This is a genomic window from Bordetella genomosp. 4, assembly GCF_002261185.1.
GTDB lineage: Bacteria > Pseudomonadota > Gammaproteobacteria > Burkholderiales > Burkholderiaceae_B > Bordetella_A.
In genome coordinates, this window is sequence record NZ_NEVQ01000022.1 from 633,413 (window position 1) to 691,083 (window position 57,671).

Annotated in this window: 52 protein-coding genes, 1 tRNA gene, 1 pseudogene and 1 riboswitch (2 of these 55 running past the window's edge); of the genes and pseudogenes, 25 read left to right on the forward strand and 29 right to left on the reverse strand. The window is 58.5% G+C overall.

Annotation, left to right across the window (positions count from 1 at the left end; all coding sequences use genetic code 11):
- Positions 1-520 carry the 5' portion of a hypothetical protein gene (locus CAL20_RS24170; RefSeq protein WP_143277099.1) on the reverse strand. Its footprint begins 299 nt before the window's first position, so only the first 520 of its 819 coding nucleotides appear in the window; the start codon lies at positions 518-520; its stop codon lies off the left edge, out of view.
- Between the two features lie 382 nt (positions 521-902).
- Here CAL20_RS24170 and CAL20_RS24175 point away from each other — a divergent pair, with 382 nt between their 5' ends.
- Positions 903-3,068, forward strand: coding sequence for a hypothetical protein (locus CAL20_RS24175; RefSeq protein WP_094839251.1), 2,166 nt, complete (start codon positions 903-905; stop codon positions 3,066-3,068).
- Positions 3,069-3,167: 99 nt separating this feature from the next.
- Here CAL20_RS24175 and CAL20_RS24180 read toward each other — a convergent pair whose 3' ends face one another.
- The 4 genes from CAL20_RS24180 to metX all read right to left on the reverse strand — a co-directional run bounded on the left by CAL20_RS24180 (position 3,168) and on the right by metX (position 7,199).
- Positions 3,168-3,740, reverse strand: a complete 573-nt coding sequence (locus CAL20_RS24180; RefSeq protein WP_373558321.1) for a trimeric intracellular cation channel family protein — start codon at positions 3,738-3,740, stop codon at positions 3,168-3,170.
- Between the two features lie 155 nt (positions 3,741-3,895).
- Positions 3,896-5,137: a muropeptide transporter gene (locus CAL20_RS24185; RefSeq protein ID WP_094823762.1), complete on the reverse strand. Its 1,242-nt coding sequence runs from the start codon at positions 5,135-5,137 to the stop codon at positions 3,896-3,898.
- A 134-nt stretch (positions 5,138-5,271) separates the two neighbouring features.
- Positions 5,272-5,889 carry a methionine biosynthesis protein MetW gene (gene metW, locus CAL20_RS24190; protein ID WP_176456608.1) on the reverse strand — a complete coding sequence of 206 codons (618 nt, stop codon included), beginning with the start codon at positions 5,887-5,889 and terminating at the stop codon, positions 5,272-5,274.
- The gene (gene metX / locus CAL20_RS24195) at positions 5,886-7,199 is read right to left on the reverse strand and encodes a homoserine O-succinyltransferase MetX (protein ID WP_254924404.1); all 1,314 of its coding nucleotides are present in this window, start codon (positions 7,197-7,199) and stop codon (positions 5,886-5,888) included. Before metX ends, metW begins: the two co-directional genes overlap by 4 nt.
- Positions 7,189-7,268, reverse strand: a riboswitch (SAM riboswitch). It overlaps the preceding gene by 11 nt.
- A 236-nt stretch (positions 7,269-7,504) precedes the next feature.
- On the opposite strand from metX, the pseudogene CAL20_RS24200 reads away from it, so the two are divergent.
- Positions 7,505-7,672: pseudogene (locus tag CAL20_RS24200) on the forward strand (helix-turn-helix domain-containing protein); the annotation flags it as partial.
- 139 nt (positions 7,673-7,811) lie between these two features.
- Here CAL20_RS24200 and CAL20_RS24205 read toward each other — a convergent pair.
- Positions 7,812-8,357: a hypothetical protein gene (locus tag CAL20_RS24205; RefSeq protein WP_306431408.1), complete on the reverse strand. Its 546-nt coding sequence runs from the start codon at positions 8,355-8,357 to the stop codon at positions 7,812-7,814.
- 131 nt (positions 8,358-8,488) lie between these two features.
- Between CAL20_RS24205 and gshA the strand changes: the two genes are divergently transcribed.
- Positions 8,489-10,063, forward strand: coding sequence for a glutamate--cysteine ligase (gshA, locus tag CAL20_RS24210; protein ID WP_094839308.1), 1,575 nt, complete (start codon positions 8,489-8,491; stop codon positions 10,061-10,063).
- 91 nt (positions 10,064-10,154) lie between these two features.
- On the opposite strand, the gene CAL20_RS24215 is transcribed toward gshA, so the two are convergent.
- Positions 10,155-11,354: an ankyrin repeat domain-containing protein gene (locus tag CAL20_RS24215; RefSeq protein WP_179266731.1), complete on the reverse strand. Its 1,200-nt coding sequence runs from the start codon at positions 11,352-11,354 to the stop codon at positions 10,155-10,157.
- 236 nt (positions 11,355-11,590) lie between these two features.
- Between CAL20_RS24215 and CAL20_RS24220 the strand changes: the two genes are divergently transcribed.
- Positions 11,591-12,505 carry a helix-turn-helix domain-containing protein gene (locus CAL20_RS24220; RefSeq protein WP_094823644.1) on the forward strand — a complete coding sequence of 305 codons (915 nt, stop codon included), beginning with the start codon at positions 11,591-11,593 and terminating at the stop codon, positions 12,503-12,505.
- Between the two features lie 174 nt (positions 12,506-12,679).
- Positions 12,680-13,654: a Bug family tripartite tricarboxylate transporter substrate binding protein gene (locus tag CAL20_RS24225; RefSeq protein ID WP_094823645.1), complete on the forward strand. Its 975-nt coding sequence runs from the start codon at positions 12,680-12,682 to the stop codon at positions 13,652-13,654.
- Positions 13,655-13,698: 44 nt separating this feature from the next.
- Here the strand turns inward: CAL20_RS24225 and CAL20_RS24230 are convergent, their stop codons facing one another.
- The 11 genes from CAL20_RS24230 to CAL20_RS24280 all read right to left on the reverse strand — a co-directional run bounded on the left by CAL20_RS24230 (position 13,699) and on the right by CAL20_RS24280 (position 25,770).
- Entirely contained in the window at positions 13,699-15,072 is a 1,374-nt protein-coding gene (locus tag CAL20_RS24230; RefSeq protein WP_094823646.1) for an MmgE/PrpD family protein, read from the reverse strand.
- On the reverse strand, positions 15,069-16,487 hold the full coding sequence (locus CAL20_RS24235) for an FAD-dependent oxidoreductase (protein WP_254924406.1): 1,419 nt from the start codon (positions 16,485-16,487) through the stop codon (positions 15,069-15,071). Before CAL20_RS24235 ends, CAL20_RS24230 begins: the two co-directional genes overlap by 4 nt.
- A gap of 100 nt (positions 16,488-16,587) precedes the next feature.
- Complete coding sequence (locus tag CAL20_RS24240; protein ID WP_094839253.1) at positions 16,588-18,012, reverse strand: MmgE/PrpD family protein; 1,425 nt, start codon at positions 18,010-18,012, stop codon at positions 16,588-16,590.
- Positions 17,997-18,692, reverse strand: a complete 696-nt coding sequence (locus tag CAL20_RS24245) for an ABC transporter ATP-binding protein (protein ID WP_094823648.1) — start codon at positions 18,690-18,692, stop codon at positions 17,997-17,999. Before CAL20_RS24245 ends, CAL20_RS24240 begins: the two co-directional genes overlap by 16 nt.
- A 22-nt stretch (positions 18,693-18,714) precedes the next feature.
- On the reverse strand, positions 18,715-19,473 hold the full coding sequence (locus CAL20_RS24250) for an ABC transporter ATP-binding protein (RefSeq protein ID WP_094839254.1): 759 nt from the start codon (positions 19,471-19,473) through the stop codon (positions 18,715-18,717).
- Complete coding sequence (locus CAL20_RS24255) at positions 19,466-20,341, reverse strand: branched-chain amino acid ABC transporter permease (protein ID WP_094839255.1); 876 nt, start codon at positions 20,339-20,341, stop codon at positions 19,466-19,468. Before CAL20_RS24255 ends, CAL20_RS24250 begins: the two co-directional genes overlap by 8 nt.
- Before the next feature lie 20 nt (positions 20,342-20,361).
- Complete coding sequence (locus CAL20_RS24260) at positions 20,362-21,282, reverse strand: branched-chain amino acid ABC transporter permease (protein ID WP_094823651.1); 921 nt, start codon at positions 21,280-21,282, stop codon at positions 20,362-20,364.
- Between the two features lie 59 nt (positions 21,283-21,341).
- Positions 21,342-22,505 (reverse strand): ABC transporter substrate-binding protein, encoded by a 1,164-nt coding sequence (locus tag CAL20_RS24265; RefSeq protein WP_094823652.1) that lies wholly within the window; start codon positions 22,503-22,505, stop codon positions 21,342-21,344.
- Between the two features lie 29 nt (positions 22,506-22,534).
- Entirely contained in the window at positions 22,535-23,215 is a 681-nt protein-coding gene (locus CAL20_RS24270) for an isochorismatase family protein (RefSeq protein ID WP_094839256.1), read from the reverse strand.
- Positions 23,212-24,597, reverse strand: coding sequence for a dihydroorotase (locus tag CAL20_RS24275; protein WP_094839257.1), 1,386 nt, complete (start codon positions 24,595-24,597; stop codon positions 23,212-23,214). Before CAL20_RS24275 ends, CAL20_RS24270 begins: the two co-directional genes overlap by 4 nt.
- Positions 24,598-24,600: 3 nt before the next feature.
- Entirely contained in the window at positions 24,601-25,770 is a 1,170-nt protein-coding gene (locus CAL20_RS24280; RefSeq protein ID WP_176456610.1) for a CobW family GTP-binding protein, read from the reverse strand.
- Between the two features lie 188 nt (positions 25,771-25,958).
- Here CAL20_RS24280 and CAL20_RS24285 point away from each other — a divergent pair, with 188 nt between their 5' ends.
- From CAL20_RS24285 to CAL20_RS24295, 3 genes are all read left to right on the forward strand, one after another.
- On the forward strand, positions 25,959-26,837 hold the full coding sequence (locus CAL20_RS24285; protein ID WP_094823656.1) for an IclR family transcriptional regulator: 879 nt from the start codon (positions 25,959-25,961) through the stop codon (positions 26,835-26,837).
- 120 nt (positions 26,838-26,957) lie between these two features.
- Positions 26,958-29,012 (forward strand): hypothetical protein, encoded by a 2,055-nt coding sequence (locus tag CAL20_RS24290; RefSeq protein WP_141217722.1) that lies wholly within the window; start codon positions 26,958-26,960, stop codon positions 29,010-29,012.
- Positions 29,013-29,227: 215 nt separating this feature from the next.
- On the forward strand, positions 29,228-29,887 hold the full coding sequence (locus tag CAL20_RS24295) for a GntR family transcriptional regulator (RefSeq protein ID WP_094823658.1): 660 nt from the start codon (positions 29,228-29,230) through the stop codon (positions 29,885-29,887).
- A gap of 41 nt (positions 29,888-29,928) precedes the next feature.
- Here CAL20_RS24295 and CAL20_RS24300 read toward each other — a convergent pair whose 3' ends face one another.
- The 3 genes from CAL20_RS24300 to CAL20_RS24310 all read right to left on the reverse strand — a co-directional run bounded on the left by CAL20_RS24300 (position 29,929) and on the right by CAL20_RS24310 (position 32,664).
- Entirely contained in the window at positions 29,929-30,609 is a 681-nt protein-coding gene (locus CAL20_RS24300) for an RraA family protein (protein ID WP_094839258.1), read from the reverse strand.
- 28 nt (positions 30,610-30,637) lie between these two features.
- Positions 30,638-31,606, reverse strand: a complete 969-nt coding sequence (locus CAL20_RS24305) for a Bug family tripartite tricarboxylate transporter substrate binding protein (protein ID WP_094839259.1) — start codon at positions 31,604-31,606, stop codon at positions 30,638-30,640.
- Positions 31,607-31,779: 173 nt separating this feature from the next.
- Positions 31,780-32,664 carry an NAD(P)-dependent oxidoreductase gene (locus CAL20_RS24310; RefSeq protein ID WP_094839260.1) on the reverse strand — a complete coding sequence of 295 codons (885 nt, stop codon included), beginning with the start codon at positions 32,662-32,664 and terminating at the stop codon, positions 31,780-31,782.
- Between the two features lie 309 nt (positions 32,665-32,973).
- On the opposite strand from CAL20_RS24310, the gene CAL20_RS24315 reads away from it, so the two are divergent.
- Complete coding sequence (locus CAL20_RS24315) at positions 32,974-33,423, forward strand: type III secretion system chaperone (protein WP_094839261.1); 450 nt, start codon at positions 32,974-32,976, stop codon at positions 33,421-33,423.
- A gap of 81 nt (positions 33,424-33,504) precedes the next feature.
- Here CAL20_RS24315 and CAL20_RS24320 read toward each other — a convergent pair whose 3' ends face one another.
- Complete coding sequence (locus CAL20_RS24320) at positions 33,505-33,849, reverse strand: STAS domain-containing protein (protein ID WP_094839262.1); 345 nt, start codon at positions 33,847-33,849, stop codon at positions 33,505-33,507.
- Between the two features lie 69 nt (positions 33,850-33,918).
- Between CAL20_RS24320 and CAL20_RS24325 the strand changes: the two genes are divergently transcribed.
- The 7 genes from CAL20_RS24325 to CAL20_RS24355 all read left to right on the forward strand — a co-directional run bounded on the left by CAL20_RS24325 (position 33,919) and on the right by CAL20_RS24355 (position 40,358).
- Positions 33,919-34,395: an ATP-binding protein gene (locus tag CAL20_RS24325; protein ID WP_094823664.1), complete on the forward strand. Its 477-nt coding sequence runs from the start codon at positions 33,919-33,921 to the stop codon at positions 34,393-34,395.
- A gap of 61 nt (positions 34,396-34,456) precedes the next feature.
- A complete protein-coding gene (locus tag CAL20_RS24330) occupies positions 34,457-34,720 on the forward strand; it encodes a hypothetical protein (RefSeq protein ID WP_094823665.1) in 264 nt (87 codons plus the stop codon).
- Positions 34,698-36,317, forward strand: coding sequence for a cache domain-containing protein (locus CAL20_RS24335; RefSeq protein WP_094823666.1), 1,620 nt, complete (start codon positions 34,698-34,700; stop codon positions 36,315-36,317). The genes CAL20_RS24330 and CAL20_RS24335 overlap by 23 nt, the downstream gene beginning before the upstream one ends.
- Before the next feature lie 111 nt (positions 36,318-36,428).
- Positions 36,429-38,681: a hypothetical protein gene (locus tag CAL20_RS24340; protein WP_143277100.1), complete on the forward strand. Its 2,253-nt coding sequence runs from the start codon at positions 36,429-36,431 to the stop codon at positions 38,679-38,681.
- 36 nt (positions 38,682-38,717) lie between these two features.
- A complete protein-coding gene (locus tag CAL20_RS24345; RefSeq protein WP_094839264.1) occupies positions 38,718-39,170 on the forward strand; it encodes a CesT family type III secretion system chaperone in 453 nt (150 codons plus the stop codon).
- A gap of 15 nt (positions 39,171-39,185) precedes the next feature.
- Positions 39,186-39,908, forward strand: coding sequence for a hypothetical protein (locus CAL20_RS24350; protein WP_179266732.1), 723 nt, complete (start codon positions 39,186-39,188; stop codon positions 39,906-39,908).
- A 57-nt stretch (positions 39,909-39,965) separates the two neighbouring features.
- Positions 39,966-40,358, forward strand: coding sequence for a hypothetical protein (locus CAL20_RS24355; protein WP_094839266.1), 393 nt, complete (start codon positions 39,966-39,968; stop codon positions 40,356-40,358).
- A 197-nt stretch (positions 40,359-40,555) separates the two neighbouring features.
- On the opposite strand, the gene CAL20_RS24360 is transcribed toward CAL20_RS24355, so the two are convergent.
- Positions 40,556-40,630 (reverse strand) — tRNA-Arg (locus CAL20_RS24360).
- Positions 40,631-40,843: 213 nt separating this feature from the next.
- On the opposite strand from CAL20_RS24360, the gene CAL20_RS24365 reads away from it, so the two are divergent.
- Positions 40,844-41,776: a c-type cytochrome gene (locus CAL20_RS24365; protein WP_094823671.1), complete on the forward strand. Its 933-nt coding sequence runs from the start codon at positions 40,844-40,846 to the stop codon at positions 41,774-41,776.
- 122 nt (positions 41,777-41,898) lie between these two features.
- On the opposite strand, the gene CAL20_RS24370 is transcribed toward CAL20_RS24365, so the two are convergent.
- From CAL20_RS24370 to CAL20_RS24385, 4 genes are all read right to left on the reverse strand, one after another.
- Positions 41,899-43,425, reverse strand: coding sequence for a 3-hydroxyacyl-CoA dehydrogenase (locus CAL20_RS24370; RefSeq protein ID WP_094823672.1), 1,527 nt, complete (start codon positions 43,423-43,425; stop codon positions 41,899-41,901).
- 11 nt (positions 43,426-43,436) lie between these two features.
- The gene (locus tag CAL20_RS24375; RefSeq protein WP_094823673.1) at positions 43,437-44,657 is read right to left on the reverse strand and encodes a CaiB/BaiF CoA transferase family protein; all 1,221 of its coding nucleotides are present in this window, start codon (positions 44,655-44,657) and stop codon (positions 43,437-43,439) included.
- 252 nt (positions 44,658-44,909) lie between these two features.
- A complete protein-coding gene (locus CAL20_RS24380; RefSeq protein WP_094823674.1) occupies positions 44,910-46,058 on the reverse strand; it encodes an acyl-CoA dehydrogenase family protein in 1,149 nt (382 codons plus the stop codon).
- A gap of 69 nt (positions 46,059-46,127) precedes the next feature.
- Entirely contained in the window at positions 46,128-46,748 is a 621-nt protein-coding gene (locus tag CAL20_RS24385) for a TetR/AcrR family transcriptional regulator (protein ID WP_094823675.1), read from the reverse strand.
- A 157-nt stretch (positions 46,749-46,905) separates the two neighbouring features.
- On the opposite strand from CAL20_RS24385, the gene CAL20_RS24390 reads away from it, so the two are divergent.
- Positions 46,906-47,901 (forward strand): NAD(P)H-dependent flavin oxidoreductase, encoded by a 996-nt coding sequence (locus CAL20_RS24390; protein ID WP_094839267.1) that lies wholly within the window; start codon positions 46,906-46,908, stop codon positions 47,899-47,901.
- A 15-nt stretch (positions 47,902-47,916) separates the two neighbouring features.
- Entirely contained in the window at positions 47,917-48,660 is a 744-nt protein-coding gene (locus CAL20_RS24395) for an enoyl-CoA hydratase-related protein (RefSeq protein WP_094823677.1), read from the forward strand.
- Between the two features lie 45 nt (positions 48,661-48,705).
- Here the strand turns inward: CAL20_RS24395 and CAL20_RS24400 are convergent, their stop codons facing one another.
- Positions 48,706-49,539 (reverse strand): enoyl-CoA hydratase/isomerase family protein, encoded by an 834-nt coding sequence (locus CAL20_RS24400; RefSeq protein ID WP_094823678.1) that lies wholly within the window; start codon positions 49,537-49,539, stop codon positions 48,706-48,708.
- 108 nt (positions 49,540-49,647) lie between these two features.
- On the opposite strand from CAL20_RS24400, the gene CAL20_RS24405 reads away from it, so the two are divergent.
- From CAL20_RS24405 to CAL20_RS24415, 3 genes are all read left to right on the forward strand, one after another.
- Complete coding sequence (locus CAL20_RS24405; RefSeq protein ID WP_094823679.1) at positions 49,648-50,547, forward strand: NAD(P)H-hydrate dehydratase; 900 nt, start codon at positions 49,648-49,650, stop codon at positions 50,545-50,547.
- A 96-nt stretch (positions 50,548-50,643) separates the two neighbouring features.
- Positions 50,644-50,877 (forward strand): hypothetical protein, encoded by a 234-nt coding sequence (locus tag CAL20_RS24410; protein ID WP_094823680.1) that lies wholly within the window; start codon positions 50,644-50,646, stop codon positions 50,875-50,877.
- Between the two features lie 479 nt (positions 50,878-51,356).
- Entirely contained in the window at positions 51,357-52,982 is a 1,626-nt protein-coding gene (locus CAL20_RS24415; protein WP_094823681.1) for an ABC transporter substrate-binding protein, read from the forward strand.
- 208 nt (positions 52,983-53,190) lie between these two features.
- On the opposite strand, the gene CAL20_RS24420 is transcribed toward CAL20_RS24415, so the two are convergent.
- Positions 53,191-54,114, reverse strand: coding sequence for a LysR family transcriptional regulator (locus CAL20_RS24420; RefSeq protein WP_094823682.1), 924 nt, complete (start codon positions 54,112-54,114; stop codon positions 53,191-53,193).
- 386 nt (positions 54,115-54,500) lie between these two features.
- On the opposite strand from CAL20_RS24420, the gene CAL20_RS24425 reads away from it, so the two are divergent.
- From CAL20_RS24425 to CAL20_RS24435, 3 genes are all read left to right on the forward strand, one after another.
- The gene (locus tag CAL20_RS24425; RefSeq protein WP_094823683.1) at positions 54,501-56,114 is read left to right on the forward strand and encodes an ABC transporter substrate-binding protein; all 1,614 of its coding nucleotides are present in this window, start codon (positions 54,501-54,503) and stop codon (positions 56,112-56,114) included.
- A gap of 143 nt (positions 56,115-56,257) precedes the next feature.
- Positions 56,258-57,235: an ABC transporter permease gene (locus CAL20_RS24430; protein WP_094823684.1), complete on the forward strand. Its 978-nt coding sequence runs from the start codon at positions 56,258-56,260 to the stop codon at positions 57,233-57,235.
- Positions 57,236-57,239: 4 nt separating this feature from the next.
- On the forward strand, positions 57,240-57,671 hold the 5' portion of the coding sequence (locus tag CAL20_RS24435) for an ABC transporter permease (RefSeq protein ID WP_094823685.1). It continues 486 nt past the right edge of the window; only the first 432 of its 918 coding nucleotides appear in the window; it begins with the start codon at positions 57,240-57,242; the stop codon falls past the right edge of the window.

Below are 57,671 nucleotides of genomic sequence, written 5' to 3' on the forward strand. Positions count from 1 at the left end.
CCTTTCCAGGCGGGCATTTGAACTCTGCCCTCAGTGCATCTAGCTCCTCGAGCGATACCTGACTTGGCGAATCCCGCCTGACCGGACTCTGACGATCACATACATAGCAGCTCACACCGTAGTGAAGCTCAAAGATAATCTTGCCGTTATTGCTCTCTGCTGCAAACATGATCGGCGTACGCCCACCCATGATGGGCGGCGTATGCTCGAGATTCTCTTGAGTATGAAAATTCCACACCTCAAGAGGCAGTTTGTTCATCATTGCCATCAATGCTTTGTCTTTTCGCTGTGCCGCGGCTTGATGCAACAACGAGTATGGCGACTGTTTGAGCTCTTTAACGATCAACTCGACACTTTTCTTATCATCGAGCAAGTTATTGACTGCGACGTCGTCATCCTGCTCCACGTACTTTTCCAAATGCGCCATCAGGGCCTGCCGACGCGAGCTATCACACGCGGAAGTGCTCTCAGAAATTAGGGGCTTCAGACAGGAAGCGACAGTATCGGAAATTTTGGCCATTTTTTGAAACCTCACTGTTGAAAAAACAGTCGTGCAGAGCATCGACCGGGAGACGACTAGGCACTAGTTCAAAACCAATTTGCCAGCCAGCCTACCCATTTCTTGGCCGTAGCAACCGAAACCCGTACAAAATCGGACTGCGCTGACTACGGCCAATCACAGGGGTACGCGCCTGCATGCTGTGACGTCATCGATGTGCTCACCCGAGCGACGCTCGCCACGACTCTTTGGCGGACGAAAACAGCGACACCGCGGGAATTGGTCCGGAAATACGGCCACCGGTAGGAAGCCGGAGGATTTTGACAGCCCGGTCACTAACATCGACGCTGCTCAGAAGTCCCGAGCTCTTAACAACCTGGACCCCAACTGTGAACGCTCAATTATGACTACCATTACTGCTGTAGAACCCATTACATTCCGCGAATACCACGCACCCTCCAAGGAGCTCGAAAAAGCTCAAAACGCTGCCAAAACGTTGCGTCCAAAAATTGAAGATTTTGATATCTACGAGGACTATTCGCCCAGCAAAACATGTGCAGCCGCCGTGGTCGACAGTGCAGAAGATCCCCTGTTGGACGATTGGGTAGAGACTGAAGTCGACTTCCCAAACACGTTGAAGCTTTTCGATGGCAAAGACCCGTCGCTCGAGCAGGCATTCGACGCCCTGAACACTCTCGCCCGAAAACGCATAGCGGATCAAATCGAGCCGACTCAGACCAATGCAGAGCCGGCATCCTCCTGGCGGTCGGCATTCACCATCCCCATGGCGGGAATATATAACGCAGCGACTGGCGCGGCCCAGGTCTGGACACGAAATAATGCACCCGAATCAATCAGAAAATTCGATGCGAGTCAGCAGATGGAACGTGCCTCGGAGCTGGTTTGCCAAATCCAGGAGAAGCTGCAACGCTTGGACGAAAGTATTTGCAAGGCAAACGGCAACAAGGTAACGCCACTCGACGCTGGCCGTATTGATCCCGTCCGGCTCTCGACCTGGGACTCTCTCCAAAACTTCTCGGCGCGTACGCAAGGGGCCGTGACCGCACTTCTCGATACAACGGTAGGCGTGGCATCCGGCGTCGCCATCGGAGGCGTAGCCACGACTGGCATATTGGGGCTGGGTTTCGGTGCTGCAGCGTTGAGCGGCGGAGCCATCCTCGCTCTGAAAGAGATGCGCAGCTTGCCAGAGCGCGCCGAGAGCGTCGGCGTGCGAAACGTGCTAGACACCCGACTGCCCGATATCCAAAAGGACCTCGACGAGTTGAACGCCATCATCAGTCAAGAGGACCATCGACGAGTCATTAGCCAACGTATTATGGCGACTATTGCGTTGCGCTATGACCACTGTCGCGCGCTGGATCAAGCGATAAAGGGAGCCGAAAAGGCACTGAGAACACGTATCGCAACGGTCAGCGAACTTGAAAATGGTATGGCTGTACCTGCAGCAGCATCTCGGTCGTCACAACCCATTACTCCTCAATTAATCGCTCACGGCAACGACCCGACACGTAATGCCGTGCTCGCACAGCTCGCGCAAAAACGTGACGCGCTCTACAATTTTATCGCCTCGCTCATCCAAGGGTTCAATACGCTGAGCGCACGACTGTTGCTCACGCCTCAGGCACGCGAAGTGTATGCTAATGCCAAGGCGGACAAAAATGCCGAAGAGGTATTTAAAACTGCATACAAAACGCTGCTCCAGGACTTGTCCGACTTCAAGAACAGCACTCTCGCTCCTGGCATTGACGTGATCGCCCTTCAGAACCTGGAAAACAGCGGCACTCCAACAAAAGTAACGGATACTGCTTTACGGGCAGATATCGCTATCGGCCAAAACCTCACTCGTACGATTCTCTCATCGGGGCCGAACTTCGGCGCCGTCAAATACACAGCCAGGGCAGGCGCACAGGAACGCAGCTACGCCGTGCCTAGCAACTTGACGACGGTGCGGTCGATTGCTCGATATATCGATGCGCAGGCCATCTCGAATGTTCGAGACCTCTCCGCCGCGGCCAAGGCACCCGCGTTGTCGCAAGGCCATGACGGCTCTTATACCATTGCGGATCCAGACCGCAAACTCTACAGTTTCTTGGCCAGCGCCCCCACGGCCCGCGCTAATTTCTCGAACCCCGCCGACCTAGGATCCTCGGCAAAACTGATCGATACCGGTATCGGGCGCATGACCGTTGCCGACTACAGCAGCACTTTCCCCGGCGGCGCGAACCAAATGGAGTTCGAGACCAAACTCGACAAAAACGGCGCCAGCATCTTGACGATACGCTTTTCGAAACAGCCTGAGGAATCCCTATTCAGGTCAGAGCAAACCACGGCACTAGAGATCATCAAGAACCAGCAGAAAAAGCTGGTGACGGAACAAACACCTGCCAAAACGTCGGATTTCACTGGCATGTCTGTGGCAGAAATCCAGGCATATCTGGACAACATGACGCTTCTTTGCGATGAGCAGACGACACTGCTTCAGGAAGACCGCCGTCAGTTCGATGCCCTGAACAAATGGGAAAATCCGACATTCACGCGACACGCGTAAACTGTATAACGTAGTGCGCAACGCTGTGCATCCCCATTGGCAAAACATCGCCAATGGGGATACGTCCGCTAGTAGAGTTTGCCCCGTTGATCCCGCACGTCAATGCCAATCATCACGGTACACAAAACGCGGCATTTGCCAGTTGAACCTCAACGCCAACAATCGGAACGTCAACCCCGCCAGCAACGCGACCGGCACCACAGCGCCGAGGGCCCAGCCCAGCTTCAGCAAGCCCACATAAAGCGCACCGGTCACAATCGACACGCTCGCATACAGCTCTTTACGGAACAACAGTGGCACATCGTTGCACAGCACATCGCGCAGCACCCCACCCGCGCAGCCCGTGATCATGCCGCTGATCAACACCACGCTGGTCGACATCTCCATCTGCTGCGCGACCTGGCAGCCAATGACCGTAAACGCCACCAGCCCCACAGCATCCAGCCACAGGAATAATCGACGCAGCCGCCGCATCAGCGGCGCAATGAACGCTGTCACCAATGCCGCACCGGCTGTCATCGCCAAGTATTCCGGATGCGCCACCCACGTCAGCGGATAGTGTCCCAACAGCACATCGCGCAACGACCCGCCGCCCAGCGCCGTCACACAAGCGATGATGCATACCCCCATCCAATCCATATCGCGACGCCCGGCTGCCAGCGCGGCCGTCATCGCTTCAGCCACGATCGCGATCAGATACAAGGTATGCAACAACACGGTAGACGTCTCAACAGGCATGATTACCTCACGCACCCCACGAATAAAGCCCCGCCGCGCATCCGAGCGATGATCGCGCAGCTATCCAGGCGCACCCCGCTATTAGCCCGTCAGGCAGGTGACTCCAACGCGTCGATCACCCGGCGTTGGCGCCACAACAACACTAGCCCCGGTATCGCGATCGCCACCGTCAACAGGAAAAACCCGGGCCAACCCAGCCAATGCACCAACGGCGGCGTCAACGGACCGGCTAGGTAAATCCGCCCTACCGCCGACAACGCCGACAACAACGCAAACTGCGTCGCGGAAAACCGTTGCTGGCACAACGCCATCAGCAATGCGACGAAAGATGCCGTCCCCAGCCCACCGCACAAGTTTTCCACCCCAATGGCCGTGGCCATCAGCCAGATACTCTTTGGACTGACCGCGATCACCCAATAACCCAGATTGGAGATTGCCTGCAAAATGCCAAATGCCATCAGCGAACGATACAAACCCCATCGCGCCATCAACGAACCGCCGGCCAACGCGCCCACAATCGTCGCAAGCAGACCTAATACCTTGTTCACCGTCCCCACCTCAGTGGGATCAAACCCGGCACCGCGTATCAAAAACGTCGTAGACAACGCCCCCGCAAAGGCATCGCCCAGCTTGTACAGCACAATCAGTGTCAAGACCGTATAAGCCCCGCGCCGCGAAAAAAACTCGCGAAAAGGCTCGACCACCGCCACACCTAAAGAACGCGGTGCGCTGGCAGGTTGCTCAGGTTCGGGCGCCCAGAGCGTAGCCGCAGAACACAGCAGCATCAACACGCCCATCAGGACATACATCGGCCCCCACCCCAGCCATTGGTCTGCCAGAATCAACGCCAGTCCGCCTGACACAACCATCGCCAGCCGGTACCCCAGCACCTTGACCGCGACCCCGGCCCCTCGCTCGTCTCGACGCAGCACGTCGGTGCTATAGGCGTCAAAAACAATATCCTGCGTCGCCGACAGAAACGCCACCATCACTGCCAGCAACGCCAGGGGCAACAACGCCGACTTGGGCGACAACATCCCCATCGCCATAATGGTGATCGCCAGCAGCAACTGCGTAACCAGCATCCACCCGCGCCGGCGCCCCAAAATCGGAGGCACATAACGATCCAGCAGCGGCGCCCACAGAAACTTCAGCGTGTAGGCCGACCCCACCAGGGTCAAGAAACCGATTTGCTCGAGCGAGACCTGCTCCACTGTGGCCCACGCCTGCAGGGTGCCACCAGTCAGCGCGATCGGCAAACCGCTGGCAAACCCCAACACCAGTAACGGCGCGACCCGCCGGCTGAAATAAACATGGGATGCGACAGTAATAGGGGCTCTCCTGACAACAATGGCGCTGAAACCGCCGGATACCCGGCATATTAACCAATGGCAGTAACGTCGCGGCCAGCCCAGCGTCCGCGCCGCGCCCCCCCACGCTCTGGCCGCCTCGCGAACGCCCCGCGTCAGTCCGCCGCGTACCGATAAACCGCCAACGTACTGCGCCAACCCGGCAACACGTTGATTTCGCGCCCCTCGTGAAATGTCGCGCGCTCCAGGATCCGCAAATTCAGATCCGCGGCCAGCCGCTCAAAATCGCGCAGGGTGCACAGATGGATATTCGGCGTGTTGTACCACTGATACGGCATCTGCCCCGTCACCGGCATACGCCCGCGCAAGATCGACCACCCGTGAGGCCAGTAGCCGAAATTCGGAAACGACACGATGCCATAGCGCGCCACGCGCGCCATCTCTCGCAGAATATGTTCGGTGCGATGCATGGATTGCAGCGTCTGCGACAGCACCACCGTATCGAACTGCTTATCGTCGAACAGCGCCAGGCCGTCTTCGAGGTTCTGCTGAATGACTTCGACTCCCCGCTGCACGCAGGCGATCACATGCTGATCGTCGATTTCGACGCCTGCTCCTCGCACCCGACGCTCGTCACGCAGATACGCGAGCAACGCCCCATCGCCACACCCCAGATCCAAGACCCGGCTGCCCGGCTCGATCCAACTGGCGATGCGGACCAGGTCAGGGCGCATGCCCTGTACACGCCCAGGTTTTACCGACACGGGACTCATGCTGGCTCCTCTGTAGTCCTTCTGGACGGAGATGCGCCCGCTGTGGCAGACGAGGCGTGCAGCGGCAACGCGGCATTTTGGTCCGGCGTAGTCATCCCTAATTCCAACTCACGTGCAATACGCTCGTAATACCCTCGCACGACCGCGTGGTAGCGCGAATCGTCCAGCAAAAACGCATCGTGCCCATGCGGCGCATCGATCTCGGCATACGTAACCGGGCTGCCATTTTTGAGCAACGCGCGCACAATCTCGCGCGAACGTTCAGGCGGAAAACGCCAATCCGTCGAAAATGACACCAGCAAAAAATCTGCGGTCGCCGGCGCCAAGGCACGCGCCAAGTCACCACCCGTACTGCGGGCCGGATCAAAATAATCCAACGCACGCGTAATCAGCAGATAGGTATTCGCGTCGAAATAGCGAGAGAATTTTTCGCCCTGATACCGCAAATACGACTCGACCTCGAACTCTACGTCATAGCCATAGCGATATGCACCGCCCTCGGCCGGCTCACGCTGGGTGCGGCCGAATTTCTCGGCCATGTCGTCATCCGACAAATAGGTAATATGCCCTATCATCCGTGCGACAGACAGCCCGCGCCGAGGCACCGTATGCTGGGCGTAATAATCGCCGCCATGGAAATCGGGGTCCGTGATAATGGCGCGCCGCGCCACCTCGTTAAAGCCGATATTCTGAGCCGACAAGCGCGGCGTACTGGCCACCACGATGCAATGCGCCACGCGATCGGGGCACGTAATTGCCCAACTGAGGGCCTGCATCCCCCCTAGAGACCCGCCCATCACGGCAGCAAAACGCTCGATCCCGAAATAATCTGCCAAACGGGCTTGGGCATGGACCCAATCCTCGACCGTCAGCACGGGAAATGCCGCCCCCCAGGGCTGCCCGGTCTCGGGATTGATACTGGCCGGCCCGGTAGACCCGAAACACGAACCGAGATTATTCACCCCGATCACAAAAAAAACGTTCGTATCCAGCGGCTTGCCGGGCCCAACCATGTTGTCCCACCAGCCGATATCCTTGGGATTGTCATGAGCGACGCCCGCCACGTGATGCGAAGCGTTCAAGGCGTGGCACACCAACACCGCATTGGTGCGCTGCGCGTTTAACGTGCCATAGGTCTCGACCGCCAGTTCATAGGATGGCAGCGATTGACCACTGGCCAGTGGCAACGGCTCGTCGAAACGGATGAATTGCGGAGTCACCATGCCTACCGAACCAGGCGCGGGCTCAGCGGATGACGGAATGGAACCGGGGGCAATCCCCTCGGCGGAATGCAAGGCAGGAGCGGTCATACGGACCTCTTTAGCTGGATTTATAGAGGCGCCCGCAAGCGGATCAGGCAAATCGGCGCCGGTTTGAAGCAGAGATTCTAGCACTCTCAGGCCGCGTCACGGCCGATCGCACGGCGGTAACCCGGCCGCGGACACACCCTGACATCCTCGGCCGCCCTCGCGTGAATGCCCCCACCCACATTCGGATGAGTCCGATAAGTCGGCGCAGACCCCGTCTTGTCCATAAATCGCACACAACACATGGAAAATCGCGCGACCTCTTTCGCAATTCGTCATTTCGGCAGTTCTGCGCCACCGCACATGTTATGCAAGGACGTTATCTTTCCGACCGCGAAGTCGCGTGCCTGCACTGGTCATCGCTGGGCAAAACCAGTCGGGAAACCGGCCTCATCCTGGGGGTCACCGAGCGCACCGTCAATTTCCACATCGGCAACGCCTGCCATAAGCTAGGCGTCAACAGCAGGAGCGCCGCAATCGCCATCGCGGTCAGACAACGCCTGCTCCCGGTACTGGTAACCGAGCCGCAGCCCATGCGGCCAGACAGACCCGTCCCCGCCCCGCGGGCCGCATCCTCCTTGCGCCAAATACCTGATCGTCCGCGGACAGACGCGCCTACTTCAGCTTCACCGCCCGCACAAACTCCTGGGCCGGATCCACAGGCAGACTCTGATCTGTCCCTGCGGCCACGGCATCAATCAACATCGTATCGGTCACCCATACCCGGGCCATCAACCACGCCGGGTGCTGGCCCGCACGGCCCCTTGCCACGATCTCGTCCCCAAAATTCGGCAGCGGCGACGGCACAGGAGCCCCTATGTTCACATACAGCGACCGCATCAACGCCTGTCCCAATGCCTCCCTCGCAGCTCGGTCCTTTGCAATCGCCTCGGGCAACGGCGCAGACCCCACCGCAAACATCGCTTGATCGACCTGCGCCGTAGCCAACGTAAACGCCAAGGCCTGGCCCCCCAGAGAAATCGTGCGCGTTTCCGTCTCGACCTTGGCCGGAAAAGCCGCCTGCACATAGCCGTCGGCCACCGCCATTTCGCGCCAGTTGTAACTCGGCGTGCACCCGGCAGCCAGCAACAGTACCGCGCAACACAGCCGCAACGCCGTGGTACGCGGCACTCGGCAACAAAACAACCGAAAAATCATCATGTTATGCCCTCCGTCACGCATAATGACATGGATGAATTGTCACCGATCCCCGGCTATTAGAGAGGTTACCTCGGCAGGAATCGCCCACACCTCGTAAAATCCGGCCTCAATATCCGAATATTCATATGACTGTGACCGATACCACTGCCAGCCGCCTGGCCCGCCTACAGGCCCATACCGCCCTGCTTGCCCAGACTCTGCGTGGCATCGAAAAAGAAGGGTTGCGCGTCGATACCCAGGGCCGCCTGTCGCGCACCGCTCATCCGGCCGGGCTGGGCGCCGCGCTGACCAACGAACACGTCACCACCGATTATTCCGAGGCCCTGCTCGAGCTGATCACAGGCACTCATGACCGAGTCGACACCCTGCTGACCGAGCTGGAAAACACCCACCGCTTTGTCTACAGCGTGCTCGACGGCGAGCTCATCTGGAATCAGTCCATGCCCGCGGCCTTGCCCGCCGAGGCCGACATCCCCATCGCCTGGTATGGCAAGTCCAACACCGGCATGCTCAAGCACGTCTACCGCCGCGGCCTGGCCGAACGCTATGGCAAGTCCATGCAATGCATTGCCGGCGTGCATTACAACTTTTCTCTGCCCGACGCACTATGGGGCATCCTGGACCCCGGCACCCCTGACCCGCAAGAGCAACGCTCGCGCGGCTACATCGGCCTGATCCGCAACTTCACGCGCTACTCGTGGCTGCTGATGTACCTATTCGGCGCCGCCCCCGCCTTGTCGCGCCAATTCATGGGCGACGACGTCCAGCAGCTGCAGTCGCTGGGCAACGACACGCTGTATTTGCCCTACGCGACGAGCCTGCGGATGAGCGATCTGGGCTATCAGAACAAGGCCCAATCGCAGCTCAAGCTCTGCTACAACGATCTCGACACCTTTCTGGGCCGCCTGTACGACGCCGTGTCCCAACCTTGGCCCGAGTACCAGGCCATCGGGACACATCGCAACGGCGAATGGATCCAGCTCAACACCAATGTGCTGCAGATCGAAAACGAGTTCTACTCCAGCATTCGTCCCAAACGCGCCACCGGCCGCTGCGAACGGCCCATCACCGCGCTGGCCGAACGCGGCGTGCAGTACGTAGAAGTGCGCTGCCTCGATATCGACCCTGGTCAACCCGTGGGCATCGCCGCGGACACGGCGCGCTTCATGGACGCATTCTTGTTGTTCTGTGCCGCATCGGACAGCCCTTATTTCCCGCAAAACGGTTACTGCCAACGCAGCGCGGATAACTTCTCCACCGTGGTCAAAGAGGGCCGCAAGCCCGGCTTGCAACTCGATCGAGATGGCGTCGCCATCGAGCTGCCCGTGTGGGGCCACGAACTGCTCGACCAGATCGCATCCTACGCGGCGCTGTACGACCAGGCCTTGGGTGGGGACGCCTATGCGCGCGCATTGCAGGCTCAACGAGACAAACTAGACCATGCCGACGAGACGCCCTCGGCACGCCTGCTCAGGGACCTGCGCGACAGCGGCTTGTCGTTCCACGATTATTCGCTCCGACTCAGCCGCCAACACGCAGACACGCTGCGCGCACAGCCCTTGCCGGCCGACGTCGCCGAGACGTATGCCGAGGCAGCACGGCAATCACATGCCGAACAAGCACGTCTCGAACAAAGCGACGCCGTCGACTTCGATACCTACGTCGCGTATTACCACGCGGCATTGAAAGCACCTAAATCGGCTTGAATACCGTAGCATCAAGGTCAACTCATATTCGTATGAGTTGACCTGACCGCCTACCGAACGACTGCTGAACCGAATCCTGTTCTTGGCTAACCTACCCAGCCAGCGCAGCGGTATCCTTGACGTCATTACCGGCGCCGTTGTCCAGCAAGAGCTTCACCATGCGCCGATCCCCACGGTGCTGCGCCAGCGTCAGCACTGTGCCATTGATGACGGTGTAGGACAGGCGGCTATCTGCGCCATGCAGGATCAACTCATTGACTATGTCGTAATGTTCAGCCTCGACAGCATGAAACAAGGGTGTGCGTCCGCTGTCATCTCGCGCATCTATCCGCACACCTCGCTGCTTGAGCAGGAACCTCAATCCATACAGATTATTGTGCTTTGCAGCGAGCGCCACAGCAGTGCATCCTTTCGAATCCGTCGCATGGATATCCGCTCCGCCTGCAAGCAGATGTTCGATCGCGATATCCGACTGCCCCTTTGCCGCTCGGAGCAGCGCGCAACATCCGTCGCGATCTTTCAAATCGGTCCTCGCGTTCTGTCCGATCAAGAGATTCAAAATCGACGAGTCGTACGCCCGGTCCGCATAATCCGCAGCCCGCATCATGACCGTCAGACCCATGCGGTCTACGGCATTGAGATCGATGTCCCTTTGTTCACACAAGAGCCTGATTGCGCGGCGCCGCCCCAGGGATACGGCCACACTCAGCGCTCGCTCTCCGTCAGCATTGGCAATGTTGATGTTTGCCCTGCGAGCGACCAACGCCTCTACGACGTCGTAGTGCCCCGCACGAATCGCCAGCATCAGCGCGGTATCGCCATTATTGTCCTGTCTGTCGACGCCCATGGGCTGGGCGCTGTCATCTGCGTAGACTTCGTACCCCAGCAAGACCTTAACCGCATCGACAAATCCGGACATGGCTGCCCACATCAGTGCGCTGTAGCCCGATTGATCCGTCGCGTCTACCGACGCTTTGCCTGCCAATAGCGTATGGATAGCCGAGACATGGCCGTGCCGCGCGGCGCACATCAACGGCGTCAGTCCATTTTCGTCCCGAATATCCAGCAACTCTGCGGGCAGGATATCAACCAAGGCATTCAAGACCGCGCCGCTGTCTGCGACCGCTGCGGCATGTACCGGAAAATACCTGGGCGCTCTCAGGCTGGCGATCAATTTATCGGTATCGCTTTTCGAAAACATGGATCTGATGCCGGAGGCGTCCTTGGCGTAGACGCACACCATGAGGTGCGCCTGGACACGCTCCATCTCGGTGTTGTCATCAGGAATCATTCCGGCGCCCGTTCGGGCAAGGAGGTCGGAGACGGAATCGGTGGCAGCGACAAAAGAATTAGCAATCATCATGAGTACCGGCCGTAAAAGTGTGTCACACGACCGGGGTCGCGCAACATCTCGTTGAAATCATTGCAAATACCCGCTTGGGTAACGATTCGACACGGCGAGTTCCCTCTTTGGTGTACAGTTTTTGATCTGTGCCTTGCCTATTGAATTCGCTCGAACCGCCCGCCATGAAAACGGCGCATACTGCTGAGACAGGCGCGATCGTCTCGCCCTCGGATTTCCCTACCTTCGAATCCACGGATTTCGCAGGTGAGGGATCGTTTTATTTTGATTTGGTGCGGCTACAGGATCAGGCCGGGATTCCGCGGGGTTTTCCACATCGCCACGCTTACTACCATATCCTCTGGATGTCCCGGGCGCAGGGCACACACATGCTGGATTTTCAACACCTGGATGTCCGAGACGGCGCCGTGTTCTTCTTGAGCCCGGGCCAGCTGCACGCCTGGACATCATCGGTTGCCCCGCAAGGCTATGTGATGAATATCAGCACAGCCTTCTTCACACACATGTTTCCCCGAGCGGACGATATCGCCAAGTTCCCGTTTTTCCACCCCACCAGCGGCAACCCGGTGCTCTATCTCACACGCGATCAACACGATGACATGCTGCCCCTGTTGCAAGCGATGGCACAGGAACAACAAGGCCGGCAGCTCGGCCGCTACGACGTCATACGGTCGTACTTGCTGATCCTATTGACTCAACTGCGCCGCGTGTATCCGATCGATGAGCGTACACGTACTGCCGGCCCTAGCTACCCACTGGTAAAGCGCTTCGCCTTATTGATCGAAGCGCAATATCTGGCGTACAACAGCATTCAGCAATATGCCAGCGCGCTCTACGTCAGCGCCCGGCAGCTCAACGAAGCCACTAAACGCGCCACAGGGCGCACGGCCAGCCAGCTGATTCAGGACCGTGTGCTGCTGGAAGCCAAACGGCTGCTCAGCAATACCGAATCAGGCATTGCCGATATTGCGTTTCAGCTCAATTTCGAAGATCCCGCCTATTTCACGCGATTTTTCAAGAAGCACACAGCCATGACGCCCGGCGAATTCCGCAAAGTCGATCTCAGCCTGCGCACCTGAACGGGGCCAAGAACGGCCCCGCGCCGCATCGATCCACCCGCGCAGCACGTCGGCAACGAAGTGGCCAAATACCCTCATTGCGCCAAAAAGTACAACTCAAGCGCGTATCTGTCCTGACGGTTGTGTCCGGTCTCTGCGTACAGTTTCGGAAAACCGATAACTCAGGAGACATCCATGTCCAAACTCCGTACGCGCCTATGGCGTTCTCTGCTGTGTGCCCCCCTCGCTTTGGCATATGGCATTGCAGCTGCCGCCTTTCCCGAACGCCCCGTCACCATCATTGTGCCGTTTGCTGCAGGTGGCGCCACCGATGTCATCGCCCGTACCGTCGCCCAGGCCATGGCCGGTAAATTAGGCCAACCCGTTATCGTCGAAAATCGTGCAGGGGCAAACGGCAACATTGGTGCGGGTGCGGCCGCACGTGCCGACGCCGACGGCTATACCCTGCTCATGGCGACATCCAGCCACGCCATCAATGCCACCCTGTACCGCAAACTCGATTACAGCCTGACCAAGGACTTCACCGGTCTGTCCAACCTCGCATCGGTGCCCTTGCTCCTCGTCGTCAATCCCCAAGTCCCTGCCCGTACGGCAGCGGAGCTATCCGCCTATATCCGAGACAACAGCGATCATGTGGCGTACGCGTCCGGGGGGACCGGCACAGCAGCCCACTTGGCTGGTGCGCAATTCAACTCGTTGTCGCACGGAAAAGCCACCCATGTACCCTACAAGGGTGGCGCGCCGGCACTGAATGATCTCATCGGGGGCCAGGTGCAGTTCATGTTCGCCAACTTGCCGGAAGTTCTGTCTCAAGTCCAGGGAGGCCGCTTGATCCCCATCGCCGTCACCGGCCAGGATCGACATGCGGCCTTGCCGAATGTGCCTGCCTTTGCCGAAACACAGTTCGCCGACATGCAGGCACGGTCCTGGTTCGGGCTATTTGTCCGTTCAGACACGCCACCCGAAACGGTAGAGCGCCTATCCAAGGCCATTGCCGAAAGCGTCGCCACGCCCACTGTGCAAACCAAATTGAAAGAGATGGGCGCCGACCCGATCGGCAACGAACATGCCGAGTTTCAGCAATACGTCAAACAAGACGTAGGGCGCTGGAAAGCGCTCGTGCAAGCCTCCGGCGCATCGGTCGAGTAACGCACCACGTTCAGGGTGGCGGGTCAGACCCGCCGCCGGATCACTCAAGACGGTATCAACGACGGCAAGGCGTCATCATTCAATAAAGCGTCCCACAATGTCCGCGCTTGCAACGCCGGCATGGCCGCCCCTGCATTTTTCAAGAATTTTTCCAGCACGTGCTCGACCGAGGCAGGCCGCTGTGCACTGCCGATCACTTGGGGGACATTCGCACGCAAGGTCGCACCGTTCTCCAACGTCACGGATAAATCCGCACCGAAACACTCAGGAAAACCGCTCTCGTCCCAGGGCGCAGCGCTAATATGCGCGGCCAATTTCAGCGCTTGCTCATTCAACGGCCCTGTCGTCATCGTTTCAACATCGATGGGCAGATTCAATAGTGACAACGCCACGCAATAAGGCAGACTGTATTTCGCATCATTGGTATCGCGGGGGGCTTGCTTGCTTTCCCAGGGCTGCGCAATCACCAATCCGGCTCCAGCGGCCACCAGGCAATGTGCGCCCACGATGCGCAGCCCCATCCCGGCAGCCTGTTCACGCAACTGTCCGGCGGCTTCGAGATAGGGGTGGATGTAGTGGCAGCAGGGATAAAACTTGAATGCAGCCTCCCGCAACACCCAGGTTCTCTCCAGGCTGTCGAGCTCATTCGCTAAACGGCCTCCCGCTGAGCGGTCATCGGCATAGGTAGCGTATATTCCGTGTTTGCCTTCCAACACAGACGCCGGCCCTGTCATACCTGCCATAGCCAGACTGGCCGCCCACACGCCAGCATGAGCGGCCCATCCGGGATGCAGGGCCTTGACGTTCGAACCATCGCTCAAGAACTCGAAGATACCGCTGGCTTGACTGCCTGCTATCCCTGCCGCACGCGCAATGGTCTGCACATCGGCTCCGCGAGCGGCTGCTGCCAATATCGCGGCGACGACAGCGCCGCCGACCGACGTGACCTGGAACCCTCTGCGCTGAAATGCCCCTGCCGCCGCTTGTCCGACACGAACGAGCAATTCCCACCCGACGACAGTCAAGCGCAACACCTCGGACAGCGACAGCCCCTGTTCCTGCGCCACAGCCAAAATGGGCGGCACAATCACTGCACTGCCATGCACGATGGACCGCATATGCGTATCGTCAAATTCGAGCGAATGGATGGACGTACCGTTAACCAACGCTGCCGTATCGGCAAATACGGAGTTTTTGGCTCCGAGTATCGTCGACTTTCCGCCAAGCGGACACTGCGCCAACAGCTTGGTCATGAACGTCCGGTGTGATGGCACGTGCGATGCCGCCAAGCCTACCCCGATTGCGTCGGCTATATGCAAACGACCCAGCCTCTGCACATCATTGGGAATAGCCTGCAGCGTCAAGCCACGCGCAAATTGCGCCATACGCCAAGCGGCCGCACTCGTTTCGATACTCATGTAGAGATCCCTGCTGCGCTACGCCCAGCCAGATAGCCGAGACCAATCGCGGTCAACAAGCCATTTCCCGAGCAATATCCTTCTGCCCCTACGCTGCCGCTGATACCGGCAGCGGCGCCACCGCCGGCATACAACCCTGGGATAATCGAACCGTCCGCACGCAGTACACGGCCCATATGGTCCACGGCCAAGCCACCTTGCGTATGAAACAAGCCGGGCGTCACACGGCAAATCCAAAGTGTTCCTGTCAGCGGCGCCATACCGAAATGCCGGCGTCCCTGCGGATCTGTAGCGCTACTGTCCTGCTGGTTTGCCGCAGCCTGGTTGTAGTCAGTCAGCGTGCGAGTCAGCGTGGCCTCGGGCAGATTGAAAACCGCAGCCAGGCCTTGCACTGTGTCGCTGCCTTTGACCCCATGATGGTCCACCAGCTCTTGAAATTCTTCTTCTTTGCTGGCCAGCGCTTTGATGCGGTCATCGAAGATCGCGTAGACGGGCCCGGCTTGCGCGAGCACGCGCTTTGCATAGCCCGAGTATCCTAAATCCTCATTGCCGAAACGCTCGCCCGCCGCATTCACGAGAATGCCGCCCTTTTCGATCGTCGTCCATGACAATAGCGACCCATGCGGATACGCAACCGCTGCATATCCTTGATAAGCCCGCATATTCGCCAACTGAGCGTTCAACTGTTCCCCCCAGATCATGGCTTCGCCTTCGCTGCCCAATGCACCAAAATACTCCGCACCTGCAATCTCCGCACAGTATTTCTTGACGAGATCGCGATTGGCGGCAAAGCCGTTCGTCGCCAGGATCACATTGCGTGCACCGATTTTCGATGCCTCGATGCCGGGTCCTGTCACCGCGGCGCCCACCACGGCACCGGATTCGTTCACATACAAGGTGGACACCGCGTTGTTCACCGCCAGCGGAATATCACGCTTTGCCACGGCGGCCAACAGATCATCCACCAGATCTTGCCCTCGACGCGACACCGGTGCATGTAGACGCGGAACAGAATGACCTACATGGCAGTAATCCGTGATCAGCGCCATACGCGCCCCTACCACATCCACCAGCCATTCGCACAAGCCGGCGGAAATACCGGCCATACGGCGCGTCAACGCGGGCAACTCGCTATGACCGGCGGTGCGCTCCAGGTCGGCGACCATGCGTTCGGCCGAATCCTCTATCCCCGCCTCTCGCTGAAAACGGCTTCCGGCTCCTGGCACCGAGCCTGTGCTCAACGACGAATTGCCACCCGGCCGTTCACGTTTTTCCAGAATGGCCACGCTCGCGCCCGCGTCATGCGCGGCAATGGCCGCAGCCAAGCCGCATCCCCCGGCACCGACCACCAATACATCGACTTCCATATCCCATGCCAAACCGGGATGAGATTTTTCAATGACAGCGTGAATCACCTGCGTTCTTCCTCTAAATTTCCGGCCATCACCGGTACGGCTTATCGATACGCGCTCGCCTGTGTGCGCCACGCGTGCAACGCGAACTCAACGGCGGCAGCTACGCCGCCGTCAAGGCCCGCATCCAATCGTTCCACGAACACTGCAGATCCAATGTGCCCGTGGCCCCACTGGAAGCGCCACCGGCCAAACTCACCAACGCGTGCAGCGTCGGCATCGCGTGGGGCATGTGCCGATCGCATAGCGAGCGGATTTTTTCCCAGACATCCTCTTGTGCCAGTGGGCGGTCTGGACCTCCGCGCGCGCTCCAGCATGTCTGCGTCACTTGCCCATCAGGCGTCGTCAGCGTCACGGTCGCGGGGCGGTCCTGTGGCCAGGCCCGCACCTCTGCAAACGGCTCCAGGATTACCTTATTTCGCAACCGCGCGATGCGAGGATCGGACAGCGATGCGTTGTCAAAAGCCTGTGCTCCGCCATGTCCGTGCACCAGCGCTGCAGCCACGGCATGCGGAACGGAAAACTTGGCCCCTAATGTGGTACTGGGAGAGCGATTGTCCAGCGGATAGGCCAAGGGATGCGCATGCACCCGAATCTCGCTGATCTGCTCTCCGCCCAACAACGAGGCATCACGCGCCAACAGCGCCTGCACCGCCTCGATTGCCGAATGCGCATACTGGCAGCATGCGTTGATCTTTTGATAGCCGGATGCAACCGCCCATTCGTCCTCCGCCGTCAAAGCCGGCAGGTCCGTGCTGCCGCCCAACGCGGTAACGTAGACGTCATACGGCGTCGACGCCCGCCCGCCAATGCCGGCATGGGCCTGATCAACCGCCAGAATACCCATGGCGGCCCCTTGCGCCGCCCACGTATTTCGCACCAACACACCCTGCAGCGCTTGATTGAAGGGCCCGGCCATCCCCATCGCACAAGCGCCTGCCACTGCGCTGAGCACCTCGTCGGCGGGCAAGCGCCGCAGTATGGCAATACCCGCCGCGGCCCCGACCGGCGCCAACAACGCATGCGGGTGAATCCGTATCGGCACAAAACTCCATGCTCGCGCGACGCGCGTCACGAGCTCATACCCCAATGTCAATGCCCGCAACACATCCTGTGCCGCCGCGCCCTCTTGTTCAGCGACGGCCATCAGCGCAGGCAACACATACAAGCCACCGTGGCAGACGGCCTTGCGGTAGCCTTCGTCCAACTCATTCCAACCCATCGCCAATGCATTCTGGGTAGCGGCCGCATGGACGCTCACGCGCTTGCCATGCGGCACCAACAGAGATGCAGGGCCGTCCTGTTCCCGCGCCAAGACCGCAGCGCGAGACTTTTCCACCTGCGGCTCATCTAGTGCGCTGAATGCTGCCGAGACGTTATCCGCGACGATCATGGCTGCGCGCTGGCGCACCATGTCCGATAAATCTCGCCACTCGGCCGCAACGACACGTCTCACACATGCGTTAAACGCGTCTGCAACCTGCTGGCGCGCATCAACAGGCACCGTTGGATTCAGAACAGATCCCACAGACTCTCCTGACTCAATAAATCGGCGCTTTTTCCATCGTAGATGATCCGGCCAGACTTGATCACAATGGCCCGGTCAACGTTCTGCAAGGTCGCTTGAACATTCTGCTCGACAATAACGATGGTGGTCTTGCGACTGCGGTTGATTTCACTGACACTGGCCAACACATCTCGCACAATCACTGGCGCCAGACCAATCGTGGGCTCGTCCAGTAGCAAAATAGACGGTTGTGTCATCAGCGCCATGCCGAGCGCCAGCATTTGCTGCTGTCCACCGCTCAGCGAGCCTGCGATCTGATCGCTGCGTTCCGCCAGCAATGGAAATAATGCAACCACTTCATCAAATGCCTGTTTGCGGGCGGCCGGCTCATGGCGCATCCCGGCGATCTTCAGATTCTGCTGCACCTGCAGATCCCGGAAAACATTGTGGCCCTGCGGGACAAAGGCCATGCCATAGTTGACATTCACATGCACTTCATTGGCACGGATCGCGTTCCCGCGGTATTGCACATTTCCCTGCATATGTTCCAGGTCGCCCATGCAGGCGCGCAGCAATGTCGTCTTGCCCGCTCCATTGTGGCCAAAAATGCCGACGCGCTGACCTTCTGGCACCTGAATACTCAGGTCGTGCAGTACATGCAGTTTGCCGTAGTGCACATTCAGATTTTTCAATTCCAGCATTCGATATCCCCAAGCGCGGCCCTCATTGGCCGAAGTACAGTTCGGCCAATGTCTTGCTCTCGAGCAAGGTTGCCACATCGCCGCGCTCCAGGATCTTGCCCTGTGCCATGAACACGGCGCTATTGCATAGATCCTTGATGAACGAGACGTTGTGCTCCACAACGCATACGGCACGTCCCGAGGCGGCCTCTTCTCGCACAATTTCCCGCATCGTCTCGTAGGCAGCCCCTTCCACACCAGCCATCGGCTCGTCGAGCAACAACAGCGGCCCCTGGCTCATCAATGCGCGCGCCAACCCCAAGAGCTTTTGCTGACCGAACGTGATGTCATTGACATTCGCGTCTGCCATGGCGGATAGCTTCATACGCTGCAGGATGTGCATGGCACGCTCTTTCGCTTGCTGCTCAGCGCGCCGTACCGACGGTCCCGCCGTGAGCAAACGCCACAACGACTCCCCCGGATAATCAGTGGGCGCAACCAGTAGGTTCTCCAGAACGCTCAACGAACCGAACAAGCGCATGTGTTGCCACGTTCTGGCCACGCCGGCCCGAGCACGCGCATACAAAGCCAGCCCGGACAAAGATTTCCCTTCCAGCACCATCGAACCGCTGTCGGCCGGAAACACGCCGGATATCAAATTAAAGAGCGAGGTCTTTCCTGCCCCATTCGGCCCGATCAGGCCCAGGATCTCGCCTGCCTTTAGCTCCAGCGTGATGTGATCCGCCACCACCACGCCACCGAAACGCTTGCATACTCCATTCAGGCTTAGCACGTTACTCATGGCTACCCCCGGCTGAAAGACGTTTGCTCGCAGGCACCAACCCCTGCGGCCGCAGGAACAGGAACAAAATCACCAACGAAGTAAAGATCACCCCTTGCAACGGCCCCATGATGGCTGAGGGCAAATTCAGGAAAGTGATCGCCTCTGGCAGCAAGAGCAGCAGCACCGCTCCTACCACCGGCCCATATACCGAACCCATACCGCCTACCACCACCATCGTCAGGATCATGGCCGACTGCAGAATCTGAAACTGGTCTGGCGTCAGGTATTGGTAATAGTAGGCATAGAGTCCACCTGCTACCCCTGCGATACCAGAACCCACCGCGAAAATGGCGATCTTGATATTCATGGCATTGCGCCCCAATGCCAGAAAAGCCAACTCATCGTCGCGCATAGCTTGGATCGCCCTGCCATAAGGGCCTCTCACCAACGCTCGTAAGGCCAATACCACTACCAGCGAGATCCCCAACGCAATGGCCGCAAACACCAGGCTGCGATTTTCCTGCACCACGTTGGGAATCCCCCCAAGCCCACTGGCCCCACCGACAAAATCCAGGTTCTTGATGATTTCCAACAACCCCAGCTGGAATCCGATGCTGGTAATCAGCAAATAGTCTCCCGATATGCGCAACGAAGGCAGCGACAACATGAACGAGGCCAACATCGCCACAACGAATCCTGCGGCAATGCTCAACACGGGATGCAAACCAAACTGTGTACTGAGCACCCCGACGGTGTAGGCTCCCAACGCAAAAAAGATCGGATGCGCAATGCTGATCAATCCACCGAACCCGATGATCAGATTGAAGCTGGACGCCAGAATGATATACAGCCCGATCAGAACCAAAAGCGACGCAACGTATTCCATGTATGACTCCGATCCGTGTCTCAGGCGCCAGGCGCTGTGGATTTAGCCACCGGCCTTTTGCGCATCAAACCTGTCAACTGCACTCCCTTCGGGAAAAACAGAATGGTGATGAAAAGTAGCGCGTACAAGATCAAGCTCTGCCACGCCGACGGGATGACCAAGATACTGAACGCGCGCAGCAAGCCTAGAAATACCGCGGCAATCGCTGCGCCGAATACATTTCCCATGCCACCCAACAAAGCCGCGATCACGGCGAACAACATCATCTCCAAAGGCGTATTGGGCACCATAGAGGCTCGCGTACCAAACAAGTACATTCCCGCCGCGATCAAAATAGCAGCTAGCACAAAGGTCAACGCATAGACCTTACGCACATTGACGCCATAGAGACGACTCAGATGCGGATTGTCCGCCGCTGCGATCATGTACTGCCCGTGGCGAGTCCGCCTCATGATGAAGAACAGCATCGACATCAAGATCACGGTCGCCGCGATAGCCTTCAAGTCCCACTCACTGACGACCACACCTCCCACAATATAAGACGTCGACATGATGCTCGCGGCGAGCGACACCGGCTCTGTGCCGGCGATCATCGCCAGCACATACTGCACCAGTTCCGAGATCACCAAAGTAAAAATAAAGAACGTCAACGGCGGCGAATGACGACGCCGAAAAGTCTGCAGCCCGAGTATCTCCATCGCCAACGCGGCAACGATCGCCGCACCGGCGCCCAGCGCCAGCGCCGCATAGGCAGGCCATCCCAGTTTCTGAATGGCCCAATACATCGTGTAGTACGCGATCCCCATCATGCCGGCCTGGGCAAAGTTCCATACCTTCACCACTTTCAATACCAACGCAAAAGCCGCCGCCAGCAGCACCGCATAGGTCGAATTGGCCAGGCCGGTCCAGAAAATCTGTAATAAGGTCTGGAAGTCCAGCATCCCTGCTCCTAGCAAGGCGGCCCGCGCCGCCTTTTTTTATACACGCAGTTGCTATTCGTTTACTCGACAGTCGCCACTGGCGTGAACGCGCCATTCTTGACTTCGAATAGATAAACGGGCTTCTTCACTCTATGATCAGCGCCGACCTGCAGTTTTCCGGTCATGGGCAGATCAAAGTTAGCGACCTCCACCAACGCTTGACGCATATTGGCGCCCGTCAAAGGCTTGCCGCTTTTCAGCAAATGCCCGTACAGATCGGCGATCAGGTACGGCATGTCGTACAGATATTGGGTATAAGGCAGGCCATTGGGAATGCGCCCCTCCGTTTTCTTCCAACGCTCAACAAACTCGGCAATGCGCGGGTTCTGTTCCGCAGACGGCGCGAGAGCGGACACCATCAACCCCTCCGCAGCGGCACCTAACTGCTGGATGACTTTGGGGTTATAGCCAGCGGAATACGTCGAGATAGGCTGCTTGATCCCCAGTTGGCGAATCTGCGCAATCACCTGCGGCAAATCCGAGACCAGGCCTTGGATATGAATTATGTCCGGATTAGAGGTCCGGACCTTCAGCAGGGCGCCGGTATAGTCGGTCGATTGCGCGTCATAGGCCTCGTACGCAACGACTTTTCCGCCTAGCGATTCAAAGGCGTCGCGGTAGATTTTCGCGCCCTCTACCCCACTGTCGTTATGAATGTACAGTACCGCGGCGCGTTCCTTTTTCAACGTTTCCCGGGCGTAGCGGGCCTGCGCGACCACATCCACATCAGCCAGCGGATACGTCGTATAAACATAGTCGCCCAGCTTGGCGATTTCCGGTGAATTCGCCCCGACGCTCAACCCCAGCACCTGGCTGCGATTGGCAATAGGCGCGACGGCTTTGACAACGGCGCTCCATGCTGTACCAAACACTGGCACCTTGTCTACATTCACCAGACGGTTCACCGCATTGATGCCCAATCTAGGATCCGCTTGAGTATCCAGCAAGATCATCTCAAGGGGATGGCCGTCCACGCCGCCCTTCGCATTGATGTCTTGCACAGCCCATTGCGCGGCCTTGGCTTGATCCGCACCAAACAGGGCTTGCGAGCCAGTCAATGGCATAGCCAAGCCGAACTTCAATGGTTCTTTATTTGCCGTCTGCGCCCAACCCGTACCAGCCCAACCCAAACATGTCGCGGTCAAGGCAAGTCCTGCAACGATCTTCCTGCGTGCGTATTTCATGTCATTCCCCTTGGGAGAGTGCAGGCGGTTCAACCGCCGGTTGTGTTCAGCTTTTCAATGACCGCTGCCGTCGTACCGACATCGGCGTACTTTTCAGACATATCAAACAGATTCACAGCATGTGACACCTGACTGCGGTCATACACCGCATCCTCAGGAACGATCACCTTGAAATTCAGCGAAAACGCATCCACGACACTGCCTCGCACGCAGCCGCTGGTCGTGCAGCCCGTCACGATCAAGGTATCCGCCTGCAGATCGATCAGATGACTGGCCAGAGCAGTGCCAAAGAAAGCACTAGGATGTTTTTTTGGCAACAGCACATCGCCTTCGCGTGGCGCCACCTCTGTCACGAACTCATATCCATGCGCCGGGATGTTCATAATCGCAGGGACTTTCTCGGCCAGACGGCCACCATCCGTGGCCTTTTTCGGCGCGACGTGCGGATACAAGACAGGCCAGTTCTTTTCCCGAAAAGTCGCTAACAGCTTCTGAATATTCGCGACCGCTTTCCAACCCACCTCCCCGCAACTTGTAGGGAATTCCTTGATCGACTCCCAGAACGGCTGCGGCGTTGTGCCTACAGTACGGTACTGCACATCGATGATCAATAACGCCGGGCGCACGCCGATTCCTGACGGCCGCCCAAACCCGGCGGCCCGATAGGCCCGCTGTTCCTCGTCACTGATAATGTTGTCCCACGGTTTCATTGCGACTTCCCTTGATTCGATTTCAATGTGCGCATCAGATACTGGCCGTAGCCTGGTTTCCCAACGATTTTTCCGTCTTGCATCACCGTCTCGCCACGCACGATCGTGCGCACCGGCCAACCTTTCAGGTCCCAGCCGTCATATAGGCTGTAATCCGAATAAGACCCTAACTCCTCTGCCTTGACCGTGCGAACTTTATTCAAATCGACCAAGGTCAAATCCGCATGCGCACCAATCTGCAACGAGCCCTTGTCCGGATCCAGGTTGAAAATCTCGGCGGGGCGCTGAGTCAACAGCGCCGCAATACGCGCCAGGCTGAGTCGGCCTTTGTGATATCCCTCCGATAACAGCACCGGCAGAATCGTGGCCGTTCCGGGGAACCCCTGCGACGCCAACCAGAGCGGACGTTCCTTGGTCGACTTTTTTCGAGGCACATGGTCGGACGCCACCACATCGATGCTGCCGTCGTTTAGCCCTTCCCACATCGCCTGCACGTCATCGCTCGAGCGAAACGGAGGATTCGCCTTGCCCAATGGCCCGATATCGGCATTCTCATCATGCGTCAGATAATGCGGACACGTCTCGACATAGACATGTTCGTAACGCTGGCGCCACTTACGTACTTCGTCCAACGCCATGCGCGTACTCAAATGAGGAATGTAGATGCGTGCATTCAAGTGCTCGGCAAACATCATCGCCCGCACACAGTTTTCCGCCTCGGTAAAGGCGGGCTTGGAGGCCGACCAGTCCTTCAGCGTGTCACGCCCTTCTGCCTGGAACCGCTTACGCAACCGATTCACAATCTCGATGTTCTCGGTATGGCACACGACCTTGACATCACCCAATCGCGCGGCCTGGGCCAGCAGATCATAAAAATAACCGTCGTCAGTTCCATCCAGGCCGAGATAACGTCCCTCTTCCCCCTTGAAATTCATGAAGTACTTGAAAGACGTCACACCATACTTGTTTACATACTCTGCCAGCTCCCGGACATGCATTTCATTAGCGACACTGAAATGGAATCCATAATCAACATGGGCGCGGGTGCGAGCATATTCCTGCTCGCGCCGATAGACGTCTGTGTAATCCTCGTTATTCAGGAAATAGCCCAGCACCGTCGTAAATCCGCCCTGCGCTGCATAAATCGTCTCGGTCTCGTACTCGGTGATCTTTTCGCCAAAGCCGAAATGGATATGAGCATCGATCAATCCAGGAAACACATGCAGGCCCTGTGCGGAAACCTCAGGCACACCCGACCCGACAGGGGTGCCCGGCACCAGATGTGCAGCAATACGGCCGTCTTGAATCAACAGGTCCAAGGGGCGCTCGCCATGCTGCGCATCGACGGCGATGCCACCCCGCAAGACGAAATCATGGGACATCAGTTACTCCGAATGAGTGGAAACAAAACGGGAAAGCTCAGCCAGCGAGCTGGGTAAAAGTCCGGGCTCATCAATCAACAGCGCGGAGAGACTTTGCTCCAGCCAATCACGTTCCAGGTCAACACCGATGCACACCAAGCGCGAACGCTCATCCGCATCCGGCCATGCCTGCAAAACGTCCGGCGTATGAAAGACCTTGCCAACGGTCTGCATGAATACATACGGTCTGCCCGTATCCTGCATGCGCAACAAGCCTTTGCTGCGCAACAACTGATCGCCATAGTGGCTCGAGACTAAATGCCACCAGGCCGCCAGTCCCGGCCATGCGATCGGATGATCAATATGAAATCCGAGCGTAGAAACCCGGGAATGAAACAGCGGCACCGCAGCAGAGTCGCTGCGATGTGCCGCTACATCCCGGCCATGGCCGTGCTCGTGAACATCTCCATGATGAAGCGCACCCTCGTGCTCGAGGCCATGCCGATGCTCGCCATGATGATCGCAATGATGCGAGGCATCTCCACCCTGCTCCTCAGCGATGGCAGTCAGCACAGCCTGGCGCTGGAGACTGCCCGCCGATGCAGTAAAGACCTCGTCCGCGAGGTTACCCGCCACAGCGTCGCGCACCACCGCAGTTGCATTCAGCTGACGAATCAATGCGCGCAGCTCGCGAATATCCTGCTCGGGCGCCAGATCACCCTTGGTGATCACTACACACTCGGCGGCAGCGAGTTGCCGCACGGACTCGGGCTGCGTCACCAGTTGTCGCAGCCCTTGTTGCCCGTCGACCGTCACCACCACCTGGTTCAGACGAATGGTTTCAGTCAGGATCTTGTCGCCCAACAGCGAATGCAAAATCGGCAGAGGTTCCGCCAGCCCCGTCGTCTCCACCACAATGCGACGCAACGCCGCACCATGCGCGCGTGCGGTAGCGCACACATCCAACAAGGTCTCTCTCAATGAGCCACTCAGGGTGCAGCACAGGCATCCCGACTCCAGCAACATGACGTTGTCGGTCACTTGCGCCAACACCAATTGGTCAATACCGATCTCGCCGACTTCATTGACCACCACCGCCGTGCCGGCCGATAGCGGAGAACGCAGCCACGCATTGAGCAGCGTGGTCTTGCCGCTGCCCAAATAGCCCGTCAGCAGATCGCAATCAATACGCATAGACACGCACTGCGCCCCCTGGAAAACGCGTCCCTGCCTGTCTTGGCACACCCGCACAACCATAACGACAAGCGAAATTTAATTTCAACAAGCATAACAAAGCAATTACGGTTACGCTAGAAGAAATTAAATATCGCTGTACATAACAAAAATCGGTCCTGCAGCCCGATCCCCCTTCCGGAGCGCAAATGCGTCAAAATTCTCGCTATCCTCTGCTAAGTCCCGGCTCAGACCGCCACATGATCGAAAAAAACCCCAATTCCGTCGAAGCCGTAAAAGTCGCCGTACGCATCCTGGATGAACTCGCCATTCAGCAGCGGCCCATGGGTGTCACAGAACTCGCGGACGCCCTCAGCGAAACAAAGCCCCGTGTTCATCGCCATCTATCAACCCTGAAAGAGATGGGATTGATCGAACAAGAGCGCACCACAGATCGCTACCATCTCGGTTGGCGCGTATTCCAACTGGGTGAAGCCGCCGGCAACCAGTTCGACCTGAGAGCGCGGGCCGAACCCTATATGGTTCGCATACGAGATGAATTGAAAGAAACCTCCGTGCTGGCCGTGCCCATCAATGGCACACCCATGGTGATTGCCACCGTCGAAAACATCTACGGCCGCATTCTGATCAGCGTCAAGCCAGGCAACCGGCCGCTTCCTCATTGCTCGGCCCTGGGCCGGCTCACCCTGGCCTTTCAGCCGCCAGCAGTCATAGAAGCCCGCCTTGCGGAATCGCTCCCCCCCGAAACGGATCGGTCTCTGACGAATCCGTCGCAAATCCGCCAACGTTTAGAACTCATCCGGCGCCAGTACTACGAGGTCTGCGACGGAGAGATGATGATCGGGGTGAACACCATAGCCGTGCCGATATTTCGTAACGACAATCAGTTGGCAGGGGCGCTGTCGATCGTAGGGTCGATTCAAAACATCCCGAATCCGCCTCGCAGGCACCAGGTGGAAGTCCTGCAACATTGCGCGGCAGAACTCTCTAGCCAACTGAGCAGTGACGCCTATGCTGATTGGCACTTGCGTGAAAGCGCCTCCGAGATATTGAGCGCGTTGTCTTAGCCGGCTAGCGGCTGGAACCGAACGCTCGCTGACAGTTACCAAAGATTGCATCCTGACAGGCCGGGCTGAGCTCCTCGACAAGCCCGGTCGCGGGTTCTCTCTGTCGCCAGCGAGGCAAACATGACCCTCCCTATCCCCAACCTGTTCCCAACCTTCAGCCTGGGGCCAGACGTCTTCGATTTGAATGGCCACGATCTTTCTAGTCAGCCAGGAAGCGAAGCCTTCGTCCAAGCTAGTCTATCCGCACCGGTAGAGGAATCGAGCATCGTCTCCGGCGCAGCAACCGTGTCGCTGCCGAAAGCATCTGAAGCATCAAACGGGATTGCCTCACTATTTAGCGGTCTCGCAACGCTGCCGCAGCAGATCGCCCAATGGGCCGCTGGATTATGGGTCGCGGCGCCGGATGTCATCAAACAAGACTCCACGCTGTCGGCTGCGTCAGCGGCACCCGTCTCGCGCCCCTCACTGTATGAGCGTAACTGCACTGAGATCCAGAAGTTGCTCAACGAAATCGACGGCGTACTACGCGATCTCGATGCGGAGTTGCAGCGCCAGGATCCTCAGCACCGACCCGTCATGCCCTCTTCTCTGCGGCCGCGGCGCGAACAAACCCATAGCGAATACGCCCGGTCTTGGGGCTATTTTCTGAGAGGCGGCGGCTCCGCTGCGACCTCCGCCATGGGTTGGGGCACCGTGGCCGCGGGCCTCCCATATATCGCGGGTCTGACGGGGAATATTTTTGCGCAGGCAGCAGGGCTGCTCGGTGGCGGCTACCTCGGTCTAAACATCTTGCGCAACATCCCCGATCAAACACGCCAAAATGCCGTCAACCTGGCCGTCCACGATGCCATGCAAAAAGTCGAGCAACGTCAATGCAAACTCCGGCTGCTTATCCAACAAGAATTCATACGCAAAAATGCGATGGATCGCGTAATCGCCGTCGCGGCGGAGCGCCAACAGCGCGTCCAGGCGCTCGAAAACAAACTCGCGGCGCTCACAGCGGCGCTTAACGCTGCCCCGGCCGTGCCGGCAGCGGCGGAGTACATCAATGCCACCGGCCTATGCATAGATTCCTTGAGTATGGGTGATGGCGAAAATCGTCAACAATCCCTGTCCTGGCTCGCCAGCGCCCAGCGGGCATTTCAGGCGTTCTTTTCCTCTGTCAACACCGGCCTCTCGGCTGCCGGCAATGCGATTGGATACCGTCTATCCAGTATGGGCCAAACTATCCATCGCGTCATCGCGATTCCCGGCACATTATTAGACCGCTACACCGCCTACCGGGCGGAGTCCGCCTATCAGAATGGAGAAGGAAAATCCCTGATCCTGGCCTTGACTACGCCCACCGACGGGGCCGGTATCGTCGATGTCAGCTTTCGCAACTCGCAAGAACAGTACCGCCAGGCTTGTGGGTTTTCCCCTCCGCAAGCGGAGATTCGCAACCAGCTTCACATGGGTCAGAACATCGCCCATGCGCTGGCAATCAGCGACGATCCCACGCCAGGGACTGTCGTACTTGCGAGCGCCCAGAGCCCGATGACAGCGACATCCAATCTCATGACGACGCGCGCCCTGGCGTGGTACCTCGATGCCGCGGCGGACCATCCGGCAGAGGCCGCTCGCGATGCTGCCGCGCCGACCGTGCGCCGCTTGCCAGACGACAGTCTGCTGATCGACGATCCGCATAGCCATTTTTATGATTTCCTGATGCAGGCGCCAACTACTTATACCGTCAGTATGGTCGACGCCAAAGAACAGGATGCCTCTTGGGAACCAGGCGTCTTTCGATTGCATGATTACTATGCGGGCTTTCCACGCGGCTGCCGTGGCGTACAGTTCGAACGCACCGTAGACGAGAAAACCGGTGCCTTTGCATTACGTATGAGATTGGTGAAGGACGCCGGCACGTTCGGCATACAGCCAGCAGCCATCCCCTTGCGAGAAGACGGCCATATCGCCAATCGCGTGCATACCCATTACGGCATACACCAGGCGAATCATTCGATACTGGCGACCGACGACTATCAAAAGATGTCGCAAGAGGAATTGACCGCTGCACGTGCATTTGTCATCGCCGAACTCGAACGCCACGCCAAACTCGGCCAAAGCGAGCGGCAACAGCTAGAACACCTGGAGAGCTGGGAACACCCGAACTACAGACGGCTTGTAGCGTGAGCCAAATTCCATTACCTAACGCTGCACGTCAGAATAGATGAAAAGGGGTCCCTCGCAAAGGCTCAGACAGACGCACGCACACAAGGTGAAACAGACTCCTCTTTTCTTACCTGAACGAGCACGTCATAATCACTGTCATCACACAAAACCCAAACAGGCCGCGCCCACAACACCAACAACCATGAGCATCCCGTCCACCGCCAAAGACTTCGAACATGCCTAGCGCCAGCGATCTGGTCTATGCCGAGCTTCGACGCCGCTTGATGTCCGGCGCATTTTTGCCCGGCGAGCGGTTGCGCGAGGAACACATCGCCAGCGAACTCGACGTCAGTCGCACGCCCGTACGCAACGCGATCGAACGGCTGGTCAATGACGGCCTGGTCACCCGCGAGGAACGCCGCGGCGCCGTCGTCCTGGGCTGGCTGGATCGCGACATTACTGAGGCTTTCGAATTGCGCCTGCTACTGGAGCCCTATGCCGCACGCTCGGCGGCCCTTCGCGCCAGTGCCGAGCAGATCGACGAACTCACGAGCATCAACGCCAGCATGCTGCACGCCGTGCAGTCACAGGACGAAGATCACGTCGCGCAAGTACAGCACTACAACAACCGCTTTCATCACGCCTTGCTGGCCGCGGCGCAATCCGCTCGTGTGCGTACTTTGGTCGAGAGCCTGTTGGACATGCCCATCATCATCGGATCGTTCTATTTCTACAGCCGAGACGATATGTTGAGCAGTGTGGAACAGCACAACCAGATCATTGCCGCCATACGTGCGCGCGACCCGGACTATGCGGAAAGCGCCATGCGGCTGCACTTGGCCGCCACCCATCGTTTATTCCGCAACCAACGCAAAACGGCCCCAAAGCCCGGTTAGCGGACCTCGGGGCCGTCGTGACGGACGGCGTGCCTGGCTGCTTATTTCTGAGCAGGCAGCGCGCAGCCCAATTCCTGCAAACGAGCATCGACCCAGGACGTATTCAGCTTGCCCGCTGCGATCTCCGCCAGAGTGACTTCTTCTGCGGCGTGCTTGGCAGAGGCCTTTTGGTAGATTTCGTCGGCTTGATCGAACGGGATGCATAGCAGACCGTCCTCGTCACCCAGAATCAGATCGCCCGGCTCGATCGTCATTCCATCGAGCGCGACCGTGCCGTTGATCACACCCGGGCCATCCTTATACGGACCACGATGCGTCACGCCCGCGGCATACACCGGAAAGGCGCTGCGGCGGATCGCGCCCGAGTCACGAATAGCGCCGTTGATGATGATGCCGGCGATACCACGCGACTCGGCATACGACGTCATGATTTCACCAATAATGGCATTGGTCAGATCGCCGCCGGCATCGACTACGATCACATCGCCGGGCTGGGCCAGACCCAACGCCTTGTGCACCATCAGGTTGTCACCCGGGCGCGTACGCACCGTCAGTGCAGGACCAGCCAGCAACGTACCGTCATGCATGGGCCGCAGGCGTGCGCCACCCGCAGCCATACGCGACATGCAGTCGCTGATATTAGCCACTGGCAATTTGCGAAATTTCTCGACGAGCTCGGCGCTGACGGCGCGCTTGCGGGACAGAATTTCAAAACCGATCATGAAAGCGCTCCAAAAAAGAAGAATATCGTTACTGCTGCGGGATACCGGCTTGCTGCACCACTTTGCCAAAGACATCGTGATCGATGCGATGACGTTTCGCCAGATCTTCAGGCGTGCCTTTCATGACACTATAACCAGCCTGCTCCAGCTTCTTGACCAGCTCAGGTTTGCTTAACGCCTGGTTGACCGCACCGTTCAAGGTGGCGACAACGTCGTCGGGCGTTTGACCGGGCGCCATCAAGCCCCACCAGATCGTTTGATTAATGGTCTTGAACCCACTTTCCACAAAGGTAGGCACATCGGGCAATGCCGGCGAGCGCTCATCAGCGACCACGGCCAACGCACGGACCTTACCGCTGCTGATCTGTGGCAACAGCGATGCGACGGAGCCCGTATATAGCGCGATACGGCCGCTCATCAAATCGGGAAAGGCCTGCGACCAGCCACGATATGGAACATGCATCAGCTCCATATCAGCGGCGCTGCGCCATAGATAGCCGATCAAATCACCGCTGCCCCCGATGCCGGGGATGCCCAGAGACACCTCGCCCGGCTTGGCCTTGGCGGCTTTCACCACGTCATCGAGGGTTTTATAGGGAGAATCGGGCAACACCACAAACACGCTGGGAGACGAGGCGACCAATCCTACCGGCTTGAAATCCTTGAACGTGTCGTAGCTCAACTTTTTATATAGCCATGGATTGAGCACGATGTTGTCGGTCTGCGCCATGACCAGCGTATGACCGTCGGGCTTTGCACGCGCCGTGGCGTCCAACGCCAGATTGCCGCCCGCCCCCGGCTTGTTCTCGACGACGATATTCCAGCCCTGATCCTGGCCGATGGCCGTTGCCATCATACGGGTCAGCGTGTCGGTACCTCCGCCCGGCGGGAACGGTGAAATAAACGTAATGGGCGAACCCGCCATGTCGGCTGCCACCGCGGCGGCCGAGCACGATACCAGCGCAGCGGCTGCCATCATTTTCTTCAGGACTTTCATTGTCTTCCTCTTTCTATCGTAAGCATGGCCACGTCAATAGGGTTTTGGCCTTGCGCATTATTCTCTTCGCATGGCCGCAGCCTTGCGTTCTGTAGCATCTGCTTTGCATGACCCGGCCTTGGCGTGAACATTCAATGCGCCGCGCATGCTACACCAAGGCGCGGCGGTAGCAATCACTTTTCTTCGGCCAACGGCGTCAACCAGGCCAAGCGGGCCTGCACGGTATCGGGCAATTCCAACGGTGCACCACCTTGCGCCGCACGGGCGTCATTGATCCCTTGTGTCGTACGCGCGAATAAACGTTCAACGCCGTCGAGGACCAAAGGCTGCAAGCCCGCGTCGACCAATTGCTCGCGCGCCTCTCGCACTTCTGCCAAGCGGCGCGGCGCGTGCAGCACGTGAGAGCGCACAAAAGAGTCGATGAATGTTGTCAGTGGCGTACGATCAATATCGCCTAGCACGTCGTACAAGGCATTGCGCAAACCAAGTTTCTCCGCAGCGACCAGACACTCGACTGCCAGGCTTTCCATACCCTTGGTCATGATGCTGCGTAACAGCTTCAACTGCACCGCATCACCGGCCTGTCCTTCGATCGCTTGCGCGGGAATATCGCAGGCCTGGGCAAACTCGACGACTGCAGCGGCCCCCGTTCCGGCAGTCAATAGCGGAGTGCGCGCCCCCAGCAGGGCAATCGCGCCCATGATCGCCACGTCTGCAAACGGCACGCCATGTATGGCGGCGACCGCCGCAGCCGCGCGCATGTCGGCGGCACTGGCCGTCGTGAAATCGGCAAACAATGCATCACTGCGCAAGTACGGCAACGCCTGAGCGGCTACTGCCTGAGCGGCGTAGCCAAACACGGCCGACACCACAAGATCGACGTGGGCCAACCAGGGCCCCGGCGTCGCGTGCAGCCTCGCCCCGTAGCTTTGCACCCGAGCCTGCATGTCGGCATCCTGCCGCAATTCGCACACGGCAGCGATCTCGTGCCCCGCCGCTAACCAAGCCTGGGCATAGCAGTGCCCCACCTCACCACAACCAATTAACGCGATCTTCATTTTGCTCCAGGCTGACCCAGTCTAAAAATACATAAAAAAAACAATTCTATATATAACCTTGTTTAATATCGTTTGTTTATAAGGGTAAACCCCTTATTTTATGAACATAAACAGTACAAAACAGTCGGGCCGGCTACCCCAATCCCATACACGGTTGAGCACCGGCAGGCAGCGTTCCATCAGTAAGCGTGCCATTCGACTCAAAAGCCCGGTATTGGAACCGGGAACCCGCCGCACGTTACCTACGTTTGCTGTCATTCCCGAACGATCGAGCTCCTCCCATTCTTCCACCCTCGTCCGAGGCCGCCCATGTCACGCTACGAACATCTACTCAGAAACTACGCCGCCCTGCTGGGCCTGGAGCCCGTGCAGTTGCTGTTGGCAACACAGGAAATCATGGTCGAGGGCATCACCGTCAGCCTTATCCTGGAGGGTGATGAGAATATCGGTGATATCGTGTTTTGCACGAATCTGGGCATCCCGGCCCATAGCGAATCGCTTCATGTCCTCATGCTGCAAGCCAACGCACTATGGGCAGGCACAGGCGGCTGCACCTTGGGCATACAACACGGGACAGGTGCGGTCTTGATCGCGGGCAGAACGCCATTGCCGCTGTGCCACGCCAAAGGCTTTGCAGACATGATCGGCGCCTTTGTAGATATCGCGCTGCGATGGAAATCCGTGATCGGGGGAACAACAGCGGTTGAACCAGCAGCACCGTCTTCGCCCGGCGCAGCGGCCGGGCTTGCCTTTGCATGACGCCATCTACAGACAAACGTCCACACATCGGCGCCTGGCCAGCCCGTTCATCAGTCGGCTGACGGGGCGCAACGGGCGAACTCAATCTGCGATGGCGGTAATTCGTATTGCCTCTTCACGGGTATCCACCACCGTCAGGATTGCCAGAAACCCGCTGATATAAAACACTTCTCGCACACGGGATTGCAGCGCACACAAAACCAATTTTCCATTGACCTGTTTGAGCCGCTTGGCTAACAGCAACACCACGCGTAATCCCGCGCTAGAAATGTAGCTGAGCATCGCCAGGTCCAATACGATCCGATGTTCACCTTTATCAACCTGTGACAACAACTCTGCCTCGATGGCCGACGCATTGCCGCTATTGATCTGCCCCTCGGCAGAGATCACCACTGCGTCTTCGATTCTGTCGATTGCAAGCGTCATTTCATTGCCTCGTAGATGCGCGTTAAATGCATGCCCATCCATCATTCATGGGACGAAAGATACGTCAACATGCCCCCGCAGACCGATACACTGGACCTCGTCCCTGATAGAAACACCGTGAAGTCCGCCACGCAGTGGCTGGAGACCATCTGCCGTCGTGAAAGCTGGCCGTCAGCAGTCGCATTTGCCTTGACCCTCAGCCTGGACGAAGCGCTCACAAACATCGTTTCCTATGCGTTTCAGTCTGCTGATCATATCAATGACAATCATCGCACGGATGACGATTCAACACCACGGGCTGTTTACCTGCGATGCACGTGGACGCGCACCCAGGTCCGTCTTGAGATCATCGACAATGGCAGGCCGTACGATCCCACTCAATCCATCACACCATCGTTGGCCACTTCGCTGGACGAAGCCCATTTAGGCGGACATGGTTTGCGTCTTATGCGCCACTATTTATCAGGCATGTCTTATGTGCGCAGCCATCAAAGAAACTGCCTGATACTGCTCGTAGACCTGACGATCAATCCCGGTAAACGATGAGCCATCAGTTTTGATGTCTCTCTGCATGGAACTAATCGTCGGCTGATGTTACTCAGCGTCATTGCGCAACCGTACTCTGGCATTGCCGCTGATCGCCCGCGCCCGTCGTATGAGCTATCCCATCCATTCCGAGATCCCACTGATCCGATCGACACGTGCACGCGTCGATCTCAATGCCATTGCGCCCTACGTTTCCCGCTTACGCACCTTATTGCAGGCAGCGCCGGCCGACGAAATCGCACGCCATGCCCGCTCGATAGCGGCCACGCTGTTCACCGGCTTGACCGCTAACGTACCGATTCATGTCATTCCAATCGCTACATAGCAAAATCTTCGTCCTCGTGACGACGATACTGGTCACAGTCGCCATTGTGGTCATGCTGACATCGCAACGTAACGTGACCGACACTGTCATGACGAGCGAGCAGCATGCCATCAACAACGTGCTGGACCTCATCCGCCATGATGCAGCGGCGCGTTGGGGCGCCATGCTCAACAACAAAGTGTCCATCGTCCGCAATGGCAGACGCCAGCTCATGCAAACCGGACGAGTCATCGAAGCCACGTTGGAATCCTATGCCAGGCTAGCCGACGACGGCATCGTCACAGAAGCGATGGCCCAGGACCTGGCACGAGAATGGATCAACCAATTGCATTTCCACGGCGATCGCTATGCCTTTGTCTTTGATACTCGATACATCGTGCTGGCCAGCGGCTACCCCGCAATGAGAGGCCGCGACCTCTCGACGATCAACGACTATAAAAATCGTCCGCTGGCACAAGTCGCGCTCGAGGACAGCTACGATTCCGGCTATAGCTTCGGAATCTACCGCAGACCCACCTCCACTCAGCCGGCCGGCCATACTCAGCCAGACCTTCACGCGTTGATCGGCGACGACGACAATTCGCGCTATGCATACTTCGATTACTTTGGTCCGTGGAACTGGGTTTTGGCCGTCAGCGACAGTGCCGCAGACATCATCAATCAGATTGAGGAGTACCGCACGCAAATGGAAAACGCCGTGCGGACAACACTGTTGCCGTTGAAGCTGGCGCGATCGGGTTTTGTGTTTATTGTTGCCGACGATGGGCGCTTCATCGTGCCTCCCCCAGATGCGCATAGCGGCTTTCTCGATAGCCGCTTCGACGATGGCCAGACATTGCGCCAACGCCTGAACGGCCCTGCTCGCGCAAATCTTCACGGCCTGCAAGTGGAAGGCTCGCGGGATCTTTGGACAATTGACAGTACACGCTACGCGCCACTGCGCTGGACGATTGTGGCGGCGGTCCCTGAAAAAGACTTGACCGCGCCAGCCCAAAAGCTGCTGCGTAGCCAGGCTCTGATCTTTGGCGCCATGTTGTTGGCTGCATTGTCGAGCGCATGGTTCTTCGCCGCGCGCATCGTACAACCTCTCAAGCGGCTGACATCATATGTGCGACAGCTTCCCGATCAAGCAGTGCAAGCGGAGAGCAAGGTACCTCGTCACATCGCAGCCCTTCCATACCTGCACCGAGACGAAGTGGGCCGGCTCGCAACGGCCTTTATGGACATGGACCGCAGGCTACGGGAAAACATCCATCACGACAAGAGTAAAGGCATTACGCACGCCTACTGCATACTCAGCAACGCGCCTGCGACACATCGTGATGCGTTCTTCGCCATGCTGTTGCAAGCCCATATGTTCGGCTCGGCAACAGACGGCTGCATGTTTGGCTTCGAGCCGCAGCAGGATCAGGTGATTCTGTTCAAGACCATTTCGCTGTCGGATCTAGATGGCCCGGCGGCGACCGCGCAACTGGAAGCCCTCGTCAATCAGGCCGGCCGCTGGGCTGCCTATTTGCCCCATCTGATCGAAGACTGGGAGCAAAAAGTCGTACAGGCCGCAGTCAACGTCGCTCAGTCTTTACCGGCCCATGCATAAGCTCGTCTCGCTCGCGCGCCTTGATAGCCCATAAGCTTAATCCCGCTCGCCAATACCAGTTCAGCCTATCGTGACGCAGCCGGGGTTTTAACTTCTTTTTGGTTAATGATCATGCACGTCCCTGTCTACCCATCCATCTCGCTCGCGCTGTGCACCACTGCGTTCGGTGCGCTGAACTATTCAGACACCCTGAATGATTTGACCTCGCGCATCACCGGCGGCCGAGTCACGCGCAACATGCTTGCCGAGGCCGTTCTGCACCAAGCGATCGGACTGGGGTTAGGTATCGCCAGCGCCCATAAAGCCGTCGACAAGTATGCGAAGTCGATGGCGGGCATCAGCGGCGCCAAGTTGATTGAATATGCCGATCAGATTCTGCGCAGCGCCAACGATGAGCAGTTTTCTGCCAGTGTCAGAGAGTTGCTGACGCAAACCTTGAAGAAGCAAACTGCTACCGGCCATATTCCTGATACCGCCCACGCGCCCGCTATTGAGCTTGCGGAGGCGCTCCTTAACAACTACATCGGCAAACAGGCCATTTACCAGTTCCTGGGCGCCTATGCACAGAATCACGGCTGGGATGTGCTCAGCGAGAAAATCAAGAATGCCGTTGTCCCAGAGCAATCGGATAGTTACCGTAACCTATTGATCCTGGCGGGCGTTGATGCCGGCACTGATTTCATACGGAGCTTGGTCGACCGGGCGATTTTGCAGAACCCGACATTTCAACAGGGCAAGGAGTTCCATGCGAAACCGGAATTGAAACTCGCAGCTGGGTGCCTGCACGCGTATCTGGTTAACCCTGAGAACTGCATAGAAGCGTTTAACAACTACACGCCTACCAAGCCACTGATCGACGAAACGTTCCTTGGCAACGTCGCCGACTTGACCATGGCATTTGCGGCGCAAGCTCACAGCGACGCGGATAACGTACTGAAGGAGGCCCAAAAAAAGCTTGATGAAGAGAACGCCAGATCTTCCCTACAGACGCGATCGCCCGGCCCTGCCCTGCAGATGCAAGTGCCCGAACCCGTCGCGGCGCAAAACGATGTCGACGAAGAGATAGCTGACTTTTTGTTGGTCGACGCATCAGAAGATGGTGCCGACGAGAACAAAGGTGCGTTAAGCAGCTCAGCGAAAACGGATGTCGATAAGGGCATAGTTTCGCCGAATGACTCATCGAAGGAGGTCGTCGATATCGATGGTTTTGTAAAGATAGATACGAACGCGCAAATAGCGGTGCGGGACGCGAAAAAAGCCTGTGAGCAAGCTGAAAAGGTCAAGGTAATGTGCGACGCAATCGGAGCCTTGCTCGTGGCAGACATGGACACGAGAAATGCTGAGCATATCGAGGGCGCCGTGAAAATCTTGTTAGAGGCCCTGCCGTTCGGCTCTAGGCTCGAGTCGGCTTCTTTTACAAAAAAATTATCCGAGGCGACTGAGCTGCCTGCGCAGAGCCTCATCGGCACCTATGCGGCCATCTATGAGTGGGAAAGTCTGGAAACTCTGCTGACTACTGCCATTGAAAAGAATCTGGAACACATGGAGAAAAAGGCGGTAGAGCGAGCTGCAAAAAAAGCCGAATACGAAGCAAATGCACTGAAAGCCCAGCAGGCGGCACAGGAATATGCCGTGGAATTGGCCCAGGCGAATCCAAACACCGAAAATGCGGCACTGGCAATCTCGGAGCCAAGGCCGGAACAGGAAACTCAACAGGCAGGAACAGCGGCGAAAGATCCCAAGAAACCACCGGTGCAGGACGACCAGAGAACCGAAAACAAGGAACCTTCCCCGGTTCGGCGGGCTATCCCGGCATTGGCGGCCAAGCTTGTCGTCCAGCACCTGCGCCCCTATATCGAAAAAGGTAAGTTCGAGCGTCCGGACAATCCGGAATATAAGACCTTAGCCAATCTGCTTCATGCCAATCAAAACGAGCTTCACGGCGGATTCTCCACTGTGCAGGTCGGTCTCAATAGCGCGACAATCGTAGCGCAATACGTGACACAACGCGGGCCAAGCGGTGTGAAATATGTGGGCAATACTGCTCTGAGCTACGCGAGCAGCGCGGCACAATATGCGGGCAATGCTGCCGTAAGCTACGTAAGCAGCGCGGCGCAGACTGGCGCCGCAGTTGTAAGTGCACGAGCTCGAACAATCGGCGAGCAGATCATGACGACAGGCGGCTTCGCGAATGCATTGACGAGCCCCGCAGTGAAGGTGGTCGCGACCGGAGGCGGCTTTGTGGCAGGACTGTGGAACAGAATCAATCCGTTCGCTGCGGCGCCTGATCAACCGGTCGCAGCTGAACATACTCGCAGTCAGGACGACACACTCTCTACCTCGGTACTCGCAGCCGGAATCTAAGACGTCAGCCTTGCTTCAAATAGAAAGGACTGTGCCATGGCTTCCCGTTACGTAGATGTATTGACTGCATTCGCAGGCGAAATCGGATTGCCATCAACCGAGCAATTTCTGAAAACGAAGGAACTCATCGTCGATGGCATCACCATCAGCCTGTTTTATGAGGGCGACGATCGAGCGGGAGACGTTGTTATGTTTTCTGCGTTGGGCGAAATCTCGGCCGAGCGTACGACCGAGATTCTGCAAGTCGCCATGGAGGCTAACTATCTGTGGGCCGCTACTGGCGGCGCCACGCTGGGGATTAGCAGCAACACCTTGGCCATGTCGCTACGCGTCCCGTTGATTTTACTGGATGCGCATTCGCTAGCCAACGTGGTTGGCGGCTTCACTCAAACCGCCACGTTCTGGCGGCGGTATGTCAACGGCGAGCTCGATCGGGCCGGGCCTTCGACCGGCCTGGAACAACGCTTGGCGTTTTCCCATAAGCCTTGACCGGAAATAGCCATCATGACGACGAGAATGAACACTGATCCTGTGCAAAGCACTATGCGCCCTCTCGATCGAGATGCATCCGATAACATTGCGCGATCTCCGTCGGGCAGCGCCGCGGTCTACAGCGATAGCACAACGCACGGCCGGGTGGGCGCAACAGGCTCACTACATGGACATTCCATTAGTAACTCGGATGGTGAACAAGGCCTCGGTGCTCAAGACAATTTGTCAAACCGCCAAGCGGGCTTCGCTTCCCGCTTGGCCTCGTTCGGTTGGTCTGTCATCAAGCTGCCGGCCTCGTTGTTCAACACGGTGACGTCGAGTCTGATCGCTGCCGGGAACGCCAGTGTCAGCACGCTGCTGAGCGTGCTGCCTGAAAAGCGCACCGAGGATCCCGATGAAACTAAGGCAAATGCAGCGCGTTTAGCAAAAGCAGCAAAACCACGCGGAGCCCCCAGAGCGACCCCAGGGGTGTCTCAGCGAGTCCGCGATAGCTACAAGGAACTGGTCGCGCTTGCTAGCAGATCAGGGCTTGGGCTACCCGAGCCTCTTGCTAACGCGGAAAGCAGCCTAGGGCCCACGCAATTCTCTGACCTCGTCGACGTAGTCAAAAAAATTCGCGCAGAGGCAGAAAAGAAAGAGGCGGCGTTGCGAAATTTACCTGCCAATCCCCAGTTAAGTACGTACAGCTCGCTGCGAAATAAAGCCGCTGAGTTCATCAAAGAGTATGAAAAATAGCCCGATTGCATGAGCGGCATGAACGTTGCCTGCAAACCGTGACAGTGAGGATTTTCCATGAAGACCTCGTCTATCCATGATGTCTGTTTCTCCAATGAGCCCGGGCGACGTCATCAAAAGCCGAGCAGCATTGAGATAGACAGAGGTCGCGCGCTCAAGCCACGCAAGGCGCCTATAAAGAAATCTCCAGCGCCACAGCGCATGCAGGAAGAGTTCCGTGAACTCATTATGCGCGCGCAGCGCAGCGGCATTAACCTACCCAGAGGCGCTCTGGCAGCCCAACAACGCCCAGAGTCCACATCCCTGTCGGCGCTGGCTGGCTTCGCGAAAAACATAGAAAAAGAAGCGGACAAAATCAGGAATTTGTCTGGTTTGCCGTGGCCTGCCGAGGCAGAACTCACTGCGCTGGCCATACACGCTGGCATCTTTGCCAGGAATACATATAGGTAGAGCCGCGCTTCTTCGGGAGTCCACCGTACGCCCGAGAGTTTGGGTCAGTACGGTGATTGGCCGGTGAGCGCCGCCTTGAGCGGGTAAGGGGCTGAATCGTCCAGACACGCTGCGAAGCGTCGTCGAGCGTTACGCGCAAACAACACGGCGCGTTGGGCATACCGCGGACACAAACGCAATCTAAGCCGTTGATTCTATGGCGCGCCCGACAGGAATCGAACCTGTATCAAGAGCTTCGGAAACTCTCATTCTATCCATTGAACTACGGGCGCAAAGAGGCGGTATTGTACCTAAGTTTTTGCTTCTTGCGGCGATGCGACATGGGGAATGTCCTGCCGTCCCTGTTTTTGCTTCACATGCGTTATATAATCGGGCGTTTGCATGCGGGGTGGGTCTTGCTTTGCGACCACTCCTTGCGTAGTAGTTGATTCGTCGTCTGTTGCCGCCATTAGGCGCCCCGGTACCCGATTTGCAGGATATAGGTTATGAGCAACGAGCAGGAACACAACGAAGAACACGCCTCGCCCATCAAGACCCCCAAACAGCTGATCGTCACGGTCGTGCTGGCTTTTGTCCTCCCCATCCTCATCATTATTTTGCTCGTGAATATGGTCACGTCGGGCACTAAGGTAGGTGCGGGCTCTGACACATTAACCACAGACTCCATTAATAAGCGCATTGCCCCGGTATCAGGTTTCGAGCTGGTCGACGCCAATGCGCCCAAGGTTTTCAAAACCGGAGAGCAGGTCTTTCAAGCTGTCTGTACGGCCTGTCACACCGCGGGTGTGGCTGGCGCACCAAAACTCGGAGATAAAGCGGCCTGGGCGCCGTTTATCCAGAGCGGCTACGACAGCATGCTGAACGTCGCCTTGCATGGCAAAGGCGCCATGCCCGCAAAAGGCGGCAACCCCGCGTTAAGCGATTACGAAGTGGCCCGCGCCGTGGTGTACATGGCGAACCAATCCGGCGCCTCGCTTGAAGAACCGGCGGCCCCTGAGCAAGCGGGCACATCGGCAGCAGGCTCGCAGCCAGCCGCTGCGTCCGCGGCTGCAGCTCCGGCGGCTCCTGCCGCAGCAGCGCCGAGCCCGGCCCCTGCTGCCAGCAATGCTTCTGCCCCGCCCCCTGCGCCCGCCGCTGCTGCCGCGCCAGCCCCTCAGCAAGCGCAGGCCGCCGTCAATCCGGCAGGGGAAAAACTCTATAAAAGCACCTGTTTCGCCTGCCATGGCGCTGGGATCGCCGGTGCACCCAAGTTCGGCGACAAAGCGGCCTGGGAGCCTTATATCAAGACAGGCGTCGACGCGATGGTAAAGGTCGCCATGCAGGGCAAGGGCGCCATGCCTCCAAAGGGCGGAGCGGCAAACGCCTCGGAAGACGATATCCGGGCCGCCGTCGAATATATGGTCAATGCTGCTAAGTAAAACAGTAAATAAGCAGCATTGAGGGCTGACACTCCCCGGTATCACTATCACGCCATTGAGAGTCAGCCGGTTCGCGACGAGGCAACGAGGCGCCTGATAGAGACGCCTCGTTTCACAGCGAGTTACGCGGTTGCTTCGGTCAGTAACGACAACCCTAATTGCACGCGGCGTTGCAGCCACAGGCTGGGACGGTAACGCATGTCGCCCGTGACGCGCTGCAGATTACGCAGAATTTCGAGTATGCGCTCGCCGCCCAAGGCATCGCCCATGGCGAGCGGGCCCGCCGGATAGCCCAGACCCAACGTCACGGCACGATCGATATCGGCCGGTGTCGCAATGCCTTGTTGGGCAATCTCGGCAGCCACGTTCACAATAGCGGCCACGATGCGTTGCGCGACGAAACCCGGGGAGTCTTGAATGACACTGACGGGTGCGCCATCACTGGCCAGCAAGGCATGCGCAGCGTCACGCCAATTCGCCTGGGTGGCAGGCGACAGCATCAGCGTACGGCGTTTGCCGCTTTCCAAGGGATGCAGTGTGTCCAGGCCTACGGTGCGGGCCGCGTCCAATTGCTGTTGGTAAACGCTGGTGGAGACGTCTTCACCGAACGGCGTCACGATGATCAAGGCCTGAGCGGGTGGCTCGGCAGACTCGACGATATTGGCATTCAGGCTTTGCAGCAAGGCGCGAGCGCGTGCGTGCCCCTCGGCATGCTCGGCGCTGATCCAGACTTGCAGGCTTGCCTGGGCCGCTGGCACGGGTGGCTCGGCCGGGACCTGTTTTTGACCATCTGGATAGGCGTAAAAACCTTCGCCGGCTTTGCGGCCGATGAGGCCGCCTGCCAGACGCACGGCGGTAATGGGCGACGGCCGGAAGCGCGGCTCATCAAAGAACTGGCGATAGATGGACTCCATCACCGGATGCGAGACGTCCAGGGCAGTCAGATCCATCAGCTCGAAAGGCCCCATCCGGAAACCTGCCTGTTCGCGCATGATGGCGTCGATCTGTGCAAAGGGTGCGACGTTTTCCTGTGCGACGCGCAAACCCTCGATGTTCATCCCACGGCCCGCGTGGTTGACGATAAAGCCGGGCATGTCCTTGGCACGCACAGGCGTATGGCCCATGCGACGCGCCAAAGCGGCCAGGGCATCGCCTGCTGCCGGATCGCTGCGCAAGCCGTCGATGACTTCGACGACCTTCATCAATGCGACGGGGTTGAAGAAATGAAAACCCGCTACGCGTTCGGGATGCTTGCACGCCGCGGCAATCGCGGTGATCGACAACGACGAAGTGTTGGACGCAAGGATGCAGTCAGCGCTGACGATGGCTTCGAGTTGAGAGAACAGATCACGCTTGATATCCAAGCGCTCGACGATCGCCTCGATGACAAGTTGCGTGTCTGCCAGATCTTGCAAGCTGGCCGCGGGCACGATGCGTGCCAATGCCGCTTCGGCTTGCTCGGGACTGAGCTTGCCTTTTTGCACGAGCTTGTCCCACAACTGACGCAGGGATTCGCGCGCGGCGGCCACAGCATCTGCGCTCGTGTCGTACAAGCGAACTAGCACGCCTGCCTGCGCAGCGATTTGCGCAATGCCTCGGCCCATGGCGCCAGCGCCAACCACGGCGATGGTTTGAATATCGGTTGTCATCGTGTCTACTCCTATGTTTTTAGTGCCTGGATTTCTGCTTTGGACAGGCCCAGCCGCTCTGAGAGCACTTGCTCAGTGTGCTCGCCCAGCAAGGGCGCAGGACGGCGATATTGCACAGGGCTATCCGAGAATTTCAAGGGACTGGCGGCAATGGGAGCCACGCCAGCCGTAGGATGGGGCAGCTCGCGCCGCATTTGGCGAGCTTGCACCTGAGGATCCTCGTACACCTGATCCAGCGTGTTGATGGGGCCGGCAGGAACGCCGGCGGACTCCAGCTCAGTCAGCCAATGGTCGCGTTTGCCTGTTGCCATACGCGCGCTGAGCAACGGCACCAGGGCTTCGCGATTTTTCACGCGCTGCGGATTGGTGGCAAAGCGCGGATCCTCGGCCAACTCGGGGGTGCCAATGACACGGCAATAGTTGCGGAACTGGCTATCGTTGCCCACGGCCACGATCAAATGGCCATCGGCCGCAGCGAAGACCTGATAAGGCACCAGGTTCTGGTGCGCATTGCCGGCACGCTGCGGGGCCTTGCCCGAGGTCATGAAGTTCAGGTTTTGATTAGCCATCATGGCGACTTGGCAATCCAGAAGTGCCATGTCGATGTGCTGGCCCAAGCCACTGCGGCTACGCTCATGCAAGGCGGCCAGAATGCCGACGGTCGAATACATGCCGGTCATCAAATCGGCAACGGCAACACCGGCTTTCTGCGGACCGCCGCCAGGCAGATCATCGCGCTCGCCGGTGATACTCATCAAACCGCCCATGCCCTGAATCATGAAGTCATAACCCGGGCGGCTGGCGTAGGGGCCGGTCTGGCCAAAGCCGGTAATCGAGCAGTAGATCAGCGCGGGATTCTCGGACTTCAGGCTCTCGTAGTCCAGGCCATATTTACGCAGGCCGCCGACCTTGAAGTTTTCGACCAGGATGTCGCTCTGGCGAGCCAGTTGACGCACTAATTCGGCGCCGCGCGGCGATGCGATATCCAGCGCCACCGAATACTTGTTCCGATTGGCGCTCAGGTAATAGGCGGCTTCGGTGGTGTCCGCACCGTCGGCGTCTTTCAAGTAGGGCGGACCCCAGGCGCGGGTATCGTCACCCGAGCCCGGACGTTCGATTTTGATGACTTCGGCGCCCAGATCGGCGAGATTCTGAGTGCACCAGGGGCCGGCCAAGACGCGAGTCAGATCCAGAACGCGAATGCCGGTCAGGGGAGCGGGTCGTTGTGACATGTGAGCGATAGGTAAATGCAGTAGCTGCGTGATCAAGCGGTCAGAGGGTAAAGCCTTTGGATATTAGCCCCTGCCGCGGTCCAGGCGTATTCTGTTTTCCGCACGTTCTTGTGCGTATTTCGCACATGAGGCGCATTCCAGTACGGATGCACGCGGCGCGGTCAGATGCGTAGCGTATCTGATGCTGCAATAGACACACTGCGCGCTGTCGCATGCATCGTCCCGCCGCGCTCCGCGCATCACGCCATAGCATTACGAATAAGCCTTGATCGTTTCGCGTGCAATGACCAGCTGCTGGATTTGCGACGTTCCTTCAAAGATACGGAACAGACGCACGTCACGATAGAAACGCTCGACGGCGTATTCGGAGATATAACCCGCGCCGCCGTGGATCTGTACCGCGCGGTCAGCGACACGGCCAACCATTTCGGTGACATAGAGCTTGCAGCATGCGGCCTCCAGCGTGGTGTTCTCGCCCCGGTCGCGCTTGCGTGCGGCATCCAGGACCATGCAGCGTGCAGCGTACAGCTCGGCCTGACTGTCGGCAATCATGGCCTGAATGAGTTGGAACTCGGAAATGGGCTGACCGAACTGCTTGCGCTGCGTGGCATATTGGACGGCATCGCGGATCAAACGCTCGGCGATACCGACGCACAGCGCGGAGATATGCAGGCGGCCTTTATCGAGCACACGCATCGCGGTGCGGAAACCATTGCCCTCTTCGCCCCCCAACAAGGCCGAGGCAGGAACACGGCAATTATCGAAGATCACATCGCAGGTCAACGCGCCTGCTTGGCCCATTTTCTTGTCTGGCTTGCCCAAGGTCACGCCCGGGGTGCCGGCATCGACCAGAAAGCACGAGATAGATGAGGCCTTGCGTTCTGGTGCGGTGCGAGCCATCACGGAAAATAAGCCGGCGATAGGGGCATTGGTAATGAAGCGCTTGGTGCCATTCAAAACGTAATGATCGCCATCGCGCACGGCAGTTGTGCGCAACGATATCGCGTCAGAACCTGCATCGGGCTCGGTCAGCGCAAAAGAGCCGATCAATTCGCCGCTAGCCAGCTTGGGCAAGTAATGGCTGCGCTGCTCGTCGGTACCGGCCAGCACGATGGATTGTGAGCCGATACCGATATTGGTGCCGGCCAGGGAGCGAAAAGCGGGCGAGGTCTGGCCGAGCTCGAATACAACGCGGACTTCTTCTTCCATGGTCAGACCCAGGCCGCCGTATTCGGGAGCGATGGACAAGCCAAACAGACCCAGATCGCGCATCTCGGCGACGATGTCGTCGGGAATCTCGCCACTATGCGCCAACGCGTCTTCGGCGGGAACGAGCCGATCGGTCACGAAGCGGCGGACCGCGTCCAGCAACAAGTTCAGGGTTTCAGTATCGAGAGCCATGATGGGGTCTGTGAATGCAAAGAGAATAAGGAAGAAAAAGTCGTCTGCTGAGCGCGAGGCTGGCGGTTGTTACGCATTCATCCCCCCACTCAACAAATCGAAATAGCCGGCGACGATCGCCTCCGCAGTCTGCGCACCGCCGGGCTGATACCAGCGCGCCATCCAATTCAGCATGGAGAGCACCGCACGGCCGGTAGCAGCGACGTCTAAAGAACGGAATTCGCCACGGGCTATGCCATCGGAGATGATCTGGCGCAGCAGCCGTTCGTACCCATCGCGCAGGCGAGCAGCATCCTCGCGCTCAGTGATGGCCATCCCGGAATAACCAATCAGCATGGTGACGAACTGGGCGTGGTGATTTTCAAAATAGCGGGCGTGAGCCACCATGAATTGGCGTAAACGCTCAGGCGCTGCCGTGACCTGGGAGACGGCTTGCGACACGGAGGCAGTCAGGCCCGCAAGTACATCCAGAATGATGGCGTCGTAGATGTCTTGTTTGGTGGTGTAGTAGTGGTAAATGGCAGCCTTGGACACGCCGATAGCGGCGGCCAGATCGGCAATCGAGCTGCTCTCGTAGCCGCAACGGGCGAATAGCCGGGCGGCCTCTTCCAGGATGCGCTCCCGAGGAGCGGCTATCGTGGGCGGCCGGCCCGCACGGGGTCGTTTTGCGGCAAGCGGGCTAGTGGACATGACGACCTGAATTTGACACAGGTGGCTACACCGATAAACCTGCATTGACAGGCCTGCGGCGCATGCCGTTAAATGAAAGATAATTAATTACCGGACAGCCGGTAGGTAATTATAAGCAGGTGTCCTCCCTTCTTTCAACCACTACGTTTCATCCACCATGAACGCACGCGACCAAGCCCAGCCCAGTTCTCTGGTCAATCAGCTCTATGCGCAGATGACGTTGCCGGTCATCTGCTCGCCCATGTTTATTGTGTCGAATCCCAAATTGGTGGTGGCGCAGTGTACGAGCGGCGTGATGGGATCCTTTCCTGCACTGAATGCCCGCCCCCAGACCCTGCTGGACGACTGGCTGTCCGAAGTGCAGGCGGCCCTGGCCGATTACCGACAGGCCCATCCGTCGGCGGCGGTTGCGCCGTTTGCGGTGAATCAGATCATTCACCAGTCCAATGACAGGCTGGAACATGATCTGCAGAGCTGCGGTAAGCATCGCGTGCCATTTATCATCACCAGCCTGCGGGCGCCCGGGGATCTGGTCGCCGGGATTCACGCGTGGGGAGGAAAAGTTTTCCATGACGTGACGACGCTGCGCCATGCCGAGAAAGCGCTGGAGGCCGGGGTCGATGGCCTGATTCTGGTATGCGCGGGCGCAGGCGGCCATGCGGGCACGCTCAGTCCGTTTGCCCTCTTGTCCGAAGTGCGGCGTATTTATGACGGCCCGGTTATTTTGTCAGGCGCGATCACCTCGGGCGCGGGGATATTGGGCGCATTGGCGATGGGGGCCGACTTTGCCTATATGGGAACGCGATTTATCGCGAGCGCAGAAGCCAACGCCTCGGAGGCGTATAAACAGGCCATCGTGGACGCTAGTGCATCGGATATTTTGTATACGCCGTTCTTTACCGGCATACCCGGCAACTACCTGAAGGCCAGCATCGCGGCAGCGGGATTGGATCCGGCCAACCTGCCCGCCCCCGATGCCGGCGCGTCCAATTTTGGATCGACGCGGGTCAAACCTTGGAAAGATATTTGGGGCGCAGGGCAAGGAGTAGGCGGCATAGACAGCGTGCGTCCAGCAGCCGAGATCGTAGCCACGCTGCGACAGGAATACCAGCAAAGCCAGCGCCGTTTGGCGGGCAAAGCCTTGGCCGAGTAACGGAGGATCGACACCATGCAAGATAGTCTGATCGTCCAACGCGACGGCGCTGTGCTGCAACTGACAATCAATCGGCCGGCGCGCCGGAATGCGTTGGATATCGCGACTTACCATGCGTTGGCGGAGCAATTGCGTCACGCCTCCGAGGATTCGAGCCTGTCCGCCATCATCTTGTCAGGAGCGGGCGAACATTTCACCGCCGGCAATGATTTGCATGATTTTCAGGCCGGCCGCCCCGAAGGCGACAGTGCCGGGATGACCTTTCTGCGTGCCCTGATCGCCACGGATGTGCCAGTCATCGCGGCGGTGGAAGGTTATGCCATCGGCATCGGCGTGACGCTGCTGCAGCATTGCGATTTTGTCTATGTTGCCCGCAATGCCACCCTGCGGATTCCTTTCGTCGCGCTCGGTTTGTGCCCCGAAGGCGCTTCCAGTCTGTTGCTGCCGCGTCTGGCCGGAGCACGCAAGGCCGCGCAATGGCTGCTTCAGGGCAAGGCATTCAGCGCCGACGAGGCGCAGGATGCCGGGCTGGCGACCACGGTCACCGAACCGGGCGAGACATTGGCAATGGCAAAACAAGTCGCGGCGGCGCTGGCGGCGCAACCGCGCGAAGCGCTGCGCCTGACCAAGAGCATGCTCAAGCGTGCCGATCGCGCAGCCATTACGGAAACGCTGGAATTTGAAGCGACGCAGTTTCGGGCACGCCTGAAGACCCAAGAAGCGCAAGACGCTTTCGCGCGCTTTTTGAATAAACGCTGATGAAGTCAGGCCGGCGCGCCCTTGTTCCGTCCCCGCCTGCGCCGCTCAGAACGGCGCGTCCGGGCTGAAATTCGGGGGACGGCGCTCGCGCAAGGACTGTATGCCCTCGCGCACGTCTGGCCCGGCAAAACCCATGAATTCCAATGCCAGCGAGGCGTCGAAACTGGGCCCCGCCATGCGCAACCAGTTGTTCAGCGCATATTTGGTCCAACGGATAGCGGTTTGAGAGCCGTTGGCCAATTTGCCTGCGACTTCGAAAGCCTTTGCAATAAGCTCTGCTTCGTCCACACAGAGCGAGACAAGGCCGATGCGTTCGGCCTCCTCGCCGCTGACGGTTTCGCACAATAATAAGTAATACTTGGACTTGGCCATGCCGCAGAGCAGCGGCCAGACTATGGCAGCATGATCGCCGGCGGCCACCCCGAGCCGGGTGTGCCCGTCAATGATGCGGGCGTCACGAGCGGCGATGGAAATATCGGCCAACAGCCCTGCCACCAAGCCCGCGCCTACGGCCGCGCCGTGCATGGCGGATACGATAGGCTTGTTGCAGTTGATCACGTTGTAGACCAGATCGCGTGCCTCGCGCCAGACGCGGGACCGCACCTGAAAATCGTCGGCCATCTGCTCGACCAACTCCAAATCCCCACCGCCGGAAAAGCCCTTGCCTTCGCCGCGAAGCACCACGACCCGGGTGTCCGGGTCTGTATCCACATCGCGCCAGATATCGGCCAACTCTCTATGCAGATGCTCATCGGCCGTGGACAGCTTTCCCGGCACGCCGCCTCGGGCACCCATGATGATTTCCAGAACTCCCTGCGGATGGCGGCGCAGTTTCAGGGATTGGTAACGCGCGTAATGTGCAAGCGATGTATCGGACATGATCTCCTCCGTGCGATGTGAATGCTTTCCGGGCACTATAGTGGATAGTCGCCCGCCGCTGCTTTCGGGCAGCAAGCGGGAGTTCAACCGAGCGAATGCCGCCTGACTATGCCCGATCACCAGACCGATATCTCTCCACGTGCGCCCGTTCTGCCGGCGACCGAGGGCGAGCCTACCCAGATCCGTCCCGAGGATTTGCCCTCCTTGTTTGCGGCGCGCCCTGCCGACGCTCACAAAGGCACATTTGGCACCGTGGCGATCATCGGGGGCGGCCCGGGGATGGTGGGAGCAGCGTTACTGGCCGGACGTTCGGCGCTGAAAACCGGAGCGGGCAAGGTACTGATCGGGTTTGCTCAAGCAGATTGCCCGATCCCATGCGACTTGCTTCAGCCGGAGTTGATGCTGCGCGATGCAGCCTCGCTTTTCCAGGCCGCTCTTCCGGTGGACGCCTGGGTAGCGGGCTGCGGCCTTGGAACAGGTACGCAGGCGTTGAACACCCTTAACAGGTTATTCGCGCTGCGCAGCAATACGCCCTTGGTGTTGGATGCCGACGGGCTCAATCTCCTAGCCGGAGGGTTATTACCTCCGTGGGGACCCGGTACGGTGATCCTGACTCCCCACCCCGCGGAGGCGGCCCGGCTGTTGAATTGCACCAGCCGGGAAATTCAGGCCAATCGTCAACATGCGGCTCGCGCCTTGGCGCAGCGGCATCAAGCCTGGGTCGTCCTGAAAGGGGCCGGCACGCTCGTTTGCCGGCCGGACGGCCGATGCTGGGTCAATCGCAGTGGTAATCCGGGTTTAGCAACGGCAGGAACAGGGGACGTCCTGGCGGGCATGATGGGGAGCCTGATTGCGCAGGGCATCATGCTGGATCAAGCAATTCCGGGCGCGGTCTGGCTGCATGGGGCCGCGGCCGACGCACTGGTTTCTGGCGGGCTGGGCCCCATAGGACTGACAGCGGGAGAACTGGCGGACGCCGCGCGGCAGTTGCGAAACCACCACGGTTAGAGGGAGTTACAACTTATCCACAGGTTTATGTTGCATTGCACTTAGGGTTATCCCTATAATGGTTTACCCCATGACGAAACGGACTGGAGAAATACCATGAGCGAACTGACCCTGAACCAAAATGCCCGCCTGACCGATGCCCTCGAGCGCGACCTGCTCCGTGGCGCAATGGAAAGCCAACAGAACATCCAACCGCAAGCCCTGCTCAAGCAAGCTGGTGCTGCGATCGCCCGCGCTGCCGGCGCCTTTGCCGACTACGTAGCTGACGTGCACGACGCCATGAACCGCGCCCGCGCCGCCAGCGCCCACTACACCGGTTCGCAGTGGTAATCCGCGGGCAACTTGCCGCCCGCCTCTGAAAGAGGTCGGCGGCAAAGTCTTGCCCGTTTGCGGCGATTTCCGCTGGCTTTGCCTGTCGCCTCGCAAAGACTTTCGCACGCGTGCCATGATGATGTGGCGATGCAGTCCGCTGAACACTGTTCTTTGCACTGAGGCAGCCCGGTAGCAGTCCGGCAATGTCCGCGGTATCACACGATGCGCCCCGAGGCGCCGCACCCCGAAGCGGGGCGCGGCGCCTTTATTTTTGTTGGGCCGCCCCACAACAAAAACGCCCCCTTGGGGGCAGCCGGCCGAATGCGCGGCGCGGGGGCTTTTTGGTCACGATCCCGGAAACCCGGTCCGGCAATAGCGGACTGTGCGCATTGACAACGCACGAAATCGCTTCCGATAATCGCCCCCTTGCAATGATTGATTACGACTTTCGGCCCCCTGCCGATCGTGGCGCAGTCATTTGCCGATTCGGAGCCCCAATGAAATTGCGTACTTCCCTGGCCTTGCTGGCCGCGAGCGCCAGCCTTGCTGCCGCGCCGACTGTCCTGGCCCAGTCGCTGACGATCGCGCTGTCGTCTGAGCCCACCTCTGCCGATCCGCACTATCACAAACAGACCCAGAACGATGCGTTCGCTGCCCACGTCTATGACTCGCTGATCAATCGCAACGCCGACATGGAGCTGATCCCCGGTCTGGCGACATCGTGGAAAAACCTGGACGATCTGACCTGGGAACTGAAGCTGCGCGAGGGCGTGAAGTTCTCTAATGGCCAGCCCTTTACGTCGCAAGACGTGCTGTTTTCGGTCTGCCGTACGCTGAATAACGAAACCAATATCTCGCAGTCGTACATGACGGTCACCAAGCTGCTGACGGACGTACAGACACCCGACGAGCACACCGTCATTCTGAAGACGGCGGAGCCCTTTCCCCTGATGCCGGCCGAATTGGCCCGGCAACTGCCAATCATCTGGAACGGCATCGTGGAACACGGTCCGCTGAAATTTGCACCGAAAGAAGGCTGCGGCGTGACCGGTCCGTGGCCGACAGTGGCGGATTTCAATAATGGCAAAGATGCCATTGGCACCGGCCCGTACACCTTGAAGTCCTACGTCAAGGGCACCGGCATCGAGCTGGAACGCAACGAAAACTATTGGGGCACGAAGCCTGAATGGAAAACGGTGAAGTTCGTCCCCGTGCCGAACGCGGGTCCGCGCCTGACCGGCTTGCTCTCGGGTGATTTCGATGTCATCGAGAATCCGGCCGCACGAGATCTGCCGCGTTTGAAAGACAACAGCAATTTTGGCTTTATCGCTACTCCGTCCACGCGCCTGGTGTTTTTCCAGCCCGATGTGGGTCGCAACCCCAGCCCCTTCGTCAAGAGCGCCGATGGCAAGAACCCGCTGCAAGATCTGCGCGTGCGCCAGGCAATCAATATGGCGATCGACCGCAAGACCATCAATCAGCGCATTATGGACGGGCTGGCTACCCCGGCGTACCAATTCATGCCCGATGGCATGTTTGGCGCCCTGCCCAAAGCCCCCGAAATCAAGTACGACCCGGAAGGCGCCAAGAAACTCCTGGCGGAAGCCGGCTACCCGAATGGTTTTGAACTGACGTTGTCATCCACGAACAACCGTTATGTGAATGATGCTCAGGTTACGCAAGCCGTGGCGCAATATCTGTCGCGCATCGGGATCAAGGCGCATGTCGACGCCATGACGGCTTCGATTTATTTCCCCAAGCGCGCCAAGCGTGAGTTCAGTTTTGCGATGGGCGGCTGGCCGGCGGAAACGGGCGAGGCCTCGGCGCTGTTCCAATTGTGGGTCGCTTCGCTGGACTCGAACCGCAGCCTGGGAACCAGCAACTACGGTGGCTATTCGAATCCCGATTTCGACAAAGTCTATGAACAGGCTATCGTCACGATCGACCCGGAAAAGCGCAAGCAACTGCTGCAGCAATCCACGCAAATCGCGCTGGACACGCTGCCGCTGATCCCGCTGCACTTTGAAAGCAGCATCTGGGCATTCCGCAAAGGCTTGAGCTATGAAGGCCGCCGTGATCAGTACACACTGGCCATGTCGGTGCATTCGGCAAAGGGCAAGTAAGTCTGAGCTGGCCGCATAACGCGGCCGAGTGCGCGAGCAATCGCGCATCCACCCCTCAAAATGGGATTCCGATCCGGTTTTGAGGGGTTTTTTATCGCCGGGACACCCCCTGGATAAAACACCCCGAAAGACAGTCCACAGCACGCCCGCGGCGCGGAGTTTTCGTTGGGCTTTATCGCCGAATTATCCCGAGAGCAACACCGCCGCATCAGCTTCCCGGCGATGACTCCAACGTTGACTCCAGTGCATCGATGCGCGCTTTCAGGTGGTCGATGAAACGCGCCACCCCTATCGGCAATAAGCGGCCCTCCATGGTCTGGATCTGCAAATTACGCGATTGCAGCTCGGCGCTGACAACGGGACGAGCGACCAGTCCATCCTGAACCAATCGCCAAGCCACGGAGATATATCCAGCAAACATCACGGCGTTGGAATGCCGTACGAAACCATGCAGTGCTGGTGAGTAGTTCGATACCAGAGCGGCGTGCAAAGGCATGGCCTCCAGGGCACATGTGCGGTTCAAAAGACGCCTCGCCGTGCTTTTATCGTCGGTCAACGCCAAGGGATAGGCCAATACCTCCTCCAAATGCAGTTGGCTGCGTGCCGCCAAGGGATGATTCGCGGCCATGACGGCGTAGACGGGGGCCCGCCAGGAGTGCAGTACCTGCACCCCTTGGGCGGGCTCGACGTTGAAGGATACCGAGACATCGATATCGCCGTTGGCAATGGCGCGCATGGCCTCGGGCGGAGTCACGACATGCAGAGCGAAACGCGTGCGTGGATATTGCTTTCGAAAATCGACCATCGCGACGGGCAGAAACCCCTGGGCAGGGCCCTCGGATGCCCCAACCCGGATTTCGTCGTGCGGCGCGCCTTGCAACCCTGCGATCTGCCGTAGCACTTCGTCTGCCTCTAATTGCGTCCGGCGTGCATGAGCCAGCAGAAGCCTACCGGCCTCGCTCAAGACCATGCCGCGCGGCGCCCGGTCAAATAGCGGGGAGCCGACTTCTTCTTCCAAGCTGGCGATTTGGCGGCTGATGGCCGAAACTGCGACGTGCAACTGTTTGGACGCGCCGCTCAGACTGCCTGCTTGGGCAACTGCCACAAAATACTTCAATGCGATGCCGTGCATGTGCTTAACCTTTGCGCGAAGGTCGGGATCAGCGCGCTATGACTGCCCGTATTGTCCCGACAGCCTTGCCAAAAAAGCAAACGCTGTGGCAAATATTCTAATTGTCGAGAAAGCTGGCAGGCTCCTAGAATCAGCCTGCAGATAAAAATCAGCGCCGCACGAGCCTCAGGCCAGCGGCCTTTCCCCGGGGGAAAAACGGTGATCGTGGCACGAAACCGGCCATTGCGTCCGGCACATGGCTTTGACCTAAACCGCTCGATACGTGGGCCCGCGACTCGTGCTCGGCCCGGTATTCCCCTACTTCATGTGTAGCCGCCTTGCAGGCGCCTGATCCTTGTGTCTCCCGCTTTGCATTCGCCCAAGAACCCCGCCTCAGAGAACACACTATGATCGTCTCTCGTCTCCGCTTGGCCACCCTGACTGCACTGCTCGGCCTGGCTGCCGGCACTCACGCCCAATCCCTGACCATTGCATTGGCCTCGGAGCCAACTGCCATGGATCCGCACTATCACCAAGCCACGCCGAACAACGCCATGGCGTCGCAGATTTTCGAGACCTTGGTGGCCCAGGATGCCAAGATGAGCTTGATTCCCGGCTTGGCTGCCTCCTGGAAAACGCTGGACGACACCACGTGGGAATTCAAGCTGCAGAAAGACGTCAAGTTTTCGAACGGTCAGCCGCTGACGCCGCAGGATGTGATTTTCACGTTCTGCCGCGCCATGAATAACGAAGAGTCGATCGCGGGTTCGTATGAAGCCGTCGTGCAGAAATTCGCCGATGTTCAGACGCCGGATGCTAATACGCTGATCATCAAAACGCGAAAACCGTATCCTCTGTTGCCCAACGATCTCACGCGGATGGGCATCATATGGAATGGCATCGCAGAACACGGCTCCATCACATTCGATCTGGAGAAAAAATGCGGCGTCAGCGGTGGCTGGCCCCGGGTCGCGGATTTCAATAATGGCAAACATGCCGTTGGCACGGGCCCGTACAAGCTCAAATCGTACGTGAAAGGCAGCGGGATCGAACTCGAACGCAACGAGGATTACTGGGGCCAAAAGCCCGGGTGGCGCACCGTGAAGTTTGTGCCTGTACCGAACGCCGGTCCCCGCTTGACGGGCTTGTTGGCCGGTGATTTCGATGTCGTCGAAAGCCCTGCTGCTCGTGACGTACAACGTATCAAGAACACGCCGGGCTTTGGCTATGTCGTCACGCCGTCGGTGCGCGTGGTGTATTTCCAGGCAGATGTCGGCCGCGATAACAGTCCGTTCGTGAAAGCCGATAACGGCAAGAATCCCCTGCAAGATGCCCGCGTGCGGCGGGCTATCAGCATGGCGATCGACCGCAAGACCATTGTCGACCGAATCATGGACGGGATGGCCATGCCGGCCAATCAGTTCTTGCCTGACGGGATGTTTGGAACGCTGCCCCATCCCCCACAACTGACCTACGATCCCGCGGGGGCGAAAAAACTGCTGGCCGAAGCAGGATATCCCAACGGTTTCGAACTCACGTTGTCATCGACCAATGATCGCTACATCAACGATGGCCAGATCACCCAGGCCGTAGCGCAATATCTATCGCGCATAGGCATCAAGACACATGTCGACGCCATGACCCGCTCGGTGTATTTCCCGAGGCGCGCCAAGCGGGAGTTCAGTTTTTCGATGGGAGGCTGGTCATCTGAGACCGGCGAAGCCTCGTCGTTTCTGCAGTACTGGGTGACTTCGTTCGCGCCCGAGTTGGGCATGGGTACCAGCAACTACGGCCGCTATTCGAATCCGGAACTGGACCAGATATTCCGCCAGGCCGTCACCACGGTAGACGACGCGCAACGTGAAAAACTGTTGCAGCAGGCCCTGACACTGACACTGGCCGATCTGCCCAGCATTCCCCTGCATTTCGAGAGCAGCATCTGGGCATTTCGCAAGGGGTTGACCTACGAAGGGCGCGCAGACCAGTACACTCTCGCTTCGTCAGTGAAATCCGTCCCATAAGGTTGTTTGTAACAACGCCCTCTGGCACGGTAAGCCCACGGCGCAGCGTGAGACATTTCTCCCGCCGCGCCGTGCCTCATGAGGCGAGCCAATCAATGGCTCGACATGAGGACTTTTTTTGCAAGTCGTAAGGAACGCCTAACGTGGTTCTGTTTACCCTCCGCAGGTTGATTCAAAGCCTGTTTGTCCTGCTGGCCGTGTCGGTCGTGGTGTTTTTCGCGGTGTATGCCGTGGGGGATCCGATCGAATTGCTGGTCAGCCCCGAAGCCACGGTGGAAGCACGCGCCGCCACCATTGCCCGCCTGGGGCTCGACCAGCCCATCTGGCAGCAATACTTCACCTTTCTGGAACGTGCGCTGCACGGTGACCTGGGCACGTCTTTCGTGCACGGGATCCCCGCGATCGAGCTGATCGTGCAGCGTATGCCGGCCACATTTGAGCTGGTGGTGGTCGCCATTACCCTGACCTGTATTATCGGCATCCCGCTGGGCCTGGTTGCGGGCCTGTACCGAGATCGGCCATTGGGGCGCGGCATCATGGCCACATCGGTGCTGGGTTTTTCGCTGCCCAACTTCTGGCAGGGCATGATGCTGATCCTGTTGTTTGCCGTCTGGCTAGGATGGCTGCCGGCATCGGGACGCGGCGAGACAGTCAGTGTGCTGGGCGTGCCGCTGTCGATATTGACCGCTGATGGCTGGTCGCATGTGATCATGCCCGCCATCAACCTGGCGCTCGCCAACATCGCATTGGTTCTACGCCTGACCGCCACCGGCGTGGCCGAGGCGCAGACCCAGGAATACGTAAAGTTTGCGCGCGCCAAAGGCGTGAAGCCGGGGCGCATTGTGCGCCGGCACATTCTGCGCAATATCCTGATTCCTGTCGTGACGGTGGTAGGCATGGAGTTCGGCAGCCTGATCGCCTATTCCACCATCACCGAAACCGTGTTCGCGTGGCCCGGCATGGGCAAGCTCTTGATCGACAGCGTGTACCAGCTGGATCGCCCTGTCGTCGTGGCCTATGTGATGCTCGTCACGCTGATCTTTGTGATCGTCAATTTTGTTGTCGATATCTTGTATGCCGCGCTCGACCCGCGTGTGCAACTCGTTGCTCCTTCGCATTAACGCTATGGCTCATCCTACTCAAAACGCTCGCATGCGCACTATCCAGCCGCTGGAAGACACGCCGCGCCGCGCCGCCATTCTGAAAAAACTGCGCGGCCGCCCCACTGTCACAGGCTCGATCATTGCGCTGGCCATCCTGATGATCGTGGTGTTGGTGGCGCCCTATTTTGCGCCGCAAAACCCCTACGATCTGGCCAATCTGAATCTGCTGGACGGCCGCCTCGCACCGCGCTCGACTTCGATGGACGGCATGGTTTATTTGCTGGGCACTGACGATCAGGGCCGCGATATGTTGAGCGCCATCCTGTATGGTCTACGCATCAGCCTGATGGTGGGCTTGTCGGCCGTCGCGCTGTCGACGGCCATCGGTAGCATGGCCGGATTGATCGCAGCCTACGTTGGCGGTTTTGTCGACACATTGATCATGCGGATCGTC

Coding starts and splice junctions, on each gene's coding strand:
- CAL20_RS24175 (WP_094839251.1), top strand. CDS start 903: ATGACTACCATTACTGCTGTAGAACCCATTACATTCCGCGAATACCAC.
- CAL20_RS24180 (WP_373558321.1), bottom strand. CDS start 3,740: ATGACGGCCGCGCTGGCAGCCGGGCGTCGCGATATGGATTGGATGGGG.
- metW (WP_176456608.1), bottom strand. CDS start 5,889: ATGAGTCCCGTGTCGGTAAAACCTGGGCGTGTACAGGGCATGCGCCCT.
- metX (WP_254924404.1), bottom strand. CDS start 7,199: ATGACCGCTCCTGCCTTGCATTCCGCCGAGGGGATTGCCCCCGGTTCC.
- CAL20_RS24205 (WP_306431408.1), bottom strand. CDS start 8,357: ATGATGATTTTTCGGTTGTTTTGTTGCCGAGTGCCGCGTACCACGGCG.
- CAL20_RS24215 (WP_179266731.1), bottom strand. CDS start 11,354: ATGATTCCTGATGACAACACCGAGATGGAGCGTGTCCAGGCGCACCTC.
- CAL20_RS24220 (WP_094823644.1), top strand. CDS start 11,591: ATGAAAACGGCGCATACTGCTGAGACAGGCGCGATCGTCTCGCCCTCG.
- CAL20_RS24225 (WP_094823645.1), top strand. CDS start 12,680: ATGTCCAAACTCCGTACGCGCCTATGGCGTTCTCTGCTGTGTGCCCCC.
- CAL20_RS24230 (WP_094823646.1), bottom strand. CDS start 15,072: ATGAGTATCGAAACGAGTGCGGCCGCTTGGCGTATGGCGCAATTTGCG.
- CAL20_RS24245 (WP_094823648.1), bottom strand. CDS start 18,692: ATGCTGGAATTGAAAAATCTGAATGTGCACTACGGCAAACTGCATGTA.
- CAL20_RS24250 (WP_094839254.1), bottom strand. CDS start 19,473: ATGAGTAACGTGCTAAGCCTGAATGGAGTATGCAAGCGTTTCGGTGGC.
- CAL20_RS24255 (WP_094839255.1), bottom strand. CDS start 20,341: ATGGAATACGTTGCGTCGCTTTTGGTTCTGATCGGGCTGTATATCATT.
- CAL20_RS24260 (WP_094823651.1), bottom strand. CDS start 21,282: ATGCTGGACTTCCAGACCTTATTACAGATTTTCTGGACCGGCCTGGCC.
- CAL20_RS24265 (WP_094823652.1), bottom strand. CDS start 22,505: ATGAAATACGCACGCAGGAAGATCGTTGCAGGACTTGCCTTGACCGCG.
- CAL20_RS24270 (WP_094839256.1), bottom strand. CDS start 23,215: ATGAAACCGTGGGACAACATTATCAGTGACGAGGAACAGCGGGCCTAT.
- CAL20_RS24275 (WP_094839257.1), bottom strand. CDS start 24,597: ATGTCCCATGATTTCGTCTTGCGGGGTGGCATCGCCGTCGATGCGCAG.
- CAL20_RS24280 (WP_176456610.1), bottom strand. CDS start 25,770: ATGCGTATTGATTGCGATCTGCTGACGGGCTATTTGGGCAGCGGCAAG.
- CAL20_RS24285 (WP_094823656.1), top strand. CDS start 25,959: ATGCGTCAAAATTCTCGCTATCCTCTGCTAAGTCCCGGCTCAGACCGC.
- CAL20_RS24290 (WP_141217722.1), top strand. CDS start 26,958: ATGACCCTCCCTATCCCCAACCTGTTCCCAACCTTCAGCCTGGGGCCA.
- CAL20_RS24295 (WP_094823658.1), top strand. CDS start 29,228: ATGCCTAGCGCCAGCGATCTGGTCTATGCCGAGCTTCGACGCCGCTTG.
- CAL20_RS24300 (WP_094839258.1), bottom strand. CDS start 30,609: ATGATCGGTTTTGAAATTCTGTCCCGCAAGCGCGCCGTCAGCGCCGAG.
- CAL20_RS24305 (WP_094839259.1), bottom strand. CDS start 31,606: ATGAAAGTCCTGAAGAAAATGATGGCAGCCGCTGCGCTGGTATCGTGC.
- CAL20_RS24310 (WP_094839260.1), bottom strand. CDS start 32,664: ATGAAGATCGCGTTAATTGGTTGTGGTGAGGTGGGGCACTGCTATGCC.
- CAL20_RS24315 (WP_094839261.1), top strand. CDS start 32,974: ATGTCACGCTACGAACATCTACTCAGAAACTACGCCGCCCTGCTGGGC.
- CAL20_RS24320 (WP_094839262.1), bottom strand. CDS start 33,849: ATGACGCTTGCAATCGACAGAATCGAAGACGCAGTGGTGATCTCTGCC.
- CAL20_RS24325 (WP_094823664.1), top strand. CDS start 33,919: ATGCCCCCGCAGACCGATACACTGGACCTCGTCCCTGATAGAAACACC.
- CAL20_RS24335 (WP_094823666.1), top strand. CDS start 34,698: ATGTCATTCCAATCGCTACATAGCAAAATCTTCGTCCTCGTGACGACG.
- CAL20_RS24340 (WP_143277100.1), top strand. CDS start 36,429: ATGCACGTCCCTGTCTACCCATCCATCTCGCTCGCGCTGTGCACCACT.
- CAL20_RS24345 (WP_094839264.1), top strand. CDS start 38,718: ATGGCTTCCCGTTACGTAGATGTATTGACTGCATTCGCAGGCGAAATC.
- CAL20_RS24350 (WP_179266732.1), top strand. CDS start 39,186: ATGACGACGAGAATGAACACTGATCCTGTGCAAAGCACTATGCGCCCT.
- CAL20_RS24355 (WP_094839266.1), top strand. CDS start 39,966: ATGAAGACCTCGTCTATCCATGATGTCTGTTTCTCCAATGAGCCCGGG.
- CAL20_RS24365 (WP_094823671.1), top strand. CDS start 40,844: ATGAGCAACGAGCAGGAACACAACGAAGAACACGCCTCGCCCATCAAG.
- CAL20_RS24370 (WP_094823672.1), bottom strand. CDS start 43,425: ATGACAACCGATATTCAAACCATCGCCGTGGTTGGCGCTGGCGCCATG.
- CAL20_RS24375 (WP_094823673.1), bottom strand. CDS start 44,657: ATGTCACAACGACCCGCTCCCCTGACCGGCATTCGCGTTCTGGATCTG.
- CAL20_RS24380 (WP_094823674.1), bottom strand. CDS start 46,058: ATGGCTCTCGATACTGAAACCCTGAACTTGTTGCTGGACGCGGTCCGC.
- CAL20_RS24385 (WP_094823675.1), bottom strand. CDS start 46,748: ATGTCCACTAGCCCGCTTGCCGCAAAACGACCCCGTGCGGGCCGGCCG.
- CAL20_RS24390 (WP_094839267.1), top strand. CDS start 46,906: ATGAACGCACGCGACCAAGCCCAGCCCAGTTCTCTGGTCAATCAGCTC.
- CAL20_RS24395 (WP_094823677.1), top strand. CDS start 47,917: ATGCAAGATAGTCTGATCGTCCAACGCGACGGCGCTGTGCTGCAACTG.
- CAL20_RS24400 (WP_094823678.1), bottom strand. CDS start 49,539: ATGTCCGATACATCGCTTGCACATTACGCGCGTTACCAATCCCTGAAA.
- CAL20_RS24405 (WP_094823679.1), top strand. CDS start 49,648: ATGCCCGATCACCAGACCGATATCTCTCCACGTGCGCCCGTTCTGCCG.
- CAL20_RS24410 (WP_094823680.1), top strand. CDS start 50,644: ATGAGCGAACTGACCCTGAACCAAAATGCCCGCCTGACCGATGCCCTC.
- CAL20_RS24415 (WP_094823681.1), top strand. CDS start 51,357: ATGAAATTGCGTACTTCCCTGGCCTTGCTGGCCGCGAGCGCCAGCCTT.
- CAL20_RS24420 (WP_094823682.1), bottom strand. CDS start 54,114: ATGCACGGCATCGCATTGAAGTATTTTGTGGCAGTTGCCCAAGCAGGC.
- CAL20_RS24425 (WP_094823683.1), top strand. CDS start 54,501: ATGATCGTCTCTCGTCTCCGCTTGGCCACCCTGACTGCACTGCTCGGC.